Source organism: Streptomyces sp. NPDC046876 (assembly GCF_040645035.1).
Taxonomy (GTDB): domain Bacteria; phylum Actinomycetota; class Actinomycetes; order Streptomycetales; family Streptomycetaceae; genus Streptomyces.
The window spans coordinates 56,492-112,233 of record NZ_JBEYXK010000013.1 but is presented as its reverse complement, the minus strand read 5'-3'; the positions used below and the strand labels follow the sequence as shown (position 1 = coordinate 112,233).

The 55,742-nt window shown below is 72.0% G+C and carries 55 protein-coding genes and 1 tRNA gene (2 of these 56 running past the window's edge); 13 read left to right on the top strand and 43 right to left on the bottom strand.

The genetic code is table 11. The annotated features are described in order from the left end of the window. Positions 1-1,073, top strand: the 3' portion of a protein-coding gene (locus ABZ924_RS10970; RefSeq protein ID WP_361906860.1) for a glycoside hydrolase family 18 chitinase. 751 nt of this gene lie to the left of the window's left edge; 1,073 of the gene's 1,824 nt are visible here — the last part of the coding sequence; the start codon falls outside the window, past its left edge; it ends in the stop codon at positions 1,071-1,073. Between the two features lie 110 nt (positions 1,074-1,183). Here the strand turns inward: ABZ924_RS10970 and ABZ924_RS10965 are convergent, their stop codons facing one another. The 25 genes from ABZ924_RS10965 to ABZ924_RS10845 form a co-directional block, all read right to left on the bottom strand. Further along, the gene (locus ABZ924_RS10965; RefSeq protein WP_361906835.1) at positions 1,184-1,630 is read right to left on the bottom strand and encodes a DUF2550 domain-containing protein; all 447 of its coding nucleotides are present in this window, start codon (positions 1,628-1,630) and stop codon (positions 1,184-1,186) included. Between the two features lie 155 nt (positions 1,631-1,785). Continuing rightward, a complete protein-coding gene (locus ABZ924_RS10960) occupies positions 1,786-2,160 on the bottom strand; it encodes a F0F1 ATP synthase subunit epsilon (protein WP_361906833.1) in 375 nt (124 codons plus the stop codon). Positions 2,161-2,302: 142 nt separating this feature from the next. Then, on the bottom strand, positions 2,303-3,745 hold the full coding sequence (atpD, locus tag ABZ924_RS10955) for a F0F1 ATP synthase subunit beta (RefSeq protein WP_361906831.1): 1,443 nt from the start codon (positions 3,743-3,745) through the stop codon (positions 2,303-2,305). After that, entirely contained in the window at positions 3,745-4,662 is a 918-nt protein-coding gene (locus ABZ924_RS10950) for a F0F1 ATP synthase subunit gamma (protein WP_361906829.1), read from the bottom strand. Before ABZ924_RS10950 ends, atpD begins: the two co-directional genes overlap by 1 nt. A gap of 20 nt (positions 4,663-4,682) precedes the next feature. Then, positions 4,683-6,278: a F0F1 ATP synthase subunit alpha gene (atpA, locus tag ABZ924_RS10945; RefSeq protein WP_361906827.1), complete on the bottom strand. Its 1,596-nt coding sequence runs from the start codon at positions 6,276-6,278 to the stop codon at positions 4,683-4,685. 129 nt (positions 6,279-6,407) lie between these two features. Continuing rightward, the gene (locus ABZ924_RS10940; protein WP_361906826.1) at positions 6,408-7,223 is read right to left on the bottom strand and encodes a F0F1 ATP synthase subunit delta; all 816 of its coding nucleotides are present in this window, start codon (positions 7,221-7,223) and stop codon (positions 6,408-6,410) included. Continuing rightward, positions 7,220-7,759, bottom strand: a complete 540-nt coding sequence (locus ABZ924_RS10935) for a F0F1 ATP synthase subunit B (RefSeq protein WP_361906824.1) — start codon at positions 7,757-7,759, stop codon at positions 7,220-7,222. Before ABZ924_RS10935 ends, ABZ924_RS10940 begins: the two co-directional genes overlap by 4 nt. A 41-nt stretch (positions 7,760-7,800) precedes the next feature. Beyond that, positions 7,801-8,034, bottom strand: a complete 234-nt coding sequence (atpE, locus tag ABZ924_RS10930; RefSeq protein ID WP_355965164.1) for an ATP synthase F0 subunit C — start codon at positions 8,032-8,034, stop codon at positions 7,801-7,803. Positions 8,035-8,112: 78 nt separating this feature from the next. Then, the gene (atpB, locus tag ABZ924_RS10925; RefSeq protein WP_361906858.1) at positions 8,113-8,952 is read right to left on the bottom strand and encodes a F0F1 ATP synthase subunit A; all 840 of its coding nucleotides are present in this window, start codon (positions 8,950-8,952) and stop codon (positions 8,113-8,115) included. Between the two features lie 210 nt (positions 8,953-9,162). Further along, a complete protein-coding gene (locus ABZ924_RS10920) occupies positions 9,163-9,600 on the bottom strand; it encodes a hypothetical protein (protein WP_361906822.1) in 438 nt (145 codons plus the stop codon). 285 nt (positions 9,601-9,885) lie between these two features. Then, positions 9,886-11,220, bottom strand: coding sequence for an MraY family glycosyltransferase (locus tag ABZ924_RS10915; RefSeq protein ID WP_361906856.1), 1,335 nt, complete (start codon positions 11,218-11,220; stop codon positions 9,886-9,888). 104 nt (positions 11,221-11,324) lie between these two features. Continuing rightward, the gene (gene glyA, locus ABZ924_RS10910) at positions 11,325-12,554 is read right to left on the bottom strand and encodes a serine hydroxymethyltransferase (RefSeq protein ID WP_361906820.1); all 1,230 of its coding nucleotides are present in this window, start codon (positions 12,552-12,554) and stop codon (positions 11,325-11,327) included. A gap of 273 nt (positions 12,555-12,827) precedes the next feature. Next, complete coding sequence (locus tag ABZ924_RS10905; protein ID WP_361906854.1) at positions 12,828-13,490, bottom strand: protein-tyrosine-phosphatase; 663 nt, start codon at positions 13,488-13,490, stop codon at positions 12,828-12,830. Positions 13,491-13,507: 17 nt separating this feature from the next. Beyond that, complete coding sequence (locus ABZ924_RS10900; protein ID WP_361906818.1) at positions 13,508-14,155, bottom strand: L-threonylcarbamoyladenylate synthase; 648 nt, start codon at positions 14,153-14,155, stop codon at positions 13,508-13,510. 48 nt (positions 14,156-14,203) lie between these two features. Further along, positions 14,204-15,049 (bottom strand): peptide chain release factor N(5)-glutamine methyltransferase, encoded by an 846-nt coding sequence (gene prmC / locus ABZ924_RS10895; protein WP_361906816.1) that lies wholly within the window; start codon positions 15,047-15,049, stop codon positions 14,204-14,206. A gap of 51 nt (positions 15,050-15,100) precedes the next feature. Beyond that, entirely contained in the window at positions 15,101-16,186 is a 1,086-nt protein-coding gene (gene prfA, locus ABZ924_RS10890; RefSeq protein WP_361906814.1) for a peptide chain release factor 1, read from the bottom strand. A 111-nt stretch (positions 16,187-16,297) separates the two neighbouring features. Then, positions 16,298-16,516 (bottom strand): 50S ribosomal protein L31, encoded by a 219-nt coding sequence (gene rpmE / locus ABZ924_RS10885; RefSeq protein WP_361906812.1) that lies wholly within the window; start codon positions 16,514-16,516, stop codon positions 16,298-16,300. Between the two features lie 200 nt (positions 16,517-16,716). Then, a complete protein-coding gene (locus tag ABZ924_RS10880; protein WP_361906810.1) occupies positions 16,717-17,817 on the bottom strand; it encodes an LCP family protein in 1,101 nt (366 codons plus the stop codon). 375 nt (positions 17,818-18,192) lie between these two features. After that, positions 18,193-20,244, bottom strand: a complete 2,052-nt coding sequence (rho, locus tag ABZ924_RS10875) for a transcription termination factor Rho (RefSeq protein ID WP_361906808.1) — start codon at positions 20,242-20,244, stop codon at positions 18,193-18,195. A gap of 429 nt (positions 20,245-20,673) precedes the next feature. Continuing rightward, a complete protein-coding gene (thrB, locus tag ABZ924_RS10870) occupies positions 20,674-21,606 on the bottom strand; it encodes a homoserine kinase (RefSeq protein WP_361906806.1) in 933 nt (310 codons plus the stop codon). A 310-nt stretch (positions 21,607-21,916) separates the two neighbouring features. After that, positions 21,917-22,987 (bottom strand): threonine synthase, encoded by a 1,071-nt coding sequence (gene thrC, locus ABZ924_RS10865; protein ID WP_361906804.1) that lies wholly within the window; start codon positions 22,985-22,987, stop codon positions 21,917-21,919. A gap of 6 nt (positions 22,988-22,993) precedes the next feature. Further along, positions 22,994-24,286 (bottom strand): homoserine dehydrogenase, encoded by a 1,293-nt coding sequence (locus tag ABZ924_RS10860; RefSeq protein WP_361906802.1) that lies wholly within the window; start codon positions 24,284-24,286, stop codon positions 22,994-22,996. 125 nt (positions 24,287-24,411) lie between these two features. Next, positions 24,412-25,803, bottom strand: a complete 1,392-nt coding sequence (gene lysA, locus ABZ924_RS10855; RefSeq protein ID WP_361906801.1) for a diaminopimelate decarboxylase — start codon at positions 25,801-25,803, stop codon at positions 24,412-24,414. A 19-nt stretch (positions 25,804-25,822) separates the two neighbouring features. Next, positions 25,823-26,785, bottom strand: coding sequence for an ArgS-related anticodon-binding protein NrtL (nrtL, locus tag ABZ924_RS10850; protein ID WP_361906799.1), 963 nt, complete (start codon positions 26,783-26,785; stop codon positions 25,823-25,825). Between the two features lie 143 nt (positions 26,786-26,928). Then, a complete protein-coding gene (locus ABZ924_RS10845) occupies positions 26,929-27,405 on the bottom strand; it encodes a response regulator (RefSeq protein ID WP_361906852.1) in 477 nt (158 codons plus the stop codon). A gap of 99 nt (positions 27,406-27,504) precedes the next feature. Here ABZ924_RS10845 and ABZ924_RS10840 point away from each other — a divergent pair. Both ABZ924_RS10840 and ABZ924_RS10835 read left to right on the top strand, forming a co-directional pair. Continuing rightward, positions 27,505-27,576: transfer RNA gene (locus ABZ924_RS10840), tRNA-Arg, on the top strand. 123 nt (positions 27,577-27,699) lie between these two features. Beyond that, positions 27,700-27,963 (top strand): hypothetical protein, encoded by a 264-nt coding sequence (locus ABZ924_RS10835; RefSeq protein WP_361906797.1) that lies wholly within the window; start codon positions 27,700-27,702, stop codon positions 27,961-27,963. 90 nt (positions 27,964-28,053) lie between these two features. Here the strand turns inward: ABZ924_RS10835 and ABZ924_RS10830 are convergent, their stop codons facing one another. Together ABZ924_RS10830 and ABZ924_RS10825 are read right to left on the bottom strand one after the other, a co-directional pair. Next, positions 28,054-28,707 carry a class F sortase gene (locus tag ABZ924_RS10830; RefSeq protein ID WP_361906795.1) on the bottom strand — a complete coding sequence of 218 codons (654 nt, stop codon included), beginning with the start codon at positions 28,705-28,707 and terminating at the stop codon, positions 28,054-28,056. Between the two features lie 73 nt (positions 28,708-28,780). After that, positions 28,781-29,782 (bottom strand): hypothetical protein, encoded by a 1,002-nt coding sequence (locus ABZ924_RS10825; protein ID WP_361906793.1) that lies wholly within the window; start codon positions 29,780-29,782, stop codon positions 28,781-28,783. A 983-nt stretch (positions 29,783-30,765) separates the two neighbouring features. Here ABZ924_RS10825 and ABZ924_RS10820 point away from each other — a divergent pair. After that, entirely contained in the window at positions 30,766-30,987 is a 222-nt protein-coding gene (locus ABZ924_RS10820) for a hypothetical protein (RefSeq protein ID WP_361906791.1), read from the top strand. A gap of 754 nt (positions 30,988-31,741) precedes the next feature. Here ABZ924_RS10820 and ABZ924_RS10815 read toward each other — a convergent pair. From ABZ924_RS10815 to ABZ924_RS10805, 3 genes are all read right to left on the bottom strand, one after another. Continuing rightward, complete coding sequence (locus ABZ924_RS10815) at positions 31,742-32,356, bottom strand: hypothetical protein (protein WP_361906789.1); 615 nt, start codon at positions 32,354-32,356, stop codon at positions 31,742-31,744. Between the two features lie 237 nt (positions 32,357-32,593). Continuing rightward, positions 32,594-33,001, bottom strand: a complete 408-nt coding sequence (locus ABZ924_RS10810) for a hypothetical protein (protein WP_361906787.1) — start codon at positions 32,999-33,001, stop codon at positions 32,594-32,596. Positions 33,002-33,080: 79 nt separating this feature from the next. Continuing rightward, positions 33,081-34,343, bottom strand: a complete 1,263-nt coding sequence (locus ABZ924_RS10805) for an alpha/beta family hydrolase (protein ID WP_361906786.1) — start codon at positions 34,341-34,343, stop codon at positions 33,081-33,083. A gap of 263 nt (positions 34,344-34,606) precedes the next feature. Between ABZ924_RS10805 and ABZ924_RS10800 the strand changes: the two genes are divergently transcribed. Further along, on the top strand, positions 34,607-35,587 hold the full coding sequence (locus tag ABZ924_RS10800; protein ID WP_361906784.1) for an XdhC family protein: 981 nt from the start codon (positions 34,607-34,609) through the stop codon (positions 35,585-35,587). Between the two features lie 127 nt (positions 35,588-35,714). Further along, entirely contained in the window at positions 35,715-36,119 is a 405-nt protein-coding gene (locus tag ABZ924_RS10795; RefSeq protein ID WP_361906782.1) for a DUF6479 family protein, read from the top strand. Positions 36,120-36,230: 111 nt separating this feature from the next. Here ABZ924_RS10795 and ABZ924_RS10790 read toward each other — a convergent pair whose 3' ends face one another. Further along, complete coding sequence (locus tag ABZ924_RS10790) at positions 36,231-37,172, bottom strand: ATP-dependent DNA ligase (protein ID WP_361906780.1); 942 nt, start codon at positions 37,170-37,172, stop codon at positions 36,231-36,233. After that, positions 37,169-38,074 (bottom strand): non-homologous end-joining DNA ligase, encoded by a 906-nt coding sequence (ligD, locus tag ABZ924_RS10785; protein ID WP_361906778.1) that lies wholly within the window; start codon positions 38,072-38,074, stop codon positions 37,169-37,171. Before ligD ends, ABZ924_RS10790 begins: the two co-directional genes overlap by 4 nt. 31 nt (positions 38,075-38,105) lie before the next feature. Here ligD and ABZ924_RS10780 point away from each other — a divergent pair, with 31 nt between their 5' ends. Beyond that, entirely contained in the window at positions 38,106-39,233 is a 1,128-nt protein-coding gene (locus tag ABZ924_RS10780) for a Ku protein (RefSeq protein ID WP_361906776.1), read from the top strand. 1,348 nt (positions 39,234-40,581) lie between these two features. Here ABZ924_RS10780 and ABZ924_RS10775 read toward each other — a convergent pair. Beyond that, positions 40,582-41,382 (bottom strand): nuclease-related domain-containing protein, encoded by an 801-nt coding sequence (locus ABZ924_RS10775; protein WP_361906774.1) that lies wholly within the window; start codon positions 41,380-41,382, stop codon positions 40,582-40,584. Between the two features lie 199 nt (positions 41,383-41,581). Here ABZ924_RS10775 and ABZ924_RS10770 point away from each other — a divergent pair, with 199 nt between their 5' ends. Continuing rightward, positions 41,582-42,193 carry a hypothetical protein gene (locus tag ABZ924_RS10770; protein ID WP_361906772.1) on the top strand — a complete coding sequence of 204 codons (612 nt, stop codon included), beginning with the start codon at positions 41,582-41,584 and terminating at the stop codon, positions 42,191-42,193. A 472-nt stretch (positions 42,194-42,665) separates the two neighbouring features. Here the strand turns inward: ABZ924_RS10770 and ABZ924_RS10765 are convergent, their stop codons facing one another. The 3 genes from ABZ924_RS10765 to ABZ924_RS10755 are packed head-to-tail and all read right to left on the bottom strand — an operon-like array spanning position 42,666 to position 44,636. Continuing rightward, positions 42,666-42,938, bottom strand: a complete 273-nt coding sequence (locus tag ABZ924_RS10765) for a hypothetical protein (protein ID WP_361906770.1) — start codon at positions 42,936-42,938, stop codon at positions 42,666-42,668. A 10-nt stretch (positions 42,939-42,948) separates the two neighbouring features. Next, a complete protein-coding gene (locus ABZ924_RS10760; RefSeq protein ID WP_361906768.1) occupies positions 42,949-43,662 on the bottom strand; it encodes a helix-turn-helix domain-containing protein in 714 nt (237 codons plus the stop codon). Between the two features lie 29 nt (positions 43,663-43,691). Continuing rightward, a complete protein-coding gene (locus ABZ924_RS10755; RefSeq protein WP_361906766.1) occupies positions 43,692-44,636 on the bottom strand; it encodes a diiron oxygenase in 945 nt (314 codons plus the stop codon). A gap of 207 nt (positions 44,637-44,843) precedes the next feature. On the opposite strand from ABZ924_RS10755, the gene ABZ924_RS10750 reads away from it, so the two are divergent. Continuing rightward, on the top strand, positions 44,844-45,965 hold the full coding sequence (locus ABZ924_RS10750; RefSeq protein WP_361906764.1) for a ferritin-like domain-containing protein: 1,122 nt from the start codon (positions 44,844-44,846) through the stop codon (positions 45,963-45,965). A 19-nt stretch (positions 45,966-45,984) separates the two neighbouring features. Here ABZ924_RS10750 and ABZ924_RS10745 read toward each other — a convergent pair whose 3' ends face one another. The 3 genes from ABZ924_RS10745 to ABZ924_RS10735 are packed head-to-tail and all read right to left on the bottom strand — an operon-like array spanning position 45,985 to position 49,464. Further along, the gene (locus ABZ924_RS10745) at positions 45,985-46,434 is read right to left on the bottom strand and encodes a DUF3291 domain-containing protein (RefSeq protein WP_361906762.1); all 450 of its coding nucleotides are present in this window, start codon (positions 46,432-46,434) and stop codon (positions 45,985-45,987) included. Positions 46,435-46,477: 43 nt separating this feature from the next. Next, the gene (locus tag ABZ924_RS10740; protein WP_361906760.1) at positions 46,478-48,052 is read right to left on the bottom strand and encodes a penicillin-binding transpeptidase domain-containing protein; all 1,575 of its coding nucleotides are present in this window, start codon (positions 48,050-48,052) and stop codon (positions 46,478-46,480) included. Continuing rightward, positions 48,049-49,464 carry an FtsW/RodA/SpoVE family cell cycle protein gene (locus ABZ924_RS10735; protein ID WP_361906758.1) on the bottom strand — a complete coding sequence of 472 codons (1,416 nt, stop codon included), beginning with the start codon at positions 49,462-49,464 and terminating at the stop codon, positions 48,049-48,051. Before ABZ924_RS10735 ends, ABZ924_RS10740 begins: the two co-directional genes overlap by 4 nt. Before the next feature lie 99 nt (positions 49,465-49,563). On the opposite strand from ABZ924_RS10735, the gene ABZ924_RS10730 reads away from it, so the two are divergent. The 4 genes from ABZ924_RS10730 (at position 49,564) to ABZ924_RS10715 (ending at position 53,337) form a co-directional block, all read left to right on the top strand. Then, positions 49,564-49,953 carry a DUF6325 family protein gene (locus tag ABZ924_RS10730; RefSeq protein ID WP_361906756.1) on the top strand — a complete coding sequence of 130 codons (390 nt, stop codon included), beginning with the start codon at positions 49,564-49,566 and terminating at the stop codon, positions 49,951-49,953. Continuing rightward, on the top strand, positions 49,953-50,600 hold the full coding sequence (locus ABZ924_RS10725; RefSeq protein WP_361906754.1) for a hypothetical protein: 648 nt from the start codon (positions 49,953-49,955) through the stop codon (positions 50,598-50,600). Before ABZ924_RS10730 ends, ABZ924_RS10725 begins: the two co-directional genes overlap by 1 nt. Before the next feature lie 789 nt (positions 50,601-51,389). Then, a complete protein-coding gene (locus ABZ924_RS10720; protein ID WP_361906752.1) occupies positions 51,390-52,913 on the top strand; it encodes a C40 family peptidase in 1,524 nt (507 codons plus the stop codon). A gap of 70 nt (positions 52,914-52,983) precedes the next feature. Continuing rightward, positions 52,984-53,337 (top strand): hypothetical protein, encoded by a 354-nt coding sequence (locus ABZ924_RS10715; protein WP_361906750.1) that lies wholly within the window; start codon positions 52,984-52,986, stop codon positions 53,335-53,337. A gap of 6 nt (positions 53,338-53,343) precedes the next feature. On the opposite strand, the gene ABZ924_RS10710 is transcribed toward ABZ924_RS10715, so the two are convergent. Further along, the gene (locus tag ABZ924_RS10710) at positions 53,344-54,591 is read right to left on the bottom strand and encodes a styrene monooxygenase/indole monooxygenase family protein (RefSeq protein WP_361906748.1); all 1,248 of its coding nucleotides are present in this window, start codon (positions 54,589-54,591) and stop codon (positions 53,344-53,346) included. 82 nt (positions 54,592-54,673) lie between these two features. Continuing rightward, positions 54,674-55,297 carry an ATP/GTP-binding protein gene (locus ABZ924_RS10705; RefSeq protein WP_361906746.1) on the bottom strand — a complete coding sequence of 208 codons (624 nt, stop codon included), beginning with the start codon at positions 55,295-55,297 and terminating at the stop codon, positions 54,674-54,676. Beyond that, positions 55,278-55,742 (bottom strand): DUF742 domain-containing protein, encoded by a 465-nt coding sequence (locus ABZ924_RS10700; protein ID WP_361906744.1) that lies wholly within the window; start codon positions 55,740-55,742, stop codon positions 55,278-55,280. The genes ABZ924_RS10705 and ABZ924_RS10700 overlap by 20 nt, the downstream gene beginning before the upstream one ends. Then, on the bottom strand, positions 55,739-55,742 hold the 3' end of the coding sequence (locus ABZ924_RS10695) for a roadblock/LC7 domain-containing protein (RefSeq protein ID WP_361906742.1). 494 nt of this gene lie beyond the right edge of the window; the window shows 4 of its 498 coding nt (coding positions 495-498); the start codon falls outside the window, past its right edge; the stop codon is at positions 55,739-55,741. Before ABZ924_RS10695 ends, ABZ924_RS10700 begins: the two co-directional genes overlap by 4 nt.

Genomic DNA, 55,742 nt, shown 5'->3' with positions numbered 1-55,742 from the left:
ACCAGCGCAACTACCACGTGAAGAACCTGGTCACCTCCGGCTCCGCGGCGAAGATCACCCACATCAACTACGCCTTCGGCAACGTCCAGGGCGGCAAGTGCACCGTCGGCGACGCCTACGCCGACTACGACAAGGCCTACACCGCCGACCAGAGCGTCGACGGCAAGGCCGACACCTGGGACCAGCCGCTGCGCGGCAACTTCAACCAGCTGCGCAAGCTCAAGGCCCAGTACCCGAACCTCAAGGTCCTGTGGTCCTTCGGCGGCTGGACCTGGTCCGGCGGCTTCGGCCAGGCCGCCGCCAACCCGGCCGCCTTCGCCGACTCCTGCTACAGCCTGGTCGAGGACCCGCGCTGGGCCGACGTCTTCGACGGCATCGACATCGACTGGGAGTACCCGAACGCCTGCGGACTGTCCTGCGACACCAGCGGCGCCGCCTCCCTGAAGAACCTGCTGTCCGCGCTGCGCACCAAGTTCGGCAGCAGCAACCTCGTCACCGCCGCCATCTCGGCCGACGGCTCCAACGGCGGCAAGCTCGACCTCGCCGACTACGCCGGGGCCGCCCAGTACGTCGACTTCTACAACGTCATGACCTACGACTTCTTCGGCGCCTGGGACGCCAAGGGCCCCACCGCCCCGCACTCCCCGCTCACCTCCTACGCGGGCATCCCGATCGCCGGATTCAACTCCGAGGCCGCCATCACCAAGCTCAAGGGCAAGGGCATCGCCGCGTCCAAGCTCAACCTGGGCATCGGCTTCTACGGCCGCGGCTGGACCGGCGTCACCCAGGACGCCCCCGGCGGCACCGCCACCGGCCCGGCGCCGGGCACGTACGAGCAGGGCATCGAGGACTACAAGGTGCTGAAGGGCAGCTGCCCGGCCACCGCCACGATCGCCGGCACCGCGTACGGCAGGTGCGGCAGCAACTGGTGGAGCTACGACACCCCCGCGACCATCGCCGGCAAGATGACCTGGACCAAGAACCAGGGTCTCAGGGGAGCCTTCTTCTGGGAATTCAGCGGGGACACCGCGAACGGCGAGCTCGCGAACGCGATCCACACCGGACTCCAGTGACCCCCACGCACTGAACCGGTGAACGACGAAGCCGGGGAGCCGGGGTCCGCCCCCCGCCTCCCCGGCTTCTCACATCCGTACGGCCCCGGCCACGGGCCGGGCCACGGCCCTCAGGCCACGTTCACCCTCTGGCCGGGCGGCGCCGCCTCCAGCCACGCCAGGAACCCGGTCAGCGCGTCCTCGCTCATCGCCAGCTCCAAGCGGGTCCCCTGGTGGAGACAGCCGAGCACGACGGCGTCGGACAGCAGCGCCAGCTCCTCCTCGCCCTCCGGGGCGCGGCGGGCGACCACCTCGATCGAGGCGCGCTCCAGCAGCCGGCGCGGCCGGTGCGAGTACGAGAAGACGCGGAACCACTCGATGCGGTCACCGCTGTAGCGGGCGACCCCGTACACCCAGCCCTTGCCGGAGGCGTCGGGCTCCTCGGAGACGCCCCAGCGCAGGCTGCAGTCGAAGGTGCCGCCGGAGCGCTGGATGAGTCTGCGGCGCAGGCCGAACACGAACAGCCCGATCACCACCAGGGCTACGACCAGGCCGCTCACAAGCAGAGCGAGGAGCATCTTCACCGACCTCCTCGCTCATCGACATACCGCATACGACTGTGACCGTCACCGGACGAGTCCGGTGACGGACCTACATCGCCTCAGCCGCGACCCGTCCCGGGAAATTCCGGAACGGACCGCGGCTGAGGTTTCAAACCTGTTCGGTACGGGGCTCAGTGCCCCGCGACCGCGCGCAGCCGGACATCCGCGCGACGCTCGGCGGCCGCATCGGCCTCCGTCTTCGCGCGCTCCAGTGCCCGCTCCGCCCGCTGGACGTCGATCTCGTCCGCGAGCTCGGCGATCTCGGCCAGCAGGGACAGCTTGTTGTCCGCGAACGAGATGAATCCGCCGTGCACCGCGGCGACGACCGTGCCGCCCTCGCTGGTACGGATGGTCACCGGGCCCGATTCCAGCACACCGAGAAGCGGCTGGTGACCGGGCATGACGCCGATGTCGCCGGACGTGGTGCGGGCGACGACCAGGGTGGCCTCGCCGGACCAGACATTGCGGTCCGCCGCGACCAGCTCGACGTGCAGCTCAGCAGCCAAGGTGGCTCCTCGGGTCACCACCCGGCGGGTCAGCCGGGTGTTGGGTCAAATTCTAATGGGCGTGGGGAGAGGGACGGGACACACCCGCCCCTCTCCTTGGGAGACCTGCGAACCGGATGCGCTCCGCGAGGAGCGCGCCGGATCAGGAGACGCCCAGCTCCTTGGCGTTGGCCTTCAGGTCCTCGAGGCCACCGCACATGAAGAACGCCTGCTCGGGGAAGTGGTCGTACTCACCGTCGCAGATCGCGTTGAACGCGGCGATCGACTCGTCGAGCGGAACGTCCGAACCGTCCACGCCGGTGAACTGCTTGGCGACGTGGGTGTTCTGCGACAGGAAGCGCTCGACACGGCGGGCACGGTGGACGACGAGCTTGTCCTCCTCGCCCAGCTCGTCGATACCGAGGATGGCGATGATGTCCTGGAGGTCCTTGTACTTCTGCAGGATCCCCTTGACGCGCATGGCCGCGTTGTAGTGGTCCGCCGCGATGTAGCGGGGGTCCAGGATCCGGGACGTGGAGTCCAGCGGGTCCACGGCCGGGTAGATGCCCTTCTCGGAGATCGGACGGGACAGAACCGTCGTCGCGTCGAGGTGGGCGAAGGTGGTCGCCGGCGCCGGGTCGGTGAGGTCGTCGGCGGGGACGTAGATCGCCTGCATGGAGGTGATCGAGTGACCACGGGTCGAGGTGATGCGCTCCTGGAGGAGACCCATCTCGTCGGCCAGGTTCGGCTGGTAACCCACCGCGGAGGGCATGCGGCCGAGCAGGGTCGACACCTCGGAACCGGCCTGGGTGTACCGGAAGATGTTGTCGATGAAGAACAGAACGTCCTGCTTCTGAACATCGCGGAAGTACTCCGCCATGGTCAGACCGGCCAGGGCGACGCGCAGACGGGTGCCCGGGGGCTCGTCCATCTGGCCGAAGACCAGCGCGGTCTTGTCCAGAACGCCGGAGTCCGACATCTCCTCGATGAGGTCGTTGCCCTCACGGGTACGCTCACCGACGCCCGCGAACACCGACACACCGTCGTGGTTGTTGGCGACGCGGTAGATCATTTCCTGGATCAGAACGGTCTTGCCGACACCGGCACCACCGAACAGACCGATCTTTCCACCCTTGACGTACGGGGTGAGGAGGTCGATGACCTTGACGCCGGTCTCGAACATCTCGGTCTTCGACTCGAGCTCGTCGAAGTTCGGGGCCTTGCGGTGGATCGCCCAGCGCTCGGTCACCTCGGAGTTGGCCTCCGGGTAGTTGAGCACCTCACCCAGGGTGTTGAACACCTTGCCCTTGGTGAAGTCGCCGACCGGGACGGTGATGCCCGAACCCGTGTCGGTCACCGGAGCCTGGCGGACCAGACCGTCGGTGGGCTGCATCGAGATCGTGCGGACCATGCCGTCACCCAGGTGCTGGGCGACCTCGAGGGTCAGCGTCTTGAGCGCGCCCTCCTCGGCCGGGTCGGCGACCTGGACGGTCAGCGCGTTGTAGATGTCGGGCATCGCGTCGACGGGGAACTCCACGTCGACGACCGGGCCGATGACCCGGGCGACGCGGCCCGTGGCGGCGGCCGTCTCAACAGAGGTCGTCATTACTTGTCACTCCCCGCGGTCGCGTCGGCCATGGCGCTCGCGCCACCGACGATCTCGCTGATTTCCTGGGTGATTTCGGCCTGGCGGGCCGCGTTGGCAAGCCGGGAGAGGCTCTTGATGAGCTCACCGGCGTTGTCGGTGGCCGACTTCATCGCACGGCGGCGGGCGGCGTGCTCGGAGGCAGCCGACTGCAGCAGCGCGTTGTAGATGCGGCTCTCGACGTAGCGCGGCAGCAGGGCGTCGAGGACGTCCTCCGCCGACGGCTCGAAGTCGAACAGCGGAAGGATCTCGCCCTTCGCGCCGGTCTCCTCCGCAGCCTGCTCGAGGCTGAGCGGCAGCATCCGGCTGTCCACCGCGTTCTGCGTCATCATCGACACGAATTCCGTGAAGACGATGTGCAGCTCGTCGACGCCACCCTCGGCCGTCTCCGTCTGGATGGCCTCGATCAGCGGCGCCGCGACGCGCTTGGCGTCGGCGTATTCCGGCCTGTCGGTGAAGCCGGTCCACGAGTCCGTGACCTTGCGCTCACGGAACCCGAAGTACGCGACACCCTTGCGGCCGACGATGTACGTGTCGACCTCCTTGCCCTCGCTGCGCAGCCGCTCGGTGAGCCGGTCGGCCTGCTTGATGGCGTTCGAGGAGTAGCCGCCGGCCAGACCGCGGTCGCTCGTGATGAGCAGGACCGCGGCGCGGGTCGGCGCCTCGACCTCGGTGGTCAGGGCGTGCTTGGTGTTCGAACCGGTCGCCACCGCCGTCACCGCACGGGTGAGCTCGGTCGCGTACGGCATGGACGCCGCCACCTTGCGCTGCGCCTTGACGATGCGCGAGGCGGAGATCATCTCCATCGCCTTGGTGATCTTCTTGGTCGCCGTGATGGCACGGATGCGACGCTTGTAGACCCGGAGCTGCGCTCCCATGAGTCAGGTCCCTTCCGTCGTCACTTGGAGACGTTGACGGCCGGTGCGTCCTCGCCCAGAAGCTTGCCGTCCGAGGTCTCGAACTGCCGCTTGAAGCCGGCGATGGCGTCAGCGATCGCGGTCAGGGTGTCGTCGGACATCTTGCCGCCCTCGGCGATCGAGGTGAGGAGGTCCTTGCGCTCGCGGCGCAGGTGCTCCAGCAGCTCCGACTCGAAGCGGCGGATGTCGGCGACCGGGACGTCGTCCATCTTGCCGGTGGTGCCGGCCCAGACGGAGACGACCTGCTCCTCGACCGGCATGGGCTGGTACTGGCCCTGCTTCAGCAGCTCGGTCATGCGCTTGCCGCGCTCCAGCGAGGCCTTCGACGCGGCGTCCAGGTCGGAACCGAAGGCGGCGAACGCCTCCAGCTCGCGGTACTGGGCCAGGTCGACGCGCAGACGGCCGGAGACCTGCTTCATGGCCTTGTGCTGCGCGGAACCACCGACGCGGGAGACCGAGATACCGACGTTCAGGGCCGGACGCTGGCCGGCGTTGAACAGGTCGGACTCCAGGAAGCACTGGCCGTCGGTGATGGAGATGACGTTGGTCGGGATGAACGCCGAGACGTCGTTGGCCTTGGTCTCGACGATCGGCAGACCGGTCATCGAGCCGGCGCCCATGTCGTCGGAGAGCTTGGCGCAGCGCTCCAGCAGACGCGAGTGCAGGTAGAAGACGTCACCCGGGTAGGCCTCGCGGCCCGGCGGGCGGCGCAGCAGCAGCGACACGGCGCGGTAGGCGTCGGCCTGCTTCGACAGGTCGTCGAAGATGATCAGGACGTGCTTGCCGGCGTACATCCAGTGCTGGCCGATGGCAGAACCGGTGTACGGCGCCAGGTACTTGAAGCCGGCCGGGTCGGACGCCGGGGCGGCGACGATCGTCGTGTACTCGAGCGCGCCGGCCTCTTCGAGGGCGCCGCGGACCGACGCGATGGTCGAGCCCTTCTGGCCGATGGCGACGTAGATGCAGCGGACCTGCTTGTTCACGTCGCCCGAGCGCCAGTTGTCGCGCTGGTTGATGATCGTGTCGACGGCCAGAGCGGTCTTGCCGGTCTGACGGTCACCAATGATCAGCTGACGCTGGCCGCGGCCGATCGGCACCATCGCGTCGACGGCCTTGTAGCCGGTCTGCATGGGCTCGTGGACCGACTTGCGGACCATGACGCCGGGGGCCTGCAGCTCGAGGGCGCGGCGGCCTTCGGTCGCGATCTCGCCGAGACCGTCGATCGGGTTGCCGAGCGGGTCGACAACGCGGCCGAGGTAGCCCTCGCCGACGCCGACGGAGAGGACTTCGCCGGTGCGCTGCACCGACTGGCCCTCCTCGATGCCGCTGAACTCGCCGAGGACGATCGCACCGATCTCGCGCTCCTCGAGGTTGAGGGCGAGGCCGAGGGTGCCGTCCTCGAACTTCAGCAGCTCGTTCGCCATGGCGGAGGGCAGGCCCTCCACCTTCGCGATGCCGTCGCCGGCAAGGCTGACCGTGCCGACCTCCTCGCGCGAGGCCGCGTCCGGCTTGTACGACTGGACGAAGTTCTCCAGTGCGTCCCGGATCTCCTCCGGCCGGATCGTGAGCTCCGCCATCTGGGTTCCCTGCTCTCCTTGTTGGGCCTGAAGCTTCTTAGGGGTCTGGGGGTGACCCCCAGGAATCTTCTGCAAGTTCTGCACGGCCCAACCGGGCCGCTAGGAATGCTTTGTTCTGTTGCCGGCCGGTCAGCCGGCCATGCGGCGGGACGCCTCGGAGAGGCGCTCCGCGATGCTGCCGTCGATGACCTCGTCGCCGACCCGCACCACGATCCCGCCGAGGACCTCGGGGTCCACGTCCAGGTTCAGGTGCATCTCGCGGCCGTACAGCTTGGCCAGCACCGCGCCCAGGCGCGCGCGCTGCGCGTCGCTGAGCGGAACCGCGGTGGTCACGGTGGCGACCATGCGGTTGCGGCGCTCCGCGGCGAGCTTGGACAGGGCCTCGAGGCCCCCTTCCAGGCTACGTCCCCGCGGGTGCGTGACGAGACGCGTGATCAGGCGCTCGGTGGCGGCGTCGGCCTTGCCGTCGAGCAGGCTGTGCACCAGCGCGCCCTTGGCGGAGGCGGAAGCCTTCCGGTCGGTCAGCGCGGCGCGCAGCTCGGTGCTGGTGGCGAGGATCCGGCCGAACCGGAAGACCTCGTCCTCGACGCTGTCGAGAGCACCGCTCTGCTGGGCCGCCGTGAGGTCGGCGGTGTCCGCCAGCTCCTCCAGGGCGTCCACCAGGTCGCGGGACTGCGACCAGCGGGACCGGACCATGCCCGCCACCAGGTCGAGGGTCTCCCCGGCGACCTGGCCGCCCAGCAGGCGCTGCGCCAGCTCGGCCTTGGCCTCGGCGGGCTGCGCCGGGTCGGTGAGGACCCGGCGCAGCGAGACCTCACGGTCGAGCAGCGCGGTGACGGCAGCCAGCTCACCGGCGAGCTTCGCCGCGTCGACGGACGTGTTGTCCGTCAGCGCGTCGAGGCGCTCGCGCGTGGAGGCCAGTGCCTCGCGGCTCGCTCCGTTCATCGGGCCGCCTCGGCCTTCTCCTCAAGCTCGCTGAGGAAGCGGTCGATGGTGCGGCTCTGGCGCGCGACGTCCTCGAGGGACTCGCCGACGAGCTTGCCGGCCAGGTCGGTGGCGAGCTTGCCCACGTCCTGGCGCAGCGCCTGGGAAGCCGCCTTGCGGTCGGCAGCGATCTGGGCGTGGCCGGCAGCGATGATCTCCTCACGCTGCCGCTGGCCCTCTGCGCGCAGTTCTTCCTTGAGCGCAGTGCCCTGCTCCAGCGCTTCCTGGCGCAGACGCGCGGCCTCGTGCCGGGCCTCGGCGAGCTGGGCCTTGTACTGCTCCAGCACGCTCTGAGCCTCGGTCTGAGCGGCCTCAGCCTTCTCGATACCGCCCTCGATCTGCTCACGGCGCTCGTCCAGAACCTTGTTGATGTTCGGGAGGAGCTTCTTCGCGAGGAAACCGAAGACGATGACGAAGGCGATCAGACCGATGACGAGCTCGGGGATCGGCGGGACGAGCGGGTTTTCCGTCTCGGCCGCGAGAACCAGGAGGTTCACATCAGTGCCTTTCGTCTAATCGGACTAGTGGTCGGCTCGTCTTAGTAGACGAACGGCATGACCAGACCGATGAGGGCGAGCGCCTCACAGAAGGCGAAGCCGAGGATCTGGTTGGCGCGGATCAGACCGGCAGCCTCGGGCTGGCGGGCGAGGGCCTGCGTACCGTTACCGAAGATGATGCCGACGCCGACGCCCGGGCCGATGGCCGCGAGGCCGTAACCGATGGAGCTGAGGGAACCGGTGACGCCTTCGGCGGCAGCAAGGATCTGGGACATGCCAGTTCTTCCTTCTCTTTCACGGACCGGTGGGGGTTGGCCACCGGACGACAGGGGGATGGGGGTGGGCGGTCTGGCTCAGTGGTGCTCGGCGAGCGCGCCCTGGATGAAGCTGCAGGCCAGGAGGACGAAGACGTACGCCTGGACAGCCTGGATGAAGAGCTCGAAGGCGGTCATCACGATGACCATGACGAACGAGACGCCGGCGTAGGCGATGCCGATCCCGTTCAGCAGGTACCAGCTGGCGATCGTGAAGAGCAGCAGCAGCGTGTGACCGGCGAACATGTTCGCGAAGAGTCGGACCGCGTGGGTGAACGGGCGCACCAGGACGTTCGAGAAGAACTCGATGACCATGACCAGCGGGAGCACCGGGCCGAGCGACTTGTCGTAGCCGGTCAGGTTCTTCAGACCGCCGACGAAGCCGTGGCGCTTGAACGTCACCGACATCCAGATGAAGTACACGATCGCGGCCAGGATCGCCGGGTACGCGATGATCGCGGTCACCGGGAACTGGGCCACGGGGACGATCGACCAGACGTTCAGGATCCACACGAAGAAGAACAGCGAGACCATGAAGGGGACGTACTTCTCGCCCTCCTTCTTGCCGAGCGTCTCGTAGACGATGCCGCGGCGAACGAAGTCGTAGCCGGCCTCGCCGACCATCTGCAGCTTGCCGGGCACGACCTTCGGCTTGCCGAAGGCGGCCCAGAAGAAGGCCACGATGATGATCGAGCCCAGGAGGGCCAGCAGCATCGGCTTGTTGAAGTACGGGCTCGTCAGGCCGGCTTCGCCCCACAGCGGCTCGAAGAGGAACGAGTGCAGGCCCGGACCGGGGAAGCCACATCCGTCGAAGATGTGACAGTCGGTCTCGAAAGCGAGGACCTGCGTCGGGTCAGCACTCACCGCGGGCTCCTTCAGCGTGGCGCATAGGTACGGCAACCTCATCGTGTCGGCGCGGCGTACGGCCGCGGTTCGGCACTGGACTGGTGTAACGGGTGTGGGGGCGGCGATCAGGCATCGAGCCTCGCGATGGAACAGGCGTCAGCTCAGATGCCCGCGCCCGCAATGCCGCAGTTGGAACCGGACGATAGCAGCATCTCGAACGCGCACTTATCCCGGCCCTACCCCTCACGACTTCGGCCCCGGATTTTCGGGCTTGTCGCCCTTCGTCGAGTCCGGTTCGACATACAGGATCTTGGCCTTCATGTGAGTACGCGTCTGTGCGCCGATCCACACGAGGGTGGTGGCGACGAGCGTGATCGCGAAGGCCTTGGGGTTGAACAGCGTCGTGTTCTTGAACACGGCGACGAAGATGAAAAGCAGCAGCAGCTGTGCCGTGTAGAGCATCAGCCCCATGGCTTGAAACAGCTGCGGCAGGGACTTGGCGGTGCGCTGGAGCACGAAGAGCCCGAGACCCATGAACACGATCACGATGAGCGTGGCGACGGCGGCGCCGATCGCGCCCTTGCCGCCCGCGAGCACACCGCTGATGACCGCGGCGACGGCGCCGGCGGCAGCAGTGGGCACGACGATGGGCAGCAGGGATCGGGCGTCATCAGACCGCATGGCGCTTGGCTCCGCGTGGTGGTGGGGGCACGGACTCGTACGGGGACTCGTACGGGACGAGCGTAAGCCCGGTCCGAGAGGGAACCTCGGGCCAATGGACCGTCGCACTACGGTCCTTCGGCTCTGTCGCCGGGTCTAGTGAACGGTATCACAAACTATTTGATGAGAGCTTTACCTGCGGGGTGTGCTCACTGTCACACATGAGAGCTAACCCGCCCGTGTGTGCAGGACACGTCGGCATCTCGTGTGCTAAAGGGACGGCATGTCCGACATGCACCGCCGCCGTCAGCGTGCCGATTCCGCCTTACGCCGGTCGGGGAAGCGCGAACGGGGGCCCACGGCGGTCGCTCCGTTGACGCCGGAGACACCGACCGTGACGGGCCTCGCGGGTTCCGGCTCGCGGCCCGAGGCGTCGTGCGCGGCGGCCTCCGCGGCCCGCTCGGCGTGCCGGTAGCGCGGCGGGACCAGGAACTCCGCCCAGCGCGGAGCACGCGGCGTGAAGCGCGGCAGGAGCAGCAGGACCAGGCCCACGGCGCTCAGCAGGGCGATCGCCAACACGATCCACATCGAGGCGGAGTGCACCGAATACGCCACAGCACCGAAGGCGATCAGCCCCGACCAGAAGTACATGATCAGCACGGCCCGGCTGTGCGAATGGCCGAGTTCCAGCAGCCGGTGGTGCAGGTGCCCGCGGTCCGCCGCGAACGGCGACTGGCCCTTCCAGGTGCGCCGCACGATGGCCAGGACCAGGTCGGCCATCGGGATGGCGATGATCGTCAACGGCAGCAGGAGCGGGATGAAGACCGGGAGCATCGCGTGCGTCGCATTGCGCTCACCGCCGGCGAAGAGGGCCATGGTGTCCGGGTCGACCTGCCCGGTGATCGAGATGGCGCCCGCGGCGAGGACCAGGCCGATGAGCATCGAGCCGGAGTCGCCCATGAAGATCCGGGCGGGATGCATGTTGTGCGGCAGGAAGCCCAGGCACATGCCCATCAGGATCGCGGCGAACAGGGTCGCGGGCGCGGCCGGCTCGATGCCGTAGCCGTACCAGATGCGGTAGGCGTACAGGAAGAACGCCGCGGCGGCGATGCAGACCATGCCGGCGGCCAGGCCGTCGAGGCCGTCGACGAAGTTCACCGCGTTGATGGTGATCACCACCAGGGCCACGGTGAGCAGGTTGCCCTGCCACTGGGTGAGCGCGACCGTCCCGATGCCCGGGACGGGGATCCACAGCACGGTCAGGCCCTGCATGACCATCACACCGGCGGCGATCATCTGTGCGCCGAGCTTGATCAGTGCGTCGATCTCGAACTTGTCGTCGAGGACGCCGATCAGCCAGATCAGGGCGGCCCCCGAGAGCAGGGCCCGCGGTTCGTTCGACAGCTCGAAGACGCCGTTGAGGTTCTTCAGGTGGTCGGCGACCAGCAGCCCCGCGCACAGCCCGCCGAACATGGCGATGCCGCCGAGCCGCGGAGTGGGCTCGCGGTGCACGTCGCGGGCACGGATCTCCGGCATCGCGCCGGCCGCGATCGCGAACTTCCGCACCGGTCCGGTCAGCAGGTAGGTCACCGCGACCGTGACGCAAAGCGTCAGCAGATATTCACGCACGGGCTGCCCCAGATGTATCGCCGGCCATCTCAGCCCCACACATTAGCTGCGATGTCCCCCTGACCGAGGACGCGAGGGGCCCCTTGAACGGTTGCGGTACGCCCTGTTTGCCCCCCTTAATCCGGATACGGGGGAAAGGCCCGCGCCAGCTCGGCGGCGTCCGCACGGGTCCGCCCCGCTTCCCCCTGCAGCGCGGAGGCGAACAGGGCCGCGATGCGGATCATCTCCGGCTCCCGCATGCCCTGGGTGGTCACCGCTGCCGTGCCGAGCCGGATGCCCCGCTGGTCCCCGTACGGCAGCGCGCAGGTGTCCAGCACGATCCCCGCAGCGGCGAGCCGGCCGCGGGCCGTGGGGCCGTCGATGCCGAGCGGCGCCGGGTCGGCGGTGATCAGGTGGGTGTCCGTCCCGCCGGTCGTCACGGCGAACCCCTGCGCGGCCAGCGCGTCCGCCAGCACCCGCGCATTGGCGACCACCCGATGGGCGTACGTGGTGAACGCCGGCCGGGCGGCCTCGCCGAAGGCCACCGCCTTCGCGGCGATGGTGTGCATCTGCGCGCCGCCCTGCGTGAACGGGAACACCGCCCGGTCGATCCGCTCGGCGAACTCCGCACCGCACAGCACCATGCCGCCGCGCGGACCGCGCAGCACCTTGTGGGTCGTCGCGCAGACCACGTCGGCGTACGGGACCGGACTGGGTGCGACCCCGCCCGCGACGAGCCCGATCGGGTGTGCGGCATCCGCGATGAGGTACGCCCCCACCTCGTCGGCGATCTCCCGGAACACCGAGTACTCCGGGTGCCGCGGATAGGAGATCGACCCGCACACGATCGCCTTGGGCCGGTGGGAACGCGCCAGCTGCTGCACCTGCCGGTAGTCGATCAGGCCCGTCTCGGCGTCGACCCCGTAGCCCACGAAATCGAACCAGCGGCCGGAGAAGTTGGCCGGCGAGCCGTGCGTGAGGTGCCCGCCGTACGCCAGCCCCATCGCCAGCACCGTGTCCCCGGGCCGCAGCAGCGCGGCGTACGCGGCCAGGACGGCCGCCGAACCGGAGTGCGGCTGCACGTTGGCGTGCTCGACCCCGAACAGCGCCCGGGCCCGCTCCACGGCGGTCTGCTCGGCGAGGTCGGCGTACTCGCAGCCGCCGTGGTACCGGCGGCCCGGATAGCCCTCGGCGTACTTGTTCGCGAGGGTGGAGCCGAGGGCCGCCAGGACGGCGGGCGAGGTGAAGTTCTCGGCGGCGATGAGCTGCAGCGAGCTGACCTGCCGCTGCGCCTCCCCGGCGAGCACGTCGGCCATCTGCGGATCCTGTCGGCGCAGGACGTCCGGGGCCTGGGTGGTGACGCTCATGGCACGACTCCCGCGCAGTGGGTCAACCGGTACCAGCCACTGTAGGCCGCCCCCACCCGTCCCGCCCGACGATGCAAAGCCGAGCCCCGCCATCCCAGCCCCGCCGGCGCGCGAGGCGCCCCCAGCCCCGCCGGCGCTCGAGGCGCCCCCAGCCCCGCCGGCGCTCGAGGCGCCCCCAGCCCCGCCGGCGTTTGAGGCGAACGGGGTCCGGGGCGGAGCCCCGGGATACGGAGAAAGGGCGGGGCGGGGAGGAGGCTCCGCGCAGCGGCAGTGTCAGCGGCTCGGGCCCGCGCAGCCCGTCAGGGCCGTGACCACCGGATCCAGCGCCTGGCTGATCTCGTCGCCGATCGACCGGAAGAACGTGATCGGCGCACCGTACGGATCGTGGACCTCATCCGCATCCGGCGAGGGCGCCAACAACCACCCCCGCAAGGCGGCGGCGGCCCGCACCAACGCCCGGGCCCGCTCCGCCACCCCGTCGTCCAACGGCGGCAGCGTGGCCGGATCTATCGCCCGCACCAGCCGCGTGAACTCCTTCAGCGTGAACGTCCGCAGCCCGGCCGAGTGCCCCATCGAGATGACCTGCGCCCGGTGGTCCCGGGTGGCGGTCAGCACCAGGTCGGCCCGTATGACGTGCTCGTCGAGCAGCTCCCGCCCGGTGAACCCCGACGCATCCGCGCCGAAGTCCGCGAGCACGGCCGCCGCGTTCGCCTCCATCGGCGCGCCCTCGTGGCCCCAGGTGCCCGCGCTCTCCACGATCAGGCTGCTCGCCGGTATGTCCCCGAGCCGGCGCGCCAGCGCATGCCGGGTCAGCCGCTCGGTGATGGGCGAGCGGCACACGTTGCCGGTGCTGACGTGCAGTATGCGGAAGGTGTCGTCCCCGCCCGCAGCGCCGCCCCCGGCACCGGCACCGGCCGGAAGGGGCCCGCTCGCTATGCCACGCCCCCGAGGGCTCACGGGGCCACCTCGAGGTCGGGTACGACCTCCCGCAGCTGCTCGGCGGTCAGCGCCCCCTCACGCAGCAGGACGGGAACCTTCCCGGTGACGTCGACGATCGACGACGGCTGGATCCCCGGGGTCGGGCCGGCGTCGAGGTACACCGACACCGAGTCGCCGAGCATCGCCCGCGCCGCGTCGCAGTCCTCGGGCGCCGGGTGCCCGGTCAGGTTGGCCGAGGACACGGCCATCGGGCCGACCTCGGTCAGCAGCTCGATCGCGACGGGGTGCAGCGGCATGCGCACGGCGACGGTGCCCCGGGTCTCCCCCAGGTCCCAGGCCAGCGACGGCTGGTGCTTGGCGACGAGCGTCAGCGCGCCCGGCCAGAAGGCGTCGACGAGCTCCCACGCCTGCTCGGAGAAGTCGGTGACCAGTCCGTGCAGGGTGTTCGGGGAGCCGATCAGCACCGGGGTGGGCATGTTGCGGCCGCGCCCCTTGGCGGCGAGCAGGTCGCCGACCGCCTCGGCGCTGAAGGCGTCCGCGCCGATCCCGTACAGCGTGTCGGTCGGCAGCACGACGAGTTCGCCGCGGCGGACGGCGGATGCCGCTTCACGCAGACCCGTCTTGCGGTCCGTCGCGTCGTTGCAGTCGTATCGCCGGGCCATATCAGCGGGCCTCCTCGTGATGCAGGTGGGTGGCGGGAAGGGGGGCGCTCACGGCAGGGCCTTGCGGGCCGTGGCGAAGCGCGGGCGGTTGTTGAGGTCGGGGTGGTCGGCGGCGTCGGCCCAGCCCCGCTCCTCGGCGAAGATCCACGGGACCTGGCCGCCCTGGGTGTCGGCGTGCTCGATGACGACGATGCCCCCGGGCCTCAGCAGCCGGTGCGCGGTGCGCTCGATGCCGCGGATGGTGTCGAGGCCGTCCTCGCCGGAGAACAGGGCCATCTCCGGGTCGTGGTCGCGGGCCTCGGGGGCGACGTACTCCCACTCGGTGAGCGGGATGTACGGCGGGTTGGAGATCACCAGGTCGACCTGGCCGTCCAGCTCGGGCAGCGCCTCCAGCGCGTCGCCCTGGTGGACGGTGACCCGCGAGCCCTCGGCGTTCTTGCGGGTCCAGCGCAGCGCGTCCTCGGACAGCTCGACGGCGTGCACGCGCGAGCGCGGCACCTCCTGCGCCATGGCCAGCGCGATCGCCCCGGACCCGGTGCACAGGTCGACGATCAGCGGCTCGACGACGTCCATCGCCCGGACGGCCTGTATGGCCCAGTCCACCACCGACTCGGTCTCGGGCCGGGGCACGAACACCCCGGGCCCGACCTGGAGCTCCAGGTACCGGAAGAAGGCCCGGCCGGTGATGTGCTGGAGCGGCTCGCGCGCCTCGCGGCGGGCGACGGCCTCCCAGTAGCGGGCGTCGAAGTCCGCGTCCTTGACGTGGTGCAGTTCCCCCCGCTTGACGCCGTGGACGAAGGCCGCGAGCTCCTCCGCGTCGAAACGCGGTGAGGGAACGCCTGCGGCGGCCAGCCGCTGGGTGGCCTGGGCCACCTCGGCAAGCAGCAAGTTCACGCTGGTCCTCCGGGCTGCTGTCGTACGAGGGGGTGACGGGGGAGGGTCAGGTCAGTTCTGGTTCGCGGCCGCGAGCTTGGCGGCCGAGTCCGTGTCGACGCACGCCTGGATGACCGGGTCGAGGTCGCCGTCGAGCACCTGGTCCAAGTTGTACGCCTTGAAGCCGGTCCGGTGGTCCGAGATCCGGTTTTCCGGGAAGTTGTACGTACGGATCTTCTCGGAGCGGTCCACGGTGCGCACCTGGCTGCGGCGGGCGTCCGCGGCCTCCTGCTCGGCGGCTTCCTGGGCCGCGGCCAGCAGGCGCGAACGCAGGATGCGCATGGCCTGCTCCTTGTTCTGGAGCTGGCTCTTCTCGTTCTGGCAGGAGGCGACCACACCGGTCGGCAGGTGCGTGATGCGCACGGCCGAGTCGGTGGTGTTGACGGACTGGCCGCCGGGGCCCGAGGAGCGGTACACGTCGATGCGCAGGTCGTTGGGGTTGATCTCGACCTCGACCTCCTCGGCCTCCGGGGTGACGAGCACGCCGGCGGCGGAGGTGTGGATGCGGCCCTGGGACTCGGTGGCCGGCACGCGCTGGACGCGGTGCACGCCGCCCTCGTACTTCATGCGCGCCCAGACGCCCTGGCCGGGCTCGGTCGCGCCGTTGCCGCCCTTGGTGCGCACGGAGACCTGGACGTCCTTGTAGCCGCCGAGCTCGGACTCGGTGGAGTCGATGATCTCGGTCTTCCAGCCCACGCGCTCGGCGTAGCGCAGGTACATGCGCAGCAGGTCGCCGGCGAACAGGGCGGACTCGTCGCCGCCCGCGCCCGCCTTGATCTCCAGGAGCACGTCCTTGTCGTCGCTGGGGTCGCGCGGGACGAGCAGCAGGCGGAGCTTCTCGGTGAGCTCCTCGCGGTGCGCGCTCAGCTCCTTGACCTCGGCGGCGAAGTCCGGGTCGTCGGCCGCGAACTCCTTCGCGGTCTCGATGTCGTCCGCGGACTGCTTCCAGGCCCGGTAGGTCGCGATGATCGGGGTCAGCTCCGCGTAGCGCTTGTTCAGCTTGCGCGCGTTGGCCTGATCGGCGAAGACCGAAGGGTCGGCGAGCTTCTTCTCGAGGTCGGCGTGCTCGCCGACCAGTTCCTCGACCGCCTCGAACATCGGGGGCTCCTGGGGTGAAAAGTACGAAAAAGGGCTGCGGGACGACAAAGGCGCCGGCCCGGCCGCCCCCGCGTGAGCGGGGTGCAGCCGGGGTCCGGCGCCGTGGGCTCGCTACTTCGAGCCGGCAGCCTTGCCGAAGCGGGCCTCGAAGCGGGCGACACGGCCACCGGTGTCGAGGATCTTCTGCTTGCCCGTGTAGAACGGGTGGCACTCGGAGCAGACCTCGGCACGGATGGTGCCCTCGGTCAGGGTGCTACGGGTGGTGAACGACGCGCCGCAGGTGCAGCTGACCGCGGTCTCGACGTACTCGGGGTGAACATCGCGCTTCAAGGTGTCTCCTAGATTCGGGAGGGCACCGGGTCGCAGGAGCCGAATTGCGCACTGCGTGAACCGGGGCCGACAGACCAGTCTGCCAGGACCGGGCTGCCTTACAAAATTCCGGGAACGCCCTCCTCAACGAGCGGGGTGGGGCATCTATTCCGGACCCCGGCAGAACACCTGTGACCAGGCGTTTCGCCGCGGGGTGGGGTTCAGCGGACGATCTCGCCCGCCGAGCTCTTGTCGCCGGCGGACTTCGCCGTGGCCTCGGCGGGGATCGGCTGCTCGGCCAGCAGGGCGTCCCAGACCATCTTGGACTCCTTGGTGAGCGGCACGACCCGGTCGGGGTCCAGCGGGTCCGCGGCCACCGGCAGGGTGATCATCTGCATGTTCTGGGCGTCGATGCCCTGCAGGCTCTGGGCGAAGCCGAGCAGGGACTTCACGTCGCCGAGCGACTTGTCCGTGGTCAGCGACTTGGTGCCGGTGTCGGCGAGGTCCATCAGCCGCTTGGGGTTGTCGAAGATGCCGATGCCCTTGACCTGCTTGATCAGGGCCTTCATGAACGCCTGCTGGAGCTGTATTCGGCCCAGGTCGCTGCCGTCGCCGACGCTCTTGCGGGTGCGGACCAGGCCGAGGGACTGCTCGCCGTTGAGGTGGTTCTTGCCGGCGGGCAGGTCGAGGTGGCTGGAGCCGTCCTTGATGGGCTTCGTCGTCGTCACCTCGACGCCGCCGAGGTTGTCGATGATCTTCTTGAAGCCCGTGAAGTCGACCTCGATGTAGTGGTCCATGCGGATCCCCGACATCTTCTCGACGGTCTTGACCACGCAGGCCGCCCCGCCGATGGTGAACGCCTCGTTGAACTGCTCGCGCTGGCGGCCCTTGTCCGTCTTGCCGTTGGACAGGGTGCACGGCGGCCGGCTGACCATGGTGTCGCGCGGGATCGAGATGACGCTGGCCTTCTTGTGGCCGTCGTACAGGTGGATGATCATCGCCGTGTCGGAGCGGGCCGAGCCGCCGTCGTCACGGCCGTACTCCGAATTGGCGCCGCCGCGGGAGTCGGAGCCGAGGACCAGGATGTCCATCGAGCCGTTGTCCACGTTCTGCGGGCGGTCCTTGCCGAGCGCGCCGTCGATGTCGACCGTCTTCAGGTTCCCGTTCAGCTTGAAGTAGAACCAGCCGAGGCCCGCCCCGCCGAGCAGGACCACGCCCGCCGCGCTCCACGCGACGATCGCCAGGGCCTTGCGGCTCTTCGCGGGCTTCCGTCGGCGCCTGGCCTCGGCACGCCCGCCGCCGCCCCTGCTGTCCTCGCTCATGCTCTCCTCAGTCCTGGACATACGGTTTCCGGCCATCCGGCCCGACCTCCCCCGCTCCCCCTCGCCCCCCTGACACAGACGGAGGAACGCCCTCCAGGGTTCCACGGGCCCGCAGCGCCTCCGGACCGGGGGTGCCGTAAGCCGCACGGACCCCCGGGCACCGCGAGCCGGCGCCCGCACTGCCGCTGCCAGGGCTTTCCCCGGAAGGACGCATCCGGCCACGGCACGGTTCACCCCCGGCCCGGTGTGGCGGAACTCGCACGCTCCGGGCCCGCGGCGGGCCCCGTACGGCCTGAAAACGCGGGACCGCCCCCGCCGCGGCTGCGGTGGGGGCGGTCCCGGTGGGTGCCGTGCGACGGCGCCGGACGTCGGACGTCAGTCGTCGTTCTTGCCGGCCGGGGTCGTCTTGGCGATCTGCATCAGGAACTCGGCGTTCGACTTCGTCTGCTTCATCTTGTCGAGCAGGAGCTCGATGGCCTGCTGCGAGTCGAGCGCGTGCAGCACCCGGCGCAGCTTCCAGACGATGGAGAGCTCCTCGCTGTTGAGGAGGATCTCCTCCTTGCGCGTGCCCGACGGGTCGACGTCGACGGCCGGGAAGATGCGCTTGTCGGCGAGCTTCCGGTCGAGCTTGAGCTCCATGTTGCCGGTGCCCTTGAACTCCTCGAAGATCACCTCGTCCATGCGCGAGCCGGTGTCGACCAGCGCGGTGGCCAGGATGGTCAGCGAGCCGCCGTCCTCGATGTTGCGCGCGGCACCGAAGAAGCGCTTCGGCGGGTACAGCGCGGTCGAGTCGACACCACCGGACAGGATGCGGCCGGAGGCGGGCGCCGCGAGGTTGTACGCGCGGCCCAGACGGGTGATGGAGTCCAGCAGGACGACCACGTCGTGACCCAGCTCGACGAGGCGCTTGGCGCGCTCGATGGCCAGCTCGGCGACCGTGGTGTGGTCCTCGGCCGGGCGGTCGAAGGTCGAGGAGATGACCTCGCCCTTGACCGACCGCTGCATGTCGGTGACCTCTTCCGGACGCTCGTCGACGAGGACGACCATCAGGTGGCACTCGGGGTTGTTCGTGGTGATCGCGTTGGCGATCGCCTGCATGATCATGGTCTTGCCGGTCTTCGGCGGGGCCACGATCAGACCGCGCTGGCCCTTGCCGATCGGCGACACCAGGTCGATGATGCGCGTCGTCAGCACGCCCGGGTCGGTCTCCAGGCGGAGCCGGTCCTGCGGGTAGAGCGGGGTCAGCTTCTGGAACTCCGGTCGGCCGCGGCCCGATTCGGGCGCCATGCCGTTGACGGAGTCCAGGCGCACCAGCGCGTTGAACTTCTCGCGGCGCTCGCCGTCCTTGGGCTGGCGCACGGCACCGGTGATGTGGTCGCCCTTGCGCAGACCCGCCTTGCGGACCTGGGCGAGGGAGACGTACACGTCGTTGGGGCCGGGCAGGTAGCCCGAGGTCCGGATGAACGCGTAGTTGTCGAGGATGTCGAGGATGCCCGCGACGGGGATCAGGACGTCGTCGTCGGCGACCTGCGGCTCGCCCGGGGCGAACTCGTCGCGGCCCCGACGGCCCCGGCGGTCGCGGTAGCGGCCGCGACGGCCCCGGCGGCCGCCCTCGTCGTCGAAGTCGTCCTGCGGACCGCTGTCCTGGCGGCCCTGCTGGCCCTGCTGGCCCTGCTGCCCCTGGCCGCGGCCGCCCTGCTGGCGGTCGCGGTCACCACGGCCGCCGCCCTGGCCGGCCTGGCCGCCCTGGGCGCCCTGGCCCTGCTCGTCGGCCTTGGTACCGCGCTCGCGGCGGTCACGCTGGCGCTCCCCGCGGTCGCGGCGGTCGCGGCGGCCGCGGCCTTCCTCCTGGCCGGCCTGCGCGGGCGCGGAGACGGTGGTGGCGGCCTCGGCCTTGACCTCGGCGGGCGCGGGGGCGGTGGCGGTGTCGGCCTTGGCCTCGACCACGACGGTGGCGGCGGGGGCCGCGGTTTCCGGGCTGCCGGAGGGGGCCGTGGCACGGCGGCGGCGGCGCTCGGCGGCCGGGGCGTCGGCGCCGGCCGGCTGGCCCGGGATCTCGATCTGGGCGGGCGCGGCGGCCTTCTCGGCCGCCTTCTCGGCGGGCGCCTCGGCGGCGGCCTCGCCCGTGCGGGCCTTGCTGGTGGCGCGGCGCTTCGGCTTGGCCTCGGCGGCGTCCGCGGCGGGAGCCGCGGCCTTGGGGGCACTGCCGCCCGCCTGCGCCTCCTTGATGACCTCGATCAGCTGGCTCTTGCGCATCCGCGCGGTGCCCCTGATACCGAGGCCCGACGCGACCTGCTGCAGCTCGGCGAGGACCATGCCCTCGAGGCCGGTGCCGGAGCGGCGACGCTTGGGCGCGGCGGCCGCGGCGGGGGCGCTGGTGTCGACAGAGGTGTCGGCAGCGCCCATCAGATCGGTGGTGTCGCTCACGAAGGGTCCTTCCCTGGAGCGGACGTCGGCCTGTCTGGCTCGGCGACCGGTTGTGCTGTCCGACGGCAGTCCATGTCCTGATGGGTCGTGGACCGCAGCCGGGGCGGTGGTCCGCCGGTAGAGGTACGGCGGAGAGAAACATGCATGGGTGGTTCCGGCGAGAAGCCCCCGAGCTGGAAGCGTGGGATGTTCACGCCGATTCCGGAGCGTGCTCGAAACTGCTGGCGGCGATCAAAGCAGTCGGGGAGGCTCCCGGAAGAAAGGTGGTCCCTGATGGGGACACTGAGCGCCGAGCCATGGCGGCTTCGGCTGCACACTTGAGAGTAACACTACCGGATCCAACAGATATTCCCCCTCTCAATCACCGGCAATCGCGCCATCCGCGCGGGCGGCCTGCCCTGACCGCCCGCCCCTGGCGGCTGGAGCCCCTTAGGACTGGCCGCCCTGGGTGGCCAGCGGAAGGACGCTCGCGCCCGCGGCGTCGAGGGCGAGCCGGTTGGCCGCCCATCCCTCGCCGGCGAGCTGCGCGACCTTGTCGGCCGCGCCGTTGTCGGCCAGCGCGAGGACCGTGGGTCCCGCGCCGGAGATGACCGCGGGGATGCCGTCCGCCCGCAGTCGGTTGACGAGTGCCACGCTCTCGGGCATCGCCGGGGACCGGTACTCCTGGTGGAGCCGGTCTTCGGTGGCCGGCAGCAGCAACTCGGGACGCCTGGTCAGGGCTTCGACGAGCAGGGCCGCACGGCCGGCGTTGGCGGCCGCGTCCACGTGCGGGACGGTGCGCGGCAGCAGGCCGCGCGCGGTCTCCGTCAGGACGGGCTTGGAAGGTACGAAGACCACCGGAACGATGGAATCGGAGGGCTCCATGCGGATCGCCTTGCCGCTTCCGCCCTCCATCCAGGCCAGGGTGAAGCCGCCGAGCAGACAGGCGGCGACGTTGTCGGGGTGGCCCTCGATCTCGGTGGCCAGCTCCAGCAGGGCCTTGTCGTCGAGCCGGGCCTCGCCGCCTATGGTCACGGCGCGGGCGGCGACGATGCCGGCGCAGATGGCGGCGGAGGACGAGCCGAGGCCGCGGCCGTGCGGGATGCGGTTGGCGCAGACGACCTCGAGGCCGCGCGGCTGGCCGCCCAGCAGGTCGAAGGCGGTGCGCATGGAGCGTACGAGCAGGTGGCTCTCGTCGCGCGACAGGGTCTCGGCACCCTCGCCGGCGATGTCGATGTTCAGGCCGGAGTCGGCCACCCGGACGACGACGTCGTCGTAGAGTCCCAGGGCCAGGCCGAAGGCGTCGAAGCCCGGGCCGAGGTTGGCACTGCTGGCGGGAACGCGCACCCGTACGGCGGCGGCGCGGAACGCTGGACCGGCCATCGTCCGATGACACTCCTTGTGACTGTGCGAGACGAGATGTTCGCTGGCTCGCTGTGAATGTACTGGAGAACGTACGACACCCGAAGGCCCCCTGGGCAGCACCACGGTCATATGCGCGGTGGCGGATGTCAGTACAGCGTATCGAAGGAAGGTTCTCTCGCGACATAGGGCGCACGGGAGGCGCACGATGCGTGTCGCGGTCTTCGACCCGAATTCTGCTGGTTCTTGGCGGCGTACGCCCCCGCGGGCGCCGGGTTCCGGATCGCTCCGGAACCCGGCAGTGACCCCCTCAGGGGGCCTCGGGCCGAGGTCAGACCAGACCGAGACGGACGGCCGCGGCCTCCGCGTCCACCGGAACGGTGACCGGCTGCGGAGCCCCGGCGACCGCCCAGTCGGGGTCCTTCAGGCCGTTGCCGGTGACGGTGCACACGATCTTCTGGCCGGGGTCGACCAGGCCCAGCTCGGCGGCCTTGAGCAGGCCGGCCACGGAGGCGGCCGAGGCCGGCTCGACGAAGACGCCCTCCTGCGCGGCCAACAGCCGGTAGGCGGCGAGGATCTGGCGGTCCGTCACCTCGTCGATGAAGCCGCCCGACTCGTCGCGCGCAGCGAGCGCGTACTCCCACGAGGCCGGGTTGCCGATGCGGATCGCGGTGGCGATCGTCTGCGGCTCCTTGACGACCTCGCCGCGCACGATGGGCGCGGAACCGGCGGCCTGGAAGCCCCACACGCGGGGCGTACGGGAGGCCAGGCCGTCGGCCTTGTACTCCTTGAACCCCCGCCAGTACGCGGTGATGTTGCCGGCGTTGCCGACGGGCAGCACATGGACGTCGGGGGCGTCGCCGAGCGCGTCCACGATCTCGAACGCAGCCGTCTTCTGGCCCTCGATGCGCACCGGGTTGACGGAATTGACCAGCGCCACCGGGTAGTTGTCGGACAGCGCGCGGGCGAGGTCGAGGCAGTCGTCGAAGTTGCCGTCCACCTGGAGGATCTTCGCGCCGTGCACGAGGGCCTGGCCCATCTTGCCGAGCGCGATCTTGCCGCGGGGCACGAGGACCGCCGAGACCATCCCGGCGCGCACCGCGTACGCGGCCGCCGAGGCCGAGGTGTTGCCGGTGGAGGCGCAGATGACCGCCTTGGCGCCCTCCTCCTTGGCCCGGGTGATCGCCATGGTCATGCCGCGGTCCTTGAAGGACCCCGTGGGGTTCGCGCCCTCGACCTTGAGGTGCACCTCGCAGCCGGTGCGCTCGGAGAGCACCTGCGCGGGCACGAGGGGAGTGCCGCCCTCGCGGAGCGTGACCACCGGCGTCGAGTCCGTCACCGGCAGGCGGTCCCGGTACTCCTCGATGATGCCGCGCCACTGGTGGGTGCGATTGCTGCTCATGGGTCCTTACTCCCCTTCAACGCGCATGATGCTGGCGACACCGCGGACGGTGTCCAGCTTCCGCAGCGCCTCGACGGTCCCGGAGAGGGCGGCGTCGGGCGCGCGGTGAGTGACGACGACGAGGGAGGCCTCGCCGTCCTTTCCCTGCTGCCGGACGGTGTCAATGCTGACGCCGTGCTCCGCGAAGCAGGTCGCCACCTGGGCGAGGACACCCGGCTTGTCGGCCACATCGAGGCTGATGTGGTACCGGGTGACGACGTCGCCCATGGGGCTGACCGGCAGCTGGGTGTACGCCGACTCGCCGGGCCCCGTTGCCTCGGCGAGCTTGTTGCGGCAGACGGCGACGAGGTCGCCCAGGACCGCCGAGGCGGTCGGCGAACCGCCCGCGCCGGGCCCGTAGAACATGAGCCGCCCGGCGGCCTCCGCCTCGACGAAGACGGCGTTGTACGCCTCGCGGACGGAGGCGAGCGGGTGGCTGAGCGGGATCATCGCGGGGTGCACGCGCGCGGTGACGGACTCGCCGTCGGCGGCCCGCTCCAGGATCGCGAGGAGCTTGATGGTGCACCCCATGCGCTTGGCGGAGGCGAAGTCGGCGGCGCTGACCTCGGTCATGCCCTCGCGGTAGACGTCGTCGAGGCGGACGCGGGTGTGGAAGGCGATGCCCGCGAGGATCGCGGCCTTGGCGGCCGCGTCGTAGCCCTCGACGTCGGCGGTCGGGTCGGCCTCGGCGTAGCCGAGGGCGGTCGCCTCGTCGAGCGCCTCCTGGTAGCCCGCGCCGGTGGCGTCCATCTTGTCGAGGATGAAGTTCGTCGTGCCGTTGACGATGCCCATCACCCGGTTGATCTTGTCGCCGGCGAGGGACTCGCGCAGCGGGCGGACCAGCGGGATGGCGCCGGCGACGGCGGCCTCGTAGTACAGGTCCAGCCCGGCCTGCTCGGCCGCCGCGTGCAGGGCGGCCCCGTCCTGGGCGAGGAGCGCCTTGTTCGCCGAGACGACGGAGATGCCGTGCTCGAACGCGGTGGTGATGAGGGTGCGGGCCGGCTCGATGCCGCCGATGACCTCGATGGCGACGTCGATGTCGCCGCGTTTGAGCAGGGCGGTCGCGTCGGTGGTGACGAGGGCGGGGTCGATGCCCTCGCGGACCTTGGAGGGACGGCGCACCGCGACGCCGGCCAGTTCGACGGGCGCGCCGATCCTGGCCGTCAGATCGTCGGCGTGCGTCGTCATGATGCGCGCCACCTCTGAGCCGACCACGCCACAGCCCAGCAGCGCCACCTTCAGCGGACGCGTACGCATCATTCGACCTACGCCTTTCGATCTTCCTTCGGCACCTGGCGTACGGGGGTGTACGCCAGGTCTGAACCAGTCTCACTCAATGGACAGAAGTTTCCATCCTCGGTCCATTGAGTGAGACGCCTATTTCATCATCCGAGGTCGAGACGCAGGAGATCTTCCTCCGTCTCGCGCCGGACGATCACTCGGGCCGCCCCGTCGCGGACCGCGACGACGGGCGGGCGCAGCGCGTGGTTGTAGTTGCTGGCCATGGAGCGGCAGTACGCCCCGGTGGCCGGTACGGCGACCAGGTCGCCCGGGGCCAGGTCCGCGGGCAGGTAGGCGTCCTTGACCACGATGTCGCCGCTCTCGCAGTGCTTGCCGACGACGCGCACGAGCATCGGCTCGGCGTCCGAGGTCCGCGAGACCAGGGTGACCGCGTACTCGGCGTCGTAGAGGGCGGTGCGGATGTTGTCGGACATGCCGCCGTCCACGGACACGTACGTCCGCAGCCCCTCCAGCGGCTTGATCGTCCCGACCTCGTAGAGGGTGAACGCGGTCGGCCCGACGATGGCCCGGCCGGGCTCCACGGAGATGCGCGGCGCGCGCAGGCCGGCGGCCTCGCACTCGCGGGCGACGATCTCCTTCAGGGCCTTGGCGATCTCGTGGGGCTCGCGCGGGTCGTCGGCGGAGGTGTAGGCGATGCCGAGGCCGCCGCCGAGGTCGATCTCGGGCAGCTCGACGCCGTGCTCGTCGCGTACGGCGGCCAGCAGCTGCACCACGCGCCGGGCGGACACCTCGAAGCCGGCCATGTCGAAGATCTGCGAGCCGATGTGGGAGTGGACGCCGAGGAGCTCCAGGCTGTCGTGCCCGAGCGCGCGGCGCACGGCCTCGGCGGCCGATCCGTCGGCGACGGCGATCCCGAACTTCTGGTCCTCGTGCGCGGTGGCGATGAACTCGTGGGTGTGCGCCTCGACGCCGACGGTCACGCGGATCTGCACGGGCTGGCGTACGCCCAGCTCACGGGCGATGTGGGCGACGCGGGCGATCTCCTGGAAGGAGTCCAGGACGATCCGGCCGACCCCGGCCTCGATGGCCCGGCGGATCTCGGCGGCGGACTTGTTGTTGCCGTGGAAGGCGATGCGCCCGGCCGGCATCTCGGCGGCGAGGGCGGTGGCGAGCTCCCCTCCCGAACACACGTCGAGGTTGAGCCCCTCCTCCTTCAGCCAGCGCACGACGGCCTTGGAGAGGAAGGCCTTGCCCGCGTAGAACACGTCCGCCTCGGAGCCGAAGGCGTGCGCCCAGGCCCGGCAGCGGGCCCGGAAGTCGTCCTCGTCGAGGAAGTAGGCGGGCGTCCCGAACTCCTCGGCGAGCTCGGTGACCTCGATACCGCCGACGGTGACGACCCCGTCGGCGTTCCGCTCGACGGTCCGCGCCCACACCTTCTCGTCGAGGGCGTTCAGGTCGGCGGGCGGCGGGCCGTAGTGGCCCTCGGGCAGGACGTCGGCGTGGCGGGGGCCGGCGGGGTGCGCGGAACGGCTCATCGGTATCTCTCTTCGCGGATCACAGGCATTCGGTGGCATCTATGCCGAGCAGGGCCAGGCCGCCGGCCAGCACCGTCCCGGCGGCTTCGGCAAGAGCGAGCCGGGCGCGGTGGGCGGCCGAGGGTTTCTCGTCCCCGTGGGGCAGCACCCCGTACTGGAAGTCGAGAAGCGCATCGGCCAGCTCGACGAGGTGCCGGACGAGCCGCTCGGGCGCCCGGTGGTGCGCGGCGGCCTCGAGGACGAGGGGGTGCTCGCCGAGCACCCGTACCAGCACCTGGCCTTCGGGCCCGACGGCGCCGGGCTCGGGCCCGAAGCCGAACAACGCGGCGTTGCGCAGGAGCGCCCGGGCCCGGTCGTGGGCGTACCGCACCCGGAAGAGCTCACTGGACTCGTCCTGCACGAGCAGCCAGGCTCCGAAGGAGGGCGTTTCCTGCGCGGGCACACGCAGAACGGCCCACAGCACGGCGCCCACCCCGTACGCGGCAACGACATCCCCGTCCCGCCGGGCGACGGGCGCCACGGCGAGCCCGTCACCGAGATCCTCGCGCCCGTCGTGAACGCGGCCGATCCGCCGGACGGCGGCCCGCACGGCGAAGGCCCGCAGCGAAGCGTCGTCCGGCACGACCTGCGGCCGGGCGGCGGGGTAGCGCCCCGCCCGGTCACGCACCTCGCCGACCACATCCTGGGCGGACCGCTCGGCCAGCACGAAATTGAGAAAGCCCGCGCCGGTGACCTCGACCCGGGCGATTCCCGGTTCCCGCCCGAGGCGGGAGGCCAGCAGCCGCGCCACCTCGGCGGGCGGCGCACCGGCGGCCTTGCCGACCTGGAAGGCGACGGGAGTGGCGTACTCCCCCACCCCACCGGGCCGGGTCCGCTCGACGACGACCCGCGCCGGCACCGCAGCCCGGGCGGGCAGCTCCCCGTCCTCCACGGCGCAGCGCACGGCGCGTACGACGGTACGGGTGAGGTCGGCGGGGGTCACAAGCCCAGCCTAGGGGAGAAGCCCCGCCCCCACGCGAATGGTTTCGGCATGTGAACAGCCCGCACGACGAACGCCGCGCGCCTCACCGGAAGACGCACGCCCCACGACCGGCAGAGGACCTGAACGAACAACAGAAGAAGAGGTCAACCGCGCCCTCGACCCGCAGGCGCACCCTTCCGCTCTTTCCGGTCCCGCCGCTCGATGAGCCGGCGCACGACCCGTACCAGCTCGGCCGGCTCGAAGGGCTTGGCGACGAACGCGTCGACCCCGGCCTCGATCCCCGCCTCGACCTCGTACTGCGTACACGCGCTCACGATGGCGACGGGCAGGTGCCGGGTCCGCGGATCGGCCTTGAGCCGCGCAGCGGCCCCGAACCCGTCGAGCCGGGGCATGACGACGTCAAGCGTGATCACATCAGGGGCCACGTCGTGCACGACGTCCAGACACTCGGCACCATCGCTCGCGGTCACTACCTCGAAGCCCTCCAGCTCGAGATTGACCTTGATCAGCTGCCGGATGACCTTGTTGTCGTCGACAACAAGCACCCGACCCGTGGCGCCTGGCACAACTCGAGAGTAGGTCCGCCTAAGCTCCCGCGTCCGGGTTTTCGCCACTTCCACCCCGTCCGAGCGACCCGCTCCCCCCTCCCCCGGAAACGGTTTCTGATCACCCCGCCGAAGCTGGTAGTGTTCAACCCGTCGCCGCACAGCGAACGACACGCCCCCGTAGCTCAGGGGATAGAGCAACGGCCTCCGGAGCCGTGTGCGCAGGTTCGAATCCTGCCGGGGGCACTTACGCGAGACCAGCGCCGCAAGGCCGCTGACCTGCGAAAGTGCCAGCATGAAGACCCGAACTCAGTCCCACTGAGTCCGGGTCTTTGTCGTTGTCGCGCACTGATCCCGTGTGAGCAGCGTGTGAGCCACGCGCCGGGCGCTGCGGCCGGCCTGGAGACCGCCGAGGACGTAGATCTGACCGACCCCCACCCCGACTCCAGCGTACGGCGCGGCCAGGGCTACACCCTGCGCGTCACCGCCACCGCAGCCGTGCACCACCATCAGCTCCTCGACCGCTGCCAGCCGCTCGATGGCGGCCAGGGAGTCCCTGCAGTCCCAGCTCAGGGCAAGGCCCGCCGCGAGTACGAGAGCCGGGTCAGCGCGCTCGCGCCGACCGGATCGTGATCGTTCTCACCGGGACTTCCTGTACCTCAACCACTCACGCCCGGATCCGATGGGAATTCTCCTGGCGCGTCAGTTAATTCTCCTGGCGCGTCAGTTGACGAGGTCGGCGTACAGGATGATGTTGTCCGGTCGGTGGCCCTCGGTGATTTCGCCGCCGCAGGTGATGACGCGCAGCTCGGGGCGGGTGGTGTCGCCGTAGACCCTGGCGGTCGGAAAGTTCTTCTTGTCCACCTGTTCCAATGCCCGGACGCGGAACAGGGCTGTGCTGCCGTCCGCGCGGGAGACGGTGATCTCGTCACCGGTGTGGACCTTGGAGACGTCCTTGAGCACGGCGGGGCCGCGCGCGGTGTCGAAGTGTCCGATCAGTACGGCGGGACCGGTTTCCCCGGGCGTGACGCCCTTCGTGTACCAACCGATCTTGTCCCCGTCCGCCACGGAGGGCACCTCGACCGTGCCGTCGCCGGCCAGTCCCAGCCCCAGGACCGGGGAGGCGTCCACCCCTGCCGAGGGGATCCGCACCCGGACGGGCTCCGAGGCGGGCAGCGGGGAGGCTGTCGCGGCAGGCGCCGGGATCGCCGCAGCGGCGGAGGAGGCCTGGGAGACGTACGGCGCCGGGGTCGCGGGCTTCCCGGCGGCCGGAGCCCCGCAGCCGGTGGCGCCGGCCAGGGCGGAGAGGGCGACGGCGACGGCGAGGACCGGGCCGCGGGCGGCAAGAAGGGCGGGACGGACGGCGGTACGGGCCATGGGGAACTCCTGAAACGGGTACGGCGGGCCGCCGATGGGCGACCCGCCGTGTGGGCAGGGGGAAGCGGTTCGGTCAGCCGTGGTTGCGGCGGCGACGCAGCAGGGTCGCGCCCAAGGCGGCGCAGATCGCGACCAGTCCGGCACCGGCGGCGAGCGTGGTGGTGTCGTCGGAGTCCGCCACGCTCTCGACGGGGAGCTCCGCGCCGGCGGCCACCGGGCCCTGCGGGACGACCCTGGTCTGACCGGCGGTCTGAACCTTCGGGGTGGCCGGGGTGGCCGGGGTGGCGGTCGGGGTGGTGGCCGGCGTGGTGGACGGCTTCGGCGCGGGCGCCGGCGACTGCTCCTCGACGACCTCGTAGCCGAGCTCGCAGCCCTTGGGGAGCGCGGGGAAGGAGGCCTTGCCGACCGGGACCCCCTCGCCGCCCTGGGTCTTCCACTCGAAGACCGGCTTGGCGCCGCTCGGGTTCACGATGCGCAGGTGGAAGGCGTCCCCACCCTTGGGGTGCGTACGGTCCAGGGTCTCCGACCAGGTGTCACCCGGGGCGGAGCCGTGCACGACCGCCTTCGGGCCCTTCGAGGACATGGTCAGGTCGGCGATCATGCCGGCGCCCACCTGGACCTCCTTGACGTCCGAGACGCACGTGGGGGTGGGAACGGCCTCACCCTTGGGCAGCGGGTAGGACCGGGAGGTGCCGGCGTGGGTGACCTTCAGGACCGGGTTGGCCGTCGTGGCGCCCAGCAGTTCCAGCCGGTGGCCGTCGACCGTGGCGGTGGTCTGCTTGCGGTTCAGCAGGGACAGCACCCGGGTCAGGTACTCGTCGCCCTGCTTCCAGTCCTTCGGGACGGCGCGGATCCAGGCCTCGGGGCCCTCGGCCTTGTTGCGCAGCACCGCGACCAGGCCCTCGCCGATGTACACCGGCTGCCCCTCGTACCGGCTGTTGTCACCGGTGGCGGCGAACCTCGTGGTCGGCGCCTGGCTCGTGGCGGCGAACGCCGCGGTGGCAGCGGGGGCGAGGAGCATGCCGGCGGCGACGGCCGTGACGAGCGAGGTGCGGAGGGCGAGGGCGGAACGCATAACGACTCCTGAAGCGTGGGTGAGGAGGTGGAGGAGAGTCGCATGCCGCGTTGAGTCTGTTCGGTCGAGTTCACCGGGTCAGGTGTGGCGGGGCTGCTGAAGAGAAATTTAGGGATCTTGTTTGACCGGACGATCGGGTTCCTGTCCGTGCCGTGTAACAGCAAAAGCGGAGGTACCAGAGGGATCTGCTGCCGGCCGTCGCCCGCCGGCGGCGGCCGGCCGAGCTGTGCGCGCTGATCGAGCGATCCCGCCGCCGTGACGCCCCCGACCCCGGTGTCATCGTGGAGGAGGACGGCGACTTCGAGCGGATGGAACAGAGCGTCCATGCCGCCCTGCGGAAGCCGGCGCAGTACGAATCGAAGGCCCGCACGGACGCGATCCCGCAGCTAACGCGCGGCGGGTGCGACGGTTGCGCCCTCTGAGGAGCGTGTGAGCCGCGTACGCAGACGGCCATGGGGCGGTGTTTCCGCAGGTGAAGGGCCCTGTTCGCCCCCACTCCCCGACCATGCCGTCCGGAGCCGTGTGCGCAGGTTCGAATCCTGCCGGGGGCACTTCGCAAGGAGTGCCACAAGCCCCCGCCACCAGCGAGAACGCTGATGCCGGGGTCTTCGCGTATACGCAGCCAACTGCCGCCGTGAGCAGCCGCATGCCAGACCCTGTGGACTGTTCGTGGACAGGATCTTCACCCATCGGCACAGGGCAGCCCGCGACGCCGAAGGCCCCTGAACGGGTCCAGGGGCTCGCAGTCCACCACCCCTCACGCACGCTCACTCGTACTCGCACAGCAGATCCTCGATCCGGCGGTTGGCCACCTCCTGCCGCCAAGGGAGCCTGGACGCCCCGCGCACGGGAGGAGCGCAAGAAGGAAGTGGTCCTGGTGCTGCCCGGCTCCTGACATCCATGGCTGACATCGCAGGGATCGGGTCCGAACAGTGATGCGCACGGCGGTCCGATCGGAGCCCGGCGGGCGCATACTGGACGCAATGACAAAGCCAGACGCACCGAAGCGCCATCTGCCGAGCAGCCCCTTCAAAGCCCCGACCGCGCCACCCCCAAAGCACTTCGCGGTGGGTGACCAGGTCACGCACGACGTGTACGGACTCGGCCGAGTGATCGGCGTCGAGGACGGAATCGCGATGCTCGTCGATTTCGGCTCGGCGCGCGAGCGGATCCTGAGCCCGTACGCCAAGATGATCAAGCTATAGGCCCGTTGTCCCAGACCGCGCGGCACAGGTTCGGGTTCGCGGCCCATTCGTGGACCGGCCGAACAGGCAATAGCGCCACCAGGCCGGTGACTTGCTGAAATACCCGAGACGCACGGGGCCTCCGGAGCCGTGTGCGCAGGTTCGAATCCTGCCGGGGGCACTCTCGCAAGACCAGCGCCGCAAGGCCGCTACCTGCGAAATTGCCACGATGAAGGCCCGGACTCAGTCCCACTGAGTCCGGAGGCTTTCTCGTTGTCTCTTGCTGTCCACGCGCGAGTGGCGTGTGAGCTATGCGCGCCTCCCTCCCGGCGAGTCAGCGGCGCACTGCGCCCCTTCCGTCACGGGAGACATCGCGGGCGGTCCTCGCCGCCCATCCGGGCAGGGCCGTAGATCGATTTCGGCATCTTCGCGGAGGATGCGGGCGCCCCGCTTCCTCTGCCTCTCCACCTCCTGAGGTCCGGCTGACCGAATACAGCTCGCGGCCATCCGCACCCTCAGTGAGGACGCCCCTAGAACAAGCCCCCACCATGCCAGGGGTGGCGGCGGCCAAGCTTCCCGGCGCCCGCGCATGGGCTGGCGCCACTCGAGGCCTGCGCCCTACACCGCTTCCGCCGCCTGCCTCTTCGTGGCCGTGCCCATACGCAGCCTCTCCACCACGCCACAGTCCGAGTTCAGAGCCGTGGGGCCCATGAACCTTGGCAAACCGTGCGACAGGCAGGCAACGATCACTCTAGGCGACCCCTTCGCCTTGCCGTCAGGCCGGTGGCTTGGTGATGCCCGCCTCGTTGCCGGCCCAGAGGTAGATGCGGGTGGTGCCGCGCTGGAACTCGTGTGCGTAGATGTCCGTGCAGAATTGAACGCCTTGGCCTTCCGGGGTTTTGGCGTCACCACGACAGACGGCGCCCATGCGCATACCGTCGACGAAGGTCTCGGGCTCCGGCAGGCCAAGGTGGCTGAAGCCGTCGCTGCGGGTATACCCCGGGTCCTTGGGGTGCGTGTTGCGGACCAGTTGCGTGCCCTCCGGCTGCAGCGGCTTGAGGAAGCGGTCCGCCTCCGGGGTAGGCACTGTGAAGGCGAGCAACGCGACGTCGTACTGCGCGTTGGTCTTGAGACCGGCTCGGCGATCGGTGGCCGACTCCGGTACCTCGAAGCCCATCGTCTTCGCCATCCATTCGGGCGTGACGTTCTCTTCCCAGCAGCAAGCCTTGTCGTACGCGGCCGGATCCCTCAAAGCCGCCATGGCCCAGAGCACTGTGAGCAGGACGCCGACGATGGCCACGCCCGCCAACCCCCCGGCCCCGATGGCGAGGCGACGCTGCCACGACCGCTTCTGCTTGCCGACCCTGGCCGGAGCGGCGGGATGGTTCATCGGTCGATCTCCCCTTCGCCGTCCCGAGCGTGGCGGCCGGGATCACTGCGCTCCCCGGCCCGGCCGGGATCGTCGGGGGCAGGCAGCGCCGCGCCGCTACCCAGTTCGTAGTCTTCACCAGCCCGTCGCGCACCGCACCGTGCAGCTTCGCGAGTTCCTCCGCGGCCGTCTTCCACTCCGTCACTGCTTCATTGAGCTTGCCCAGGTCGAGCGTGAGGAGGTCGGTCCAGGTGAAGGTCACTTCACATACCTCTGTATCTCGGACACGGACATGGCCGAGCCATCGCGGTGGCGCAGGCTCGCGGCGATGGCCTCATCGTCCGCATGCGCCTTCTTCGAGAAGTCGAGGTGGTTGGAGATGTGCGCGTACATCTGCAGCACCGTCTTGACCTGCGAGTCCCACGTGGGGAGGGTCACCGACAACTCCGACCCCATGGTCAGGTTCCGGGTGGTGCATTCGGACGCGGCCCGGGCAGTCGCGCCGGTGCCCGCGATGTCCGCCTTGCCGCGCAGTTGGCCGTGGAGGAGGAATGCCTCATGTCCGACGGCCCCCAAATCGTCTTGCGTGACGACCAGGTCGGGCGATGGGCCGCTCCCCGTCGCGGCAGTCCCCTTCGCCTCAGCCCATTCCTCGTCGAACGTCACGAGGCCCCCCTCGTCGCATCACGGCACAATGCCGGCCACCCTAACAACCGTGATGGATCGAGGCGTTCGAGGAAATAGGTCAGGGAAGGTGGGTGGTGAGCCAGGTTGTGGCTTGGGTGGAGACTTCCTGGAGGGCGCCCGGTTCCTCGAAGAGGTGGGTGGCGCCTTCGATGATCTCGAGGGCGTTTTCGCAGCGGAGTTGGGCCTGGGCCTCGCGGTTGAGGGTGAGGACGAGGGTGTCGTCGCCGCCGACGATCAGGAGGGTGGGGGCTCGGACCGCCCCCAGGCCCGTCGCCAGGTCCGGGCGGCCGCCTCGCGAGACCACCGCGTAGACCGGGGAGGTCGGGTCGGCCGCTGCCGTCAGGGCCGCAGCCGCGCCCGTACTCGCACCGAAGTACGCCAGCGGCAGCGGCGTGCGGGCGCCCAGCCAGGTGGTGGCGCGGGCCAGGCGGTCGGCCAGGGTCGCGATGTCGAAGACGTGCGCCCGGTGGCCCTCCTCGGCCGGGGTGAGCAGGTCGAAGAGCAGCGTGCCCAGGCCGGCCCGCTGCAGGGCGCCGGCCACCTCGCGGTTGCGCGGGCTGTGGCGGCTGCTGCCCGAGCCGTGGGCGAAGAGCACCACCGCGCGGGCGTTCGGCGGGAGGGTGAGCTCGCCCGGGAGCGGCAGGCCCCCGGCGTCGACCGTGACCTCCTCCGACACCGGCCGTGCGGGGCGGGCGGATGCGGCGAGGAGGGCCAGGACCTCCTCGTCCGGGGTCTGGGAGAAGTCGCGGTACCACTGGCCGACGGAGGAGAACGCCGGGGGTGTGGACAGGCAGACCACCTCGTCGGCCACCTCCGCCATCCGGGCCAGCGCATCCGGCGGGGCCACCGGGGCCGCCATCACCACCCGCCGCGCACCCTGCGCCCGTACGACCCGGCAGGCCGCGGCCGCCGTGGCGCCGGTGGCGATGCCGTCGTCGACCACGATCGCGGTGCGGCCGTCCAGCGGGACCCGCGGCCGGCCGGCGCGGAAGCGGTGCGCCTGGCGCTCCAGCTCCCCCGTCTCGGCCTCCTCGACCCGGGCGACGTCCTGCGGGCTGATCCGGCCGCGCCGGACGATGTCGTCGCTGATCACCCGAACCCCGCCCTCGCCGATGGCGCCGAAGGCCAGCTCGCGCTGGTACGGGACGCCCAGCTTGCGGACGACGATCACGTCGAGGGGAGCACCGAGGGCCTGGGCGACGTGCGAGGCGACCGGCACGCCGCCGCGGGGCAGGCCCAGGACCACGGGGTGCTCGGGTGCGTACGGCCGGAGGGCCTCGCCCAGTCGTCGTCCTGCGTCGTCGCGGTCGGTGAAGAGCACGTCGGTTCTCGGTTCTCGGTTCTCTGGCGTCGGCATTCGTGGCTGCCTCTTACCGCTCTTCTTCGAAAGAACCTCATTCGGGGGCTGCGCGCAACTGCGCCCCGCGGCCCCGTGGTCTCGTCGTACGAGGGCGGCGGTCCGGGTCTGTGCGTTTTGGGGGATGGGTAGGGGTGGGAAGCGTGCATAGGTTGGCGGTGAGGCCACATCGTGCCGCTGACCAGGTGCTTTGTGGCGGGCTCTGACGACGAGGATGGGGCAGCGCGATGCGTGAACTGGTGGAGACGGCCCGGCAGTGGGCGGCCGAGGGGCGGGCGGGCTTCCTGGCGCGGCCGGTGGCCGAGCAGGGCTTCGGGCCGCGGGACCCCGCCGGGGCCCTGCTCCTGGACGCGCGGGGGCACTGCGTCGGCTCCCTCTACCGGGGCGTCTTCGACGCCGAGCTGGTCGCCGAGGCCGGGGCGTGGACGCCCGGGGCCACCGCCCGCGTGTGCGAGGTGTCGGTCGGGGCGGACGAGGCCGTCGGCGCGAAGCTGACCTGCGGCGGCCGGGCCGAGATCCTGCTCCAGCCGCTGGCGGCGGTGCCGGCCGAGTGGTGGCAGCTGCTGGACGAGGGGGTGGGCGTGGCCCTGGTGACCCGGCTCAACGAGGGGGCCGACCACGGGGTGAGCGAGGTCGTACGGGCCGTGGACGAGCCCACGAACGACGCCGAGCGCCGCGCGGGCGAGCTGCTGGCCACCCGGCGGCCGGGCCGGGACGCGCTCTACGGGCAGTCCGGGCTGGTGTTCGTGGAGGCGTACCCGTCGGCGCCCCACCTCGTCATCGGCGGCAGCGGCGAGCTCGCGGAGATCATCGCCCGGCAGGCGCAGCTGCTGGAGTGGGGCGCCGACTTCGTCACGGGCGCCGCCGAGGCCGAGAAGCTGCTGGCGGCGCGGCGGGACGCGGCCTGCCTGGTGATGCTCAGCCACGATCCGGAGTTCGACGTCCCGACGCTGCGGGCCGCGCTCGCGCTCGGCATCCCGTACGTCGGCGCCCTCGGCTCCCGCAAGACCACGGCCCGGCGGCGCGAGGGGCTGGAGGCGGCCGGGGTCACCGAGGCCGAGCTGGCGCGCGTGCACGGGCCGATCGGGCTGGACCTGGGCGCCCGTACGCCGGCCGAGACCGCCCTCGCGATCTGCGCCGAGATCCTGGCGGTGCTGGGCGGCCACGACGTACGGGCGCTGCGGGATTCGGACGGGCCGCTGCGGTAAGGAGAGGAGTGGGCGGCCGGCGGGCGGATGAGCGGCCGGGCCACAGGCGGCCGCTCTGGCCGCTCTACATATCGGATGATTCTGCTCTTATAGCGCGATGGCGCTGAAAAGCGGGTACACAGTCTGTATGGACACGACCCTGAGCTACATCGCGGTCGACGCGACCCTGAGTGACATCGCCTGGTTCTTCGTCGTGGGGATCCTCATCGCCGGGTTCCTGCTCGCCGGCTTCAAGCTGGGCCAGCGGGTCCGGGCGAAGGAGCCGCCGCCGCCCGACGCCGAGAGCCAGCCGCACCTGCCCAACGGCGGACCGGTGCACGAGGTGCGCGAGGAACGCGACCCGGTGGAGATCCCCGAGGGCGGCCTGCGACCCCACGAGATGCAGGGCTACGGAAACTTCGGCTCCACCACCTCCAGCCACCCCGACGAGGTACGGGACCAGCGGGAGGCCGGATTCAAGCGCCCCGAGGGCCCCGGCCCGCACCCGCAGCCCGGCGCGCCGCCCGACGCGGGCCGCGGAGCGCACGCCTGACGGTGACGGCGGTGACGGCCGACCGCCCGCGCACGCGCCGCTGTTGAACGAGCGCTGCTGAACACGCCTCTGACCTGCGCCGTCCGCGGACGGGGCAGGTCAGAGGCGTGTTCAGAGCTCCGTGCGGAGCCGGAGCACCTCCGGCGGCGGGTGCCGGGTCGAGGTGTGCCGTACCTCCGCGGTCAGGGGCGGGTCCAGCGGGCAGTACGGGGTCTCCCCGAGCCCGATCGCGTTCACGGTGGGCCGGGAGCCCGCCACACCCGCCCCGGATCCCGCGACGCCTCCCGCACCCGACTCCGTCCCCGCCCCTGCTTCCGCCCGCGCCGCCAGCTCCGCGACCAGTTCCGCCCGCAGCCCGGCCGTCAGCGGGCTCGACAGCAGCGGCGTCTGGTCCCCGACGGGCAGGACCAGCACCAGCGCCTGGGGGCGGCGCGGGGTCCCGGTGTAGCCGATCACGGCCGCGTCCCGGACCTCGGTGTGCCGCAGCTTCTGCCAGCCGCGCCGGCCCGCCGGGTACGTCTGGTCCAGCCGTTTGACGACCAGCCCCTCGATGCCGCTGGCGGGCAGCGTCTCGTACCAGGTGGCGGCCAGCTCCGGATCGGTGGTCATCGGAACCGGCTGCAGCGGCGGCCCGAGCGGGAGCAGCAGGTCCACGAGGAGGGCGCGGCGGCGCTCGTACGGGCGCCCGCGCACGTCGAGCCCGGCCAGCTCGAGCACGTCGAAGGCCGCGTACGAGGCCGGCAGGCTCTGGGCGAGCACGGCGGCCCGCGCGGCGGTCGCGGCGGCGCGGCGCTGGACGAGGGCGAAGTCGGTGCGGCCCGCGTTCCAGACGACCACCTCGCCGTCGAGGACGGTGTCGGCGGGCAGCTGCCGGGCCGCCGCGGCCAGATCGGGGAACGCGCTGGTCACGATGCGGCCGGAGCGTGCCTGGAGCACCACGTCGACGGCGGTGCGGACGACGACGAGCCGGTGGCCGTCGAACTTCGGCTCGTACGCCAGGCCCGCCGCGCGCGGCAGGGTCCGTACGGAGGCGGCGAGGGCGACGCGGATCATGGCCGGGCCTTGGGGTGTGCGGGGAGCCGGTGGGCCCGGTCGGGGTCGGTCAGCGGGGCGAAGAGGTCGCCGTGCCGCTCCAGCCGGGGCGGGATGTCGTCGGCGAGGAAGACCAGGTCGGCGGGGGTGCCGCAGGCCTCGACCTCGTCCCAGGAAACGGGCGCGGAGACGGCCGGCCGGGCCCGCGCGCGCAGCGTGTAGGGCGCGGCGGTGGTCTTGGCGGCGGCGTTCTGGCTGTGGTCGACGAAGACCTTGCCGGGGCGCAGCGCCTTGGCCATGCGGTGCACGACGAGGTCGGGGAGGGTGCGCTCGGCCTCCTGGGCGAGGGCCTTGGCGTACGCGGACACGCGCGCGGACGGGGTCGGCTCCAGGGGCACGGACAGGTGCAGGCCCTTGGCTCCGGAGGTCTTGGGGTAGGCGTCGAGGCCGTCGGCGGCGAGGCGTTCGCGCAGCCAGAGCGCGGCGGCGCAGCATTCGACGACGGTGGCGGGCGGGCCGGGGTCGAGGTCGAGGATCATGCGGTCGGCGACGGCCGGACTGCCCGCGGGCCACTGGTGGACGTGGAACTCGACGACCAGGTTGGCGGCCCACATCAGGGAGGGCAGGTCCGCGACGACCACCTGTTCGGCCGAGGGGTCCTCGGAGCGGGGCACCGGGGCGGTTTTCACCCAGGCGGGTGTACCGGGCGGCGGATTCTTCGTGAAGAAGAGCTGGCCGTCCGGGCCGTCGGGATAGCGCAGGAACGACACCGGCCGGTTGTGGATGTGGGCCAGCAGCGGACCGGCGACGGTGGCGTAGTAGTGCAGCACCTCGCCCTTGGTGAAGCCGGACTCGGGGTAGAGGACCTTGTCCAGATTGCTGAGCGAGATGCGACGCCCCTCCACCATGGTGATCGGCGTCATACGATGAGACTGCCATGAAACGGGAGGAACCGTGCGATCCATCTGGAACGGGGCCATCTCCTTCGGCCTGGTCAGCATTCCCATCAAGCTCGTGAACGCCACGGAGAGCCACTCGATCTCCTTCCGGCAGATCCACCTCGAGGACGGCGGACGGATCCGCTACCGCAAGGTGTGCGAGCTGGACGGCGAGGAGGTGCCGGGCGCCGAGATCGGCAAGGGGTACGAGGAGCCGGACGGCTCGATCATCCCGATCACGGACGAGGACCTGGCGCAGCTGCCGATCGCGACGGCGAAGACGATCGAGATCGTGTCGTTCGTCCCGGCCGACGAGATCGACCCGCTGCAGATGGACGCGGCGTACTACCTCGCCGCGAACGGGGCCACGGCCGCCAAGCCGTACACGCTGCTGCGGGAGGCGCTCAAGCGGAGCCGCCGGGTCGCGATCGCCAAGTACGCACTGCGGGGGCGCGAACGGCTCGGCATGCTGCGGGTCGTCGACGACGTGATCGCCATGCACGGCCTGCTGTGGCCGGACGAGATCCGGGTGCCGGAGGGGGTGGCCCCGGAGGCGACGGTGCAGGTGCGGGATGCGGAGCTGGACCTGGCGGACGCGCTGATGGCGACGCTGGGCGAGGTGGAGATGTCGTCGCTGCGGGACGAGTACCGCGAGGCGGTCGAGGCGATGATCGAGGCCAAGGCGGGCGGCGCGTTCGAGCCGCCGTCGGAGGCGGCGGTCGAGCCGGCCGGGGGCAAGGTCATCGACCTGATGGCGGCCCTGGAGAAGAGCGTCCGGGCCGCGAAGGCGTCGCGGGGGGCGGGGGCGGAAGCGGGCGAGGCGGACACGGGTGAGGCGGAGGTGAGGCCGATCCGCCGCAAGAGCGCGGCGGCGGCCCCGAAGGCGGTGGGCGGCAAGAAGTCGACGGCGGCGACGGCGAAGAAGAAGGCGGCGGCCGGCGGGGGCGGCGGCGGGGCCGGCACGACGAGGAAGTCGACGTCGGCCGCAACGAAGACGGCGGCGGCGTCCACGCCCCGGAAGGCCGCCACGAAGTCCACGGCAAAGACGGCGAAGGCAGCAAAGTCAGCCCAGCCGGCGAAGACGGCAAAGACAGCCACGGCCGCCGCGAAGAAGGCAACCCCGCGCAAGCGGACGTCGGCGTGAGGGGGCGGGGTGCCTCGGGCGGGGGGTGGGGGCGGGTTCCGCGGAAGGGGCCGGCGGATGGCTGGGCGGGAGCCTGGGGTGACGGGGTCACGGTGGGGCGGGGTCGGGGAGTGTCCGGGGGCGTCCCGGCCGCCCATTGTCCTTTCGGTTCGCGCCGGCCCGTCAAGGGCGCTCCCTGCGGTCGCGTCGCTTCGCGATGGCCTACGGCCACCCTTGACAGCCCGACACGAACCGAAATGCCAAAGCGCTGCCGGGAAGCCCCCGAAGGATGGCCAGGGGGTCAAGTCCAGCCCCAGCCCTCGTCAAAGAGGGCCATCCGGGTTCCGAAGTGCAGAATCCTTCCTCCCCACATCACCACCCCCGCCCGGCACCGGGCATCCGGGTAGCCGAGCCCCCAAGGCCCGCCTGAGACGCATCTCCGCAGCCGAGGGGCTCCAACCTGCACCAGACATCGAGAAAATGGCTGCCAGGAGCGGGGAGACGCCCCGAGATCGCTACGCGCTCCTCTCTCCTCGGCGTCCGGCCGCCGTCTGGGGCTGGTAGCGCAACAGATCGCTACGTGGCCCCTCATTTCTCAGCGCCCGACGGCCGTCGGGGGGCTCGTTGACGCAACAGACCGCTGCCAGCAGCGGGCAGACCGGCGTCCGACTCCGGTACCCGGCCGTCGCATGCCGCCACCTGCCGCGCCTACCGGCCACGGACGACCGTCCGACGCGATCTCTCGCGTCGTCCAGCCCAAGACGGCCGCCGGACGCCGAGACGTGCGGGACCGTGTAGCGATCAGTTGCGCTATCAGCCACAGACGGCGGCCGGACGCCGAGAAATGAGGAGCGCGTAGCGATCTGGGGCGTCTCCCCGCTCCTGGCGGTCATCTCATCGAAGGCTGGTGCGGGTTGGAGCCCCTCGGCTGCGGGATGCGTCTCATGGCGGCCCTGGAGGCTCGGCTTCCCGGATGCTCGGCGGTGGGGAGGGGTGGTGGTCCTGGGTGGAACGATTCTGCACATCGGGGCCCGGGCTGCGCTCTCTGACGAGAGGCCTCCCTTGTCGTGACCCCCTGGCCATCCTTCGGGGGCTTCCCGGCAGCTCTTTGGCATTTCGGGGCGGGCCGGGCTGTCAAGGGTGGCCGTAGGCCATCGCGAAGCGACGCGACCGCAGGGAGCGCCCTTGACGGGCCGGCGCGAACCGAAAGGACAATGGGCGGCCGGGACGCCCCCGGACACTCCCCGACCCCGCCCCACCGTGACCCCGTTCCCACGAGGCACCGCCCAACAGGCCGGACCCGTCCCAGGAATCGACCCTGCCCCTACCGCCCCCGCCAACAGGCCGGACCCGTCCCGGGGCGCTCCCCCTACCGCCCCCGCCACGTTCGGAGGTCGCGGGCCTGGGTGTGGAGGGCTTCCACGTCCGGGGGTTTGAGGGTGGTCGGGGTTGCGGCCAGGGCTGTGGCGGCGGTTTCCGGGTCCAGGATGCGGATGTCTCGTACTGTCGGGGCGACGTCGATGCGGGACGCGTCGACCAGGGCCAGGGCCGGGCTGACCGGGGCCGTCAGGGCGCGGCTCGCCGCAGCCGCCGCGCGGCGGATCCAGCGCGGGTCGGGATGGGGTTCGGTCCGGCCCACCGTGAGCAGGAGGTCGCCGACGGCGGCGCGCTGGCGGCGGCCCGGGATGCTGCGGATGCACAGGATCCCGCCCGGGCCGATCAGCAGGTGGTCGATGAGGCCGAGGCCGGGGAGCGGCACGCAGTGGACGACGCGCCAGCCGTCGGATTCGAGGGCGTCGAGGAGGTCGCCCATGCGCTGCTGGGCGGTGAGTTCCTGGCGCAGCCGGTGCCGGGCTCTGGTGCCCGCCGAGCCGTGGGCCAGTTCGCCGAGGAGGGTTTCGCCCGGCCGGTTCGGGGCCAGGTCCTCGTCGGGCGGGAGCGTCAGGCGGCGCAGGTCGGCGGCGGTGGGGACGGGCGGCGGGCCGACCGTCCAGGTGCCGCTCAGGTACGGGCGCAGCGCCTTCAGCACCGCTTCGCGGTGCTGGTCGCCGAGCACGCTGATCCGGTTGGTCTGCCGGTCGTACCAGGCCACGGCCTGGCCGTCCGGCAGGTTCACGTAGAGCCGGCCGCGGCCGGGGCGACCGCTCGGCATCACTGTGAGTCCCCGCATGGACCTCACCCCCCGCCGTCCATGGGAGCAGCCCGGGCGGCTCGCGGCAATCCCCCTGTGGGGTTCTCGGTCGGTGCGCCTCTGCGTAACGGCTTCTACGGAAGTCTGAAGGGTTTCTGTTACACGCTCATCGCGGTACCGCAACGGCGGCCACCTACGTTGGTCCCTCCTGATACGTCGGACAGCCGAAGGACTTCACGTGAGCACCCTCCGCCGCCGCACTCTCGTTCGCGCCGCCGCCGTGACCGCCTGTGCCGGTGGTCTGCTGGCGCTGCCCGCGGCCGCGGCCCTCGCCGACGGGGTGCCGGCCGCGTCGGCGGCGCACTCCGTGCCGCGGACGCTGGTCAAGACGCTCGCCCTCGCGGACGGGGTCTCCCGGGCGAACGTCTACCGCGCGGGGAGCGGCTTCCAGGCCGACATCCTGGGTGCCGACGGATCCAGGGCCGCCACGCTGACCAGCCGGGACGGCGTTGCGGGCGTCGGCGGCAGCGGTGAGCTGCACGCCGCGCTCCAGCCCGACGGGCGGCTGTCGTCCTGGGTCGGCGACGTGGCCGTCCACGGCGGTACGCGCGGGGGCGACGGCTACAAGACGGCGACGCGGGACGGGAAGGTGGCCACGGCCACGGCCTCGGCCGCGCGGCCGGAGGTGCGGATGGCTGCCGCCGGGACCGCGGGGGCGCTGCACCTGGAGGCGCTGGCCGAGGGGCCGGGTGAGGGTGTGCTGCTGCTGGCGGCCGGCGGGAGCATGGCGGCCGTGGGTGCCGCGGGGCTGGGCTTCGCGATGCTGCGGCGCGGGCGTACCGAGGGCTGACGCTCCCGGACCCGGTGGGCCCCGCTCCCGGCCCCCTGCCGTCCCTGGCCCGCCGGGCCCGGCCCGGCTGTCGGCGGCGGCCCGAGGCGCGGCCAGGCCCCGTGCCCGGCCGGGCGGGGTCCCCTGGGGCTCCGCCCCAGACCCCGCGCCTCAAACGCCGGCGAGGCTTAAATCGCCGACCCCCCGCCCGCTTGCAAAGCGGGGTGGGCCGAGCCAGCAACCGTCGGCCGGGCGACGGCACGCCAAACCGCGGCGGCCCCGAGGCGCACCCAGACCCCGTGCCCGGCCGGGCGGCGTCCCCTGGGCTCCGCCCCAGACCGCGCGCCTCAAACGCCGGCGAGGCTGAAATCGCCGACCCCCGCTCGGAAAGCGGGCGGTGGGAATGGCGCCCTCCCGGGCCGGGATGCCCCCACCTGCGGCGCGGGGTGCCCAGCCGGGCGGTCGGAATCGTCGAGGGGCTGAACGGTGGTGGCTACGGCTGCGGGGTCGGCTTCGTCCAGGGCCAGCGGGGTTTTGGTTTGCGGCCGCCGGGGACGTGGGTGTACTTCCAGCCCTTCTGGAGGTGGAGCCGCTTGGAGTAGCCCGACGGGACCCGTTCGTACAGCAGGATCGTCGGCGGGCCGCCGTCCGGGTCCGGGACCGGGATCTCGTACCACTTCGGCGGGTGGCCGGTCGGGCCGACGAGGATCGGGAGGACTCGGCCGTCCATGGGGCCGCCCTCGAAGGGGGTGGGTTCGCTTCTCACCCCGCCAGTGTCACAGCAGGTGGGCGGCCTCGGAGACCACCGGGATCACACGTCGGGCCAGCACCCCGGCCGGCCCGTCGGGCGGTTCCAGGGCGAGGGCGGCGCGGGCGTGGGCCGCGGTCTCCGGGTCGGTGGCGGCCGTGGCGGCCAGCAGGGCTATGAACTGGTCCACCAGCCAGTCCCGCAGGGTGCCCGCGTCGGGCTGTTTGCCCTCGTCGATCCACATGAGGGAGGCGGCCTCGACGGCCGTGATCCACGTCCGGACCATCATCCGCAGCCGCGGGCCGGGGGAGGCCGCCGAGAGGTGGAGCAGGATCTGGCCGGCGGCGGCGCGCCGGATGCCGTCGACCGTGGCCGTCGTACGGGAGGTCTCCACGACGCTGCCGCCCTGCAGGAGCGCGGCGAAGCCGGTGTCGTGCTCGTCGACGAAGGCCAGGTAGTGGTCCAGGGCCCGGGCCAGCCGCTGGGTCAGCGGCCCCGTCTGGGGCACGGCGAAGCACTGGTCCAGCAGGTCGGCCGCCGAGCGCAGCGCGGCCTCGTAGAGCTGCTGTTTGCCGCCGGGGAAGTAGCGGTACACCAGGGGCCGTGAGACGCCGGCCGCCTCGGCGACGTCGTCGAGCGAGACCTCCTCCGGCGCGCGGTGCGCGAACAGCGACAGGGCCGCGTCGAGGAGTTGGGCCCGCCGCTCCTCGACGCTCAGCCTGCGGTACGCGGGTGCGGTCATGTCCGCAGGGTAGCCGCACCGGCCGGGCTTCAGGCCAGGAGTCCCGAGCTCCGCCACAGCCGGCGGCCCGCCCCGCGCAGGACGCCGATGTCGTCGAGGAAGTCGGTGAGCCGCTTGGCGCCGGTCTGCATGACCTCGCGGCGGTGACCGCTGGCCTTGACCTGGGCGACGGCCTCGCGCCGGTCGAGGCCGACGTTGTCGTAGACCCGGGGGTTGACGAAGGCCAGGGAGAAGACGCGGGCGGCCTCGCCGCAGCTGATGCGGGTGAGCTCCTGCTCCCAGCGCGGGGCGGTCACCATCTGGCGGCGCAGTTCCTCGCGGGCGTAGCGGACGTGGCGGGCCTCCTCGATGACGTGGATGCGGGTGACGCCGCGGACCAGCGGCTGGATGCGCTCGTCGGGGAAGGTCAGGCGCTGCATCCAGTCGAGGATCTCCTCGCCGAGGAGGGTGCAGGCGAAGGAGCCGGGGGTGGTGGAGACGGTCTTGAGGATGCGGGCGAGGTTGTGGTTGAGGCGGGAGACCGGGTAGGCGGGGGCTCCGGCCTTCTGGATCATGCGGGCGAACATCATCGAGTGGCGGCACTCGTCGGCGATCTCGGTGAGTGCGTAGCGGACGTGATTGCTGGTCAGGGACTTGTCGTAGATGTGGCGGACCAGCAGCTGCATGAGGATGATCTCGAACCAGATGCCGAGGGAGGCGAGCGAGGCGGCCTCGTGGCGGGAGAGGTCGATGCGCTGCTCCTCGCCCATCCGCTTCCACAGCGGGGTGTCGTAGAGGGAGAGCAGCTCGGGGGGCCAGTAGTACGCCCCGTCGACCGGCGGGGCGTCCCAGTCGAGCTCCTTGTCGGGGTCGAAGGAGTGCTTGGCCGAGGATTCGAGCAGGCGTGCGGCGATCTGCTCGCGGTCCTTGAGGAGGCCGAGGGCGTCCTGGAGGACCCGGTGGTCCGGATCCGTGCGGTCGGTCGTGGTCGTCATGGCGGGGCACCTCGCCCTGGTTCCGGGGTGGGTGGGGGTCGCCGGGCGCGGTCCCGGGGAGTCCCCTCCTGCGGTCACCAGTTATGAGACTGCTTGTCAGCAAGACCGTCAATCCCCTGCGCGCCACTTGTTGACCCTGCGTCTACCAAGTGGCACGGTGCCAACCATCCAGTCCTGTACGGAAGTACACGAGGCGAGGGGGCGTCAGTGTCGACGCACGATCTCTACACCGCGGCCCCGGGCGAGGACGTCTGGCAGATCCCTGCCACCGGAGCCGCCCGGTTCAGCTGGGAGTACGCCGAGGGCCGCGAACGGCTCCTCGCCCTGTACCAGAAGGGCAAGGACAAGCAGTGGGACGGCGCCAAGCGCATCGACTGGGACCTCGAGGTGGACCCGCACGATCCGCTCGGCACCCCGGACGAGGCCCTGACCCTCCACGGCACGCGGTACTGGCCGAAACTCACCGAGAAGGACAAGGGCGACCTGCGCCGGCACTACGCCTCCTGGAACTTCAGCCAGTTCCTGCACGGCGAGCAGGGCGCGATGGTGTGCGCCGCCCGCATCGTGGAGTCCGTACCCGACCTCGACGCCAAGTTCTACTCCGCCACGCAGACCATGGACGAGGCCCGGCACGCCGAGGTGTTCGGGCGGTTCCTGCACGAGAAGGTCGGGATGCTCTACCCGATCAACGACAGCCTGCAGGGGCTGCTCGGGGACACGCTCCGCGACGCCCGCTGGGACATGCCGTACCTCGGCATGCAGGTGCTCATCGAAGGGCTGGCGCTCGCCGCCTTCGGGATGATCCGCGACACGACCGACAAGCCGCTGCCCAAGCAGATCCTGGCGTACGTGATGCAGGACGAGGCACGGCACGTCGCCTTCGGGCGGATGGCGCTGCGCGACTACTACCGGCAGCTCACCGACGCCGAGCTGCGCGAGCGCGAGGAGTTCGTGATCGAGGGCTGCCACCTGATGCGGGACCGGCTGCGCGGCGTGGAGGTGCTGGAGAACTTCGGGATCCCGCGGCGGGAGGCGGAGGAGTTCAGCGAGCAGTCCGAGTTCCTGCACCTGTTCCGCAGGCTGCTGTTCAGCCGGATCGTGCCGTGCGTCAAGGACATCGGGCTGTGGGGGCCCCGACTGCAGAAGGCCTACCTGGACATGGGGGTCTTCGAGATGGGCGACGCCAACCTCGACCAGCTGATGAGCCAGGACGAGGAGATCGCCGAGGCCCTCGACCGCGAGCGGTTCGCGGCCGAGGAGGCGGCGCGGGCGGCGGAGGTGTCCGCCGTCATCGCCGAGGGCGGCGCAGCCGGCCCGGCACAGCAATAGCCGCCGCGGCGGGGCGGCCCTACTCCCCCGGCGGCGGGAAGGGCGTGCGCAGGGTGAAGGCGTACGGGGTCGGGCCGTGCTCCCGCAAGTGGGCCAGGCGCTCCCCCGCCTCCGCAACGGTGGGCCGGACCCCCGCCTGGACCCACCACACGACGGTGGCCGCGTCGGTGAGCGGCTCGAACCACTCGCGGCGGCGCGACATCAGCTTGCGGTGCAGTCCCTCGTACATGAACGCGGTCAGTGCCTCGGCGTCCCGCCAGACGGAGAGGTTGACCATCAGCGAGTCGTCGCCGTCCAGGCGCAGGGCGGTGGCGTTGCCGGAGTCGTCCTGGAGCCGCCAGACGAACCCGTCGGCGGCGTCGGCAACGGCGTTGACGGGATCCAGCCCGTCCATGAAGTCCTTGAATTCGAGGGCGTCGGCTGCGTACTTGGGGCGGGCTATGTTCAACTGCGCCAGTTCATAGGTCATGACGGTAGCGCTACCAGGCCGAAGCCGCCCTGTGCAGGGAATTTCACGGTGCGGACGGCGGGGCCGGACCGGGCTGGGCCGGCTCGGGTCGGGTCGGGTCGGACCGGGTCGTCCGGGCCGGCCCGGTCCGGGTCGGGTCGCCGGCGTGCGGCTGCCACGGCGCCCCGAACAAGGCGGACTGCATGACCGCGCGGGCGATGGGGGCCGCGGCGCTGTTGCCGCTGATGTCCCCGCGGGCGCCCCCCGCGTCCTCGACGACCACCGCGACCGCCACCCCCGGGAGCGGCGCGTGCGCGGCCCTGGCCCAGCCGATGAACCAGGCGTACGGGGTGCCCTTGTTGCCGACGCCGTGCTGGGCGGTGCCGGTCTTGCCGCCGACGACCGTGTGCGGGATGGCCGCGTTGCGCCCGGTCCCGTCCTGCACCACCTTCACCATCAGCTGCTGCAGCCGCAGCGCCGTCGCCGGGGTCATGGCCCGGCCCAGGGTGCGCCGGCCGCCGCGCCGGACCTGGGTGCCGTCGTCCTGGGTGGTCCGCTCCACCAGGTACGGGGCCTGCAGCTCGCCGCCGGCCGCGACGGCCGCGGCCACCATCGCCATCTGCAGCGGCGTGGCCGTGGTGTTGAACTGCCCGATCGCGGACAGGGCGAGCTGGTCGCCGCTCATGTCGGTGTCGAAGTTCGACCGCGACACCCACGCCGGGACGCGCAAGCCGTCGTCGTTGAACCCGAACCGGCGGGCCGCCTCCGCCATGCCGCGCAGCCCCACCTGAACGCCGATCTTCGCCATCACCGTGTTGCAGGACCACTGGACGGCCTCCGCCATCGAGGCGTCCCGGCAACCGGTGCCCGCGTTCGGCAGCAGCGTGCGGGTGCCGGGCAGCGGATAGGGGTCGGGGGTCTGCGTGGGCGCGTCCACGTCCGTGACCACGCCCGCGTCCAGGGCCGCGGCCGCCGTCACGATCTTGAACGTGGACCCCGGCGGGTAGGTCTCGCGCAGCGCGCGGTTCAGCATCGGCCGCGCCGGGTCCGCGTTCAGCCGGGCCCAGGCCGCGGCGACGGCCGGGCCGGTGCCGGAGAGTTCCGCCGGGTCGTACGAGGGGCTGCTGACCAGCGCGAGGATCCTGCCGGTGGCCGGCTCCAGCGCGGCCACCGCACCGCGCTTGCCGGCCAGCGCCGCGTACGCGGTCCGCTGGACGGCCGCCTTGACGGTGGTGTCGGCGTTCCCGCCGGGCGGGTGGCCGCGGGCGAGGTCGTACCAGAGCGGGAAGGCCGAGAGCGCGGGGTCGGAGCCCGAGAGGATCCCGTCCTCGGCGCGCTCCAGGAGGCTGGTCCCGTACGTCTGCGAGGAGAACCCGGTGACGGGCGCGTACAGCGGGCCGTTCGCGTACGTCCGCTCCCAGCGCAGCAGTTGGCCGCTGTCCCGGGATCCGGTCACCGGCCGCCCGTCGACCAGGATGTCGCCGCGCGGGCGGGCGTAGCGCTCGATGGCGGTGCGCTTGTTGGCCGGGTTCGCCCCGTACCCGGCGGCCTCCCAGACCTGCACCCGGGCCACGTTGACCAGCAGGACGGCGAGCAGCAGGGCGCAGAACCAGGCGCACCAGCGGATGTAGCGGATCACCCGGCGGCCCCGGGGACCGGCACCGCCGGTGCGGCGGCCGGGCGCGGCCTGCGGGCGCTGTCGCTGAGGCGGACCAGCAGGGCGACGATGATCCAGTTGGTGACGACGGAGGAGCCGCCCTGGGCGAGGAAGGGCATGGCCATGCCGGTCAGCGGGATCAGCCCGGTGACGCCGCCGGCGATGCCGAAGACCTGCAGGGCGACGATCGAGGCGAGGCCGGTGGCCAGCAGCCGCCCGAAGGGGTCGCGCAGCGCGAGGCCGGCGCGGAAGCCGCGGTGGACGAGGACCCCGTAGAGCAGCAGGATCGCGGTGAGCCCGACGAGGCCGAGCTCCTCGCCGGCGGTGGCGAGGATGAAGTCCGACTTGGCGGCGAAGCCGATGAGGAAGGACTGGCCGCGGCCGAGCCCGGCGCCGAGGAGCCCGCCGGCGCCGAAGGCGAACAGGGACTGGGCGAGCTGGCCGGGGCCCTCGCCGCGCTCGATGGAAGCGAAAGGATTCAGCCAGTCCTGCACCCGGCTGTGCACGTGGGGCTCCAGCATGCCCACCGCGTAGGCGCCGAGGGCGGCGAGGGCCAGCCCGACGGCGATCCAGCCGATCCGCCCGGTGGCGGTGAACAGCATGACCACGAACAGGCCGAAGAAGAGCAGGGAGGTGCCGAGGTCCCGCTCCAACACCAGCACTCCCACGCTGAGCAGCCAGATCGTCAGGATCGGGCCGAGGACCCGCCCGGGCAGGAGCCGCAGCGGCACCCGCAGCGGCAGCCACGGGAAGAGGCGGCGGCCGGTGAGGGCGAGGGCGGTGCGGTTCGCGGCGAGGTATGCGGCGAAGAAGACGGCGAGCAGGATCTTGGCGAACTCCCCCGGCTGGAAGGAGAGCCCGGCGAACCGGATCCAGATGTGGGCGCCGTTGACGGCCGGGAAGAACACCGGGACCAGCATCAGGGCCAGGGCCACCGCCACCGACAGGTAGGCGTAGCGCTGGAGCGCGCGGTGGTCGCGCAGCACGGCGACGGCGAGGACGAACAGGGCCAGCCCGAGGGCCGACCAGCGCAGCTGGCCCCCGGCGGCGGGATGGGCGGGGGCGGTCGCGTCGAGGCGCTGGATGAGGACGAGGCCGAGGCCGTTGAGCAGGAACGCGATCGGCAGCAGGACCGGGTCGGCGTACGGGGCCCGGAAGCGGACGGCGAGGTGGGCGAGGAGCGCGGCGGTGGCGAGGCCGGCGGCGAGGCGCCCGGCGGACGGCGGCAGATGGCCGGTGGTGGCGAGGCCGACGTGGAGGTGGCCGAGGAGGCAGAGGAGGACGGCCCCGGCGAGGAGCGTCAGCTCGGCCCCCCTGCCCCGGGGCGGGCAGGGGCCGGGCGGGGGCTGCGGGGTGGGGTCGCCCCCCGCCACCTCTGCCGTCAGAGCGGTCATACGGGAAACGTAGCAAGCAGGCGGGCGATATGTCCGGTGATGTCATAGTGTGCCGAAGAGTCGTCAGAAACGGTCAGGAGTGAGTGGGAGCCGCGGCACATGGGACCTGTGGAATTCATCGTCCTCGCCTTCCCGGAGGAGCAGTTGCGGGTGCCGGCGGTCGAGGCGGTGCTGGGGCTGCGGAAGACGGGGAACGTGCGGCTCATCGACGGCCTGGTGGCCACCAAGACCGCGCGCGGCGAGGTGCTGGCGGCCGAGTTCGACGAGTTCGTCGAACTGAAGGGGCTGCTGGCGCACCGGGAGGCTGCGCCGCTGATCGGGCCGGAGGACGTACGGGAGGCGGCCGAGCTGCTGGAGCGCGGGAGCTGCGCGCTGCTGCTGGTGGTGGAGCACGTGTGGGCGGAGGACGCGGCCAAGGCCGTACGGGCCGCGGGCGGCCGGATCGCCGGGTCGGTCCGGATCCCGGCCGAGCGGCTGGGGGTGGCCTGATGTTCATCCGCCCCGTCGGCCCGGTCGTCCACCCGTCCCGACGCCCTGCGGGGCGGCCGCTGCTGCGGGGGATCCTGGCGCGGGGGGCGTACGTGTGGGACGTGGCCCAGATCCCGGAGGCGGGGCCGCCGCCTGCGGGGGCGGGGGCCGGGGCCTGGCCGGCGGAGCCGGAGCCGGAGGCCGAGGCCGGGGCATGGCCCGCCGAGCCGGAGCCCGAGCCGGAGCCCGAGCCCGAGGCATGGGCCGCCGAGCCCGAGCCGGAGCCCGAGGCATGGGCCGCCGAGGCCGAGGCCCGCGCCGGTGCCGGCGGTGCCGGCGAGGCCTGGGACGCCGAGGAATGGGCCACCGAACCCGAGCCCCCAGCGGGCCCGCCCCCGCCGGCCCCGGCGCCACCGGTCCCGCCGGCGCCCGCCGGCCCGACTTCGGCCGGGGCCGGGTCCGGGGCCGCCGCCTGGCCCGCCGACCCCGCGGCCCCGGGGCGAGCCGCACGCCGCCGTCCTGCGGGCCCGGGCGGCACGGGCACCGGCGCGGGCGCCGGCGGGCCCGACCTCATGCTCCGGCTGGCGCAGCTGGCCGACCTCGCCCGCGAGGGCCTCCTGACCCCGGCGGAGTACGCCGCAGCCAAGTCCCGCCTCCTGAACCCATGACCGGCCCGCCCCCGACAGCCGGCCCGCCCCAGCGCCCCGCTGCGCGGAGCCTCTCCCCGCCCCGCCCTTTCACCGTTCCCCAGGACTCCGCCCCGGACCCCAGGGGGACTACGCACCCGTGACCCACCCGGCCCCGGCGGCGGGTTCCGCTGCGCGGAGCCTCTCCCCGCCCCGCCCTTTCACCGTTTCCCGGGGCTCCGCCCCGGACCCCCAGGGGTCGGCGCACCCCTGACCCACCCGGCCCGGCGGCCGGTCCCGCTGCGCGGACCACTCCCCGCCCCACCCTTCCACCGTTCCCCGGGGCCCAGACCCAACCGGCCCCGGCGGCGGTTCCGCTGCGCGGAGCCACTCCTCGCCTCGCCCTTCCACCGCTCCCCAGGGCTCCGCCCCGGACCCAGGGGCGCCGACCACCCCTGGCCCACCCGGCCCGGCGGCGGGTTCCGCTGCGCGGAGCCACTTCCCGCCCCACCCTTGCACCGCGCCGGGAGCCCTGCCCCCAGACCCCAGGGGCAGACGCCCCCTGACCCACACGCCCCGGCGGCGGGTCGGCAGCGCCGCTTCGGCGGAGCGCGCTCGGGGTTCGGGGCGGAGCCCCGAGAAACGGTGAAAGGGTGGGGCGGGGAGGGGCTCCGCGCAGCGGGCGGCGGGCGGCGGGCCGGTCTGGGTTCGGGTGCGCCGACTGGCGTTTCGGGGCGTGCGCCGCGCGGGTGAGGGTGGCGACGCGGCCGTCCGGGGTGGGCGGCTTGTCATACCGGGCGTGGCAGCATCGGCGGCCCCGGAGGTGCTTCCATGCCACGCCGTCTGCTCCATGCCGCCTGCATCGCCGCCGTCCTGCTCGCGGCCTGCCCGCTCTCCCTGACCCACGCCGAGCCGCGTCCCGCCTCCTCGCCCGAGCCCGAACCCGAGCCGGAGCCCGAGCCGACCGTCACGCCCGACGCGACCCCGTCCGCGGTGCCCCGGGTCGGGGCCACGGCGTCCGCCCCGTCGGCATCGCCCTCCGCTTCGGTTCGGGCGCCCGGCAGAGCCACGCCGTCCGCGTCCGCCTCCACGTCCGCCTCCGGACCCTCCGGCTCGGTGCGGGCCTCCGGTCTGCCCTCGGCCTCCGCCTCGGCCTCCGCGCCCGCAGCCTCCGTTCGGGCCTCCGCGCCCGCAGCCTTCCCTCGGGCCACCGCGCCCGCAGCCGCCGGGGACGAAGCCGAGGGGGCCGCCGGCAACGCCGCGCCCCCCGCCGCCGCCCCGGGGGCCGGGGATTACGTCGGGGGGTTGTTGACCCGGCTCCAGGGGCTCTACAGGGAGGCCGAGGAGGCCGCCGAGGCCTATGACGCCGCCGCGGCCGCGCTCAAGGCCCGGCAGGACGACGAGCGCCGGCTGAGCACCGAGCTCGGGCGGGCCCGGGCCGCGCTCGGGGCCGAGCGGGCCGCCGCCGGGCGGCTCGCCCGGGAGCAGTACCAGTCGGCCCGCGGCCTGTCCCCGTACGCCCGGATGCTGCTCACAGGCGACCTCCAGGCGGCGCAGGACCAGCGCCGCCTCGCCGCCCGGGAGAGCGCCCACCAGGCCGGGGTCCTGACCCGCCTCGCCCGCGGCGAACGCCGGGCCGACGCCCTCGCCACCGCCGCCCGCAAGGCCCTCGACGCCCAGCAGGACGCCGCGGCCCGGACGAAGAAGCTGAAGGACCGGGCGGACCTCCGGCTCCGGGAGGTGGAGCGCATGCTCTCCGCCCTCACCGCCGACCAGCTCGCCCGGGTCGGCGCCCGCGAGGCCGAGGACACCGCCGCCGCCCAGCGCGACCTGCTGGCCTCCGGCCGCCTCGGCGCTCCCGGCTCGGCTCCCGCCCGTACGCCGACGGCCGCCGGCGGCGCGGCCCTCGCGTACGCCACCGCCCAGATCGGCAAACCGTACGTGTGGGGCGCGGAGGGGCCGGGAGCCTTCGACTGCTCCGGGCTCACCTCGCAGGCCTGGGCGCACGCCGGCCGGGCCATCCCCCGTACCAGCCAGGAGCAGTGGGCGCAGCTGCCGCGGGTCCCGCTGGACGACCTGAGGCCGGGTGACCTGGTGGTCTACTTCCCCACCGCCACACACGTAGGCCTGTACCTCGGCGAGGGGAAGGTCGTCCACGCCCCGCGCCCCGGGTCCCCGGTGAAGGTCTCCCCGCTCGCCGCGAACCCGCTCCTCGGCGCGGTGCGGCCCGACCCGGACGGCACCCCGTTGGCCGCCTACAGCCTTCCGCCCCTGCCCGAGGCGGCGGCCGGCGGCGGCGATGACGCCGGCGACGACGACGCCGGCTACTCCGCCGCCGAGGCCCCGGCCCCATGAGTAGCCGGACCGACGCGAGTTGAGTACCGTCGCCGAGGTGCCCTGACCCCCGGCGCCGTTCAATGGCGGCATGAACGACACCGCCGCCGCCGAAGCCGCCGCCGCTCGCTCCGTCTCGCTGGTCCGGCCGACCGTCCTCGCGATCCTGCTCACCCCGGTGGCCCTGATGTTCGGGGGGCTGGCCCCCATGGCCACGGACGGCTGCGGCCCCGACCACTGCTCGGCGGGCCTGGACGCCGCCCTCGCGGCCATAGCGGTGTGCTGGCAGGCGACGCCCTTCGCGACTCCCGCACTGCTGCTGGCCGCGTTGCCGATGCCGCGCAGCGGCCGGTACGCCGCCGCGCGCCGCGTCACGTCCTGGTGCGCGGTGCTGCCGCCGGCGGCGGTGGTCCTGATGGTGCTCGGCCTCCCGGCCGCCGGGTAGACCCCGCTACCGGCCCGCGGCCGCCGCGGCCTGGGCCAGGTAGTCCGCCGTGTCCTCGGCGTCGTAGAAGTACGTGTCGAAGTCCGACGGGTTGTCGAAGCCGTTGGCGAAACGGTCCGCCACCGCCTGGTACCGCCCCGCCGCCCCGATCAGGTCCATCACGTGCTCCGGCGGCGCGCCCAGCATCGCGTTCGTCCAGTCGGTCACCGGCTTGCCGGTCGTGAACCAGTACTTGTCGAACGTCGCCTTCATCCAGGCCTCGTCGAACGGCTTGTCCCCGTGCATCAGGATCGACGACAGGTACGAGGCGGCGCACTTGGCCGCGGAGTTCGAGCCCTGCCCGGTGATCGGGTCGTTCGCGACGACCACGTCCGCGACGCCCAGCACCAGCCCGCCGCCCGGCAGCCGCCCGACGGGGTTGCGGACGACCGGCGCGTACCGGCCGGCCAGCGTGCCGCCCGCGTCCGTCAGTTCGACGTCCACCGCCCGCTCGTACTCCCAGGGCGTGAACTTCTCCATCAGCTCCAGGGTGAGCTCCAGGTGCTCCGAGGGGTCGTTCACCCCGCGGAACACGTCGAGCGGCCCGCCCGGGAGCCCCTCCCAGAACAGGATGTCCGCCCGCCCCGACGTGGTCAGGGTCGGCATGACGAAGAGCTCGCCCACGCCCGGCACCAGGGTGCAGCGCACCGCCTCCGTGCCCGGGTGCTCGGGCCGCGGCCGGAGCCCGTGGACGTACGAGAGGGCCAGCGCGCGCTGCGGCGTGCCGTACGGGGAGCGCTTCGGGTCCCGCCCGAACATCGACACGAGCTCGCCCTTGCCCGCCGCGACGAGCACCAGGTCGTACGTGCGGGAGAAGTAGTCGAGGTCGGCGACGGACGCGCCGTGGATGACGAGCTGGCCGCCCTGCTGCACGAAGGTGTCGAGCCAGCCGGCCATCTTCAGCCGCTGGTCCACCGACTGGGCGTACGCCTTGAGGCGGCCGAGCCAGTCCACGGCGCGGGTGCCGTCGGGGCCGGCCACCGAGACGCCGATGCCCTCGATGCGCGGGGTGAGCCGCTCCCAGTAGTTGAGCCCGAGGTCCCGCTCGTGCTGGAGCGCCGTGTCGAACATGACCTGCGTGGACATGATCCGCCCGGTGCGGATCTCGTCCGCGGTCCGGTTGGACATGAGGGTGACGTCGTAGCCCTTCGACTGGAGGCCGATGGCGAGCTGGAGGCCGGACTGGCCGGCCCCCACGACGAGTATCTTGCGCATCTCACGTTCTCGTTTCGGGCAGGTGCGGAGCTTTGAGCGCGGAGCTTTGAGCGGAGCAATGAGCGGAGCAATGAGCAGGCTGTTACTCGGGCGTCGCCTCGAGGGCGTGGGCGACCAGCGTCGTCAACGAGTCCACGACCGTGTCCCGGCGCCGCGCGTCCATGATCATCACGGGGACGTGGGGCGGGATGGTGAGCGCCTCGCGCACGTCCTCCGGCTCGTACGACCGCGAGCCCTCGAAGTGGTTGACCGCGACCGCGTACGGCAGCCCGCAGCTCTCGAAGTAGTCCAGGGCGGGGAAGCAGTCCCGCAGCCGGCGCGTGTCGGCCAGGACGATGCCGCCGATGGCGCCGCGCACCAGGTCGTCCCACATGAACCAGAAGCGCTCCTGGCCGGGCGTCCCGTACACGTACAGCACGAGGTCGTCGGCGAGGGTGATGCGGCCGAAGTCCATCGCGACGGTGGTGGTGTTCTTGTCCGGCGTCGCCGACAGGTCGTCGGTCGGCAGGCTGGCCTGGGTCATCACCGCCTCGGTGCGCAGCGGGGTGATCTCGGAGACGGACGAGACGAACGTGGTCTTGCCGACGCCGAAGCCGCCCGCGACCAGCACCTTGACGGCGACGGGGGCGCGGGAGCGGTCGTACTGCCAGGGCTGGACGGGCTCGTCGTCGATGACGGTGGCGGTTTCACAGACGGCGAAGGCCACTGAGCACCCTTTCGAGCAGCGCGCGGTCGGGACGGCCGGGGCCGTGCCCGGTTCCGTAGACGCGGATCCTTCCCTGGTCGGCGAGGTCGCTGACCAGGACGCGGACCACGCCGAGCGGCAGCTTCAGCAGCGCGGCTATCTCGGCGATGGTGCGCATGCGGCGGCAGACCTCGACGATCGCCGGCATCTCGGGCATGCGGTCGCCGGCGCCGGAGCCGCCGGCGCCACCGCCGGAGCCGCCGGCTCCGGTGCCGTCGCCCGCGTCGCCGTCGGGCTTCTGCGGCTGCGAGGCGCGCGTGTCGAGCGCGGCGACGAAGGTCTCCACGTGCAGGACCTGCGTGAAACGGGTGCGGCCGCCCGTCAGGGAGTACGGGCGGACGCGGGCGGGCCGGCGGTCGGCCCCGCGTATCGGCAGCCGGTCGGATGCCGGGGCCGGGCTCCTCAC

Coding starts and splice junctions, on each gene's coding strand:
- ABZ924_RS10965 (WP_361906835.1), bottom strand. CDS start 1,630: ATGCTCCTCGCTCTGCTTGTGAGCGGCCTGGTCGTAGCCCTGGTGGTG.
- atpD (WP_361906831.1), bottom strand. CDS start 3,745: ATGACGACCTCTGTTGAGACGGCCGCCGCCACGGGCCGCGTCGCCCGG.
- ABZ924_RS10950 (WP_361906829.1), bottom strand. CDS start 4,662: ATGGGAGCGCAGCTCCGGGTCTACAAGCGTCGCATCCGTGCCATCACG.
- atpA (WP_361906827.1), bottom strand. CDS start 6,278: ATGGCGGAGCTCACGATCCGGCCGGAGGAGATCCGGGACGCACTGGAG.
- ABZ924_RS10940 (WP_361906826.1), bottom strand. CDS start 7,223: ATGAACGGAGCGAGCCGCGAGGCACTGGCCTCCACGCGCGAGCGCCTC.
- atpE (WP_355965164.1), bottom strand. CDS start 8,034: ATGTCCCAGATCCTTGCTGCCGCCGAAGGCGTCACCGGTTCCCTCAGC.
- ABZ924_RS10920 (WP_361906822.1), bottom strand. CDS start 9,600: ATGCGGTCTGATGACGCCCGATCCCTGCTGCCCATCGTCGTGCCCACT.
- glyA (WP_361906820.1), bottom strand. CDS start 12,554: ATGAGCGTCACCACCCAGGCCCCGGACGTCCTGCGCCGACAGGATCCG.
- ABZ924_RS10900 (WP_361906818.1), bottom strand. CDS start 14,155: ATGGCCCGGCGATACGACTGCAACGACGCGACGGACCGCAAGACGGGT.
- prfA (WP_361906814.1), bottom strand. CDS start 16,186: ATGTTCGAGGCGGTCGAGGAACTGGTCGGCGAGCACGCCGACCTCGAG.
- ABZ924_RS10880 (WP_361906810.1), bottom strand. CDS start 17,817: ATGAGCGAGGACAGCAGGGGCGGCGGCGGGCGTGCCGAGGCCAGGCGC.
- thrB (WP_361906806.1), bottom strand. CDS start 21,606: ATGGCCGGTCCAGCGTTCCGCGCCGCCGCCGTACGGGTGCGCGTTCCC.
- thrC (WP_361906804.1), bottom strand. CDS start 22,987: ATGAGCAGCAATCGCACCCACCAGTGGCGCGGCATCATCGAGGAGTAC.
- ABZ924_RS10860 (WP_361906802.1), bottom strand. CDS start 24,286: ATGATGCGTACGCGTCCGCTGAAGGTGGCGCTGCTGGGCTGTGGCGTG.
- lysA (WP_361906801.1), bottom strand. CDS start 25,803: ATGAGCCGTTCCGCGCACCCCGCCGGCCCCCGCCACGCCGACGTCCTG.
- ABZ924_RS10830 (WP_361906795.1), bottom strand. CDS start 28,707: ATGGCCCGTACCGCCGTCCGTCCCGCCCTTCTTGCCGCCCGCGGCCCG.
- ABZ924_RS10825 (WP_361906793.1), bottom strand. CDS start 29,782: ATGCGTTCCGCCCTCGCCCTCCGCACCTCGCTCGTCACGGCCGTCGCC.
- ABZ924_RS10820 (WP_361906791.1), top strand. CDS start 30,766: ATGACAAAGCCAGACGCACCGAAGCGCCATCTGCCGAGCAGCCCCTTC.
- ABZ924_RS10815 (WP_361906789.1), bottom strand. CDS start 32,356: ATGAACCATCCCGCCGCTCCGGCCAGGGTCGGCAAGCAGAAGCGGTCG.
- ABZ924_RS10800 (WP_361906784.1), top strand. CDS start 34,607: ATGCGTGAACTGGTGGAGACGGCCCGGCAGTGGGCGGCCGAGGGGCGG.
- ABZ924_RS10795 (WP_361906782.1), top strand. CDS start 35,715: ATGGACACGACCCTGAGCTACATCGCGGTCGACGCGACCCTGAGTGAC.
- ABZ924_RS10790 (WP_361906780.1), bottom strand. CDS start 37,172: ATGATCCGCGTCGCCCTCGCCGCCTCCGTACGGACCCTGCCGCGCGCG.
- ligD (WP_361906778.1), bottom strand. CDS start 38,074: ATGACGCCGATCACCATGGTGGAGGGGCGTCGCATCTCGCTCAGCAAT.
- ABZ924_RS10775 (WP_361906774.1), bottom strand. CDS start 41,382: ATGCGGGGACTCACAGTGATGCCGAGCGGTCGCCCCGGCCGCGGCCGG.
- ABZ924_RS10760 (WP_361906768.1), bottom strand. CDS start 43,662: ATGACCGCACCCGCGTACCGCAGGCTGAGCGTCGAGGAGCGGCGGGCC.
- ABZ924_RS10755 (WP_361906766.1), bottom strand. CDS start 44,636: ATGACGACCACGACCGACCGCACGGATCCGGACCACCGGGTCCTCCAG.
- ABZ924_RS10745 (WP_361906762.1), bottom strand. CDS start 46,434: ATGACCTATGAACTGGCGCAGTTGAACATAGCCCGCCCCAAGTACGCA.
- ABZ924_RS10735 (WP_361906758.1), bottom strand. CDS start 49,464: ATGACCGCTCTGACGGCAGAGGTGGCGGGGGGCGACCCCACCCCGCAG.
- ABZ924_RS10730 (WP_361906756.1), top strand. CDS start 49,564: ATGGGACCTGTGGAATTCATCGTCCTCGCCTTCCCGGAGGAGCAGTTG.
- ABZ924_RS10725 (WP_361906754.1), top strand. CDS start 49,953: ATGTTCATCCGCCCCGTCGGCCCGGTCGTCCACCCGTCCCGACGCCCT.
- ABZ924_RS10720 (WP_361906752.1), top strand. CDS start 51,390: ATGCCACGCCGTCTGCTCCATGCCGCCTGCATCGCCGCCGTCCTGCTC.
- ABZ924_RS10715 (WP_361906750.1), top strand. CDS start 52,984: ATGAACGACACCGCCGCCGCCGAAGCCGCCGCCGCTCGCTCCGTCTCG.
- ABZ924_RS10710 (WP_361906748.1), bottom strand. CDS start 54,591: ATGCGCAAGATACTCGTCGTGGGGGCCGGCCAGTCCGGCCTCCAGCTC.